Here is a 44,834-nt window from a genome sequence, read left to right as displayed (position 1 = left end):
GAGGACCCGGACAAGCCGGTCTGGACAGGGAACTACTTCACAGGCGTTCCTGCGCCCGCGGGGGCAGGCCTCGCCATGCTGCCGCTCTACCTCCATTTCATCGGTATACCGGGCGTTTCCAGCCTTTCGCCCCTGATAGCTATTTATGTGCTGGGGGTAGCTTTCCTCATGGTCAGCCAGCTCCCGACATTCTCGGGCAAGCGAATGGGCTTGCGTATTCGTCGCGACATGGTGCTGCCGGTGCTGCTGGCCATCGGCCTGTCGGCGGCGGTCGTCCTCAGCTATCCGTGGTATTCCTTTGCCGGCCTCTGCGTCATTTACCTGGCGTCCGTTCCGGTCGCCGCGGCCCGCTACCGGCATCACAAGCGCCGCACAGCCCAGGCGCATCAGGCCGAATTTGACGCTCCTGTTCCGTAAAATGCCGACTTTTCTTTTGCGTATAGCACATTAGAGTGTCGCTGCCTGCCGCTTGGGTGGAACTTGAGTCGCGGCGGGCCAGGGGAATTGGGACACCGGAACTGTTATGTGGCTGCTCGACAAGGTGGTGTTGAGGGCGCCCAAGCTGGTTATGCTTGTGTGCGTTGCGTTTTTCGTTTTCGCAGGGGCGGGTGTTCTGCGTCTGTCGGTCTCGTCCGACACGCGGGTGCATTTCAATCCCGATGGCGCACCTATCCACAAGCTGGAAGCGTTCGAGGCCAAATACGGTCAGAACAATACCGTTCTGATGGTCGTATGGGCCGATGGGCGCCAGGTCACCGAGCCGGACGTGCTGGCAGGTATCGGAGATCTGACGGATCGCGCCTGGCAACTTCCCCACTCGACACGGGTTGAATCCCTGACCAATTTCGCCCGGATCGTTTCCGACGAAGACAGCATTGCCGTGCGCGATCTGGTGCCCGATCCTGCGCATGTCACACCGGATGAAGCAAAGGAGATCAGGAAGATCGCGCTTGGCGATCCGCTGATCCGCGATCGTCTGATCGGGCCCGACGGCAAGGCGGCGGGCCTTGTGGTGAGCTTCAATCTGCCGAAAAAGGCGTCGAAGGAAGTCCGCGAAATCATCGCCGCAAGCCGCAAGCTCGCCGCGGACTTCGAGAAGACACATCCGGGGATGACGGTCCAGTTGACCGGCAACATCATGTTGATGGGGACCTTCTCCGAAGCGGCGATGTCGGACGCCCGGTTCCTCATCCCGATCAGCCTCCTCGTCACGGCCGCCGTCATGATGCTGTTCGTGAGGTCGGTTGCGCCGAGCCTCGTCATTCTCTCGCTTCTCGGGCTCAGCAGCATGGCGACGATGGGGCTTGCCGGATGGGCGGGGCATGTCGTGAATACCGCCACCGTTGCCGTGCCTATCATCATTATGACGGTCAATATGGCCGCTGCCGTGCGCATCGTGACGACGGCTTTGGGCCGGTTGGGCAAGGGCGATACCAGAATAGAGGCAATCCGCGAGGCGGTGAGGCTGAACTTCAGGGCGGTCTCGCTGACCAACTCCACCACGCTGGTTGGCTTCCTTGCCATGAATTTCGCCGATGCGCCTACACTGCGCCAGGAAGGCAATCTCGTCGCGCTCGGTATCCTGATCGCCTATGTGTTCACTTTCACATGGCTGCCCGCGGCGCTCTCTCTATTACCGCTCAAGCCTGCTGTGCAGCGTTCCGAAAAAATGATGATCAAGCTCGGTCATTTCGTGAACGCCCACTACAAGCCGCTGTTCGTTTTCTGCAGCATCGTTGTCATTGCGTGTGGAACATGGGTTGCCGATATCCGACTGGACGATGATTTCGTGCGGAATTTCGATAGCCGCTTCGACTATCGGCGGGCATCGGATTTCGCCGAGGACCATCTGACCGGCCTCAACATCGTCGAGTTCGATCTCGCTGCACCGAAAATCGCCTCGGGCGATGGCGGCGTTTACGATCCGGCCTATCAGCGTCATGTCGCAGCCTTCGCCGAATGGCTTCGTTCCCAACCCAAGGTCGTGAGCGTCTTCGCGATGTCCGACTTGACGAAGCGCATCAACAAGGCGATGAATGCCGGCCGGCCGGGAAACTATGAGACAATCCCCGACAATCCCGATCTGATCGCGCAGTATTTTCTGCTCTATGAGCTGTCATTGCCGTATGGGACGTCGCTCAACGACTTCATTCCAATCGGCCGCGATGCCAGCCGGGTAACCGTCTTGCTGCGAAAGGGGACCTCCAGCGAAATCCGCGGGTTGAATTCGGCTGCGGAAAACTGGTTGAACGCAAATACCCCGCCGGAGATGCATACCAGGGGCATCAGCCTCAATGTGCTGTTTGCCAATCTGTCGGGCGTCAATATCCGGTCGATGATCGGGAGCACGATCATTTCTATCGTGATCATTGCTTTCGTCGTGGGCTTTGCCCTGCGGAGTCCCCGCTACGGGGTTTTGAGCATCTTTCTGAATGTCCTGCCGTCGCTTGTCGGCTTCGGCATATGGGGGTTGCTGGTCGGAACGATCGGGCTGGCCGCATCGGTGGTCACCGCGATGACCATCGGCCTCGTGGTGGATGACACGATCTACTTCCTGCTGATGTATCAGGCCGCGCGAAAGAGAGGCTTGAACGCGGAGGAGGCCATCAATGATGTGTTCGCGACCGTTGGCGTGGCGATGCTTGTCATCACCGCTTCGCTCGCGCTCGGATTCGGAACGCTGGTTTTCTCGGGCTTCGAGATCAATCGTCCGCTTGGCGGAATGACTGCCATCGTCATCCTCTCCAATCTTTTCATCGATTGGTTAATGCTGCCGCCCCTGATGCGGTTGCTCGACGACAGGCGAAAAAAACAACGGCCTAGCTGATAAGCGGAAAGCCAGTTTCATCCGCAGTCTGCAGAATTATGGAATAGAAGAAAAAGAGGGTTAACCATAGGTTAATATTTGTAATTGCCCCGGGGTTGTGATTCCCTTATTGGGTCAGTTTCTGGTTCTGACAGTGGGGCAGTTTTAGTGATGCGGACCTATGAACAGCTTAAGGGTGCAGAAGGACGGAAAATGTTCTATCGGGCGGAACGTTTCCGTCCCGATCAGCTTTTTCACGGGGTCATTCCCAAAGTCTATCTGGACCGCGAAAAGACATATCTGAAGAACCTCAGCATGACGGGGATTGCCGTGCAGTCCCCGACGACGGATAGCTGGCAGGATCGGATCGGTTCGGAAGCCGCTTTCGAACTGCGAGTGGGCGATGATTGCCTCTATGAAGGCAATGGTACCATTCGCCGCGTCGAACCCGAGGGCAGCCGGACGACCGTCGCTCTGGAATTCAAGAGCGGATATCTCGATATTCAGAAGATCGTCACCGAGCATGACGATTTGCTTCTCACGCAGAAACTTGCGGATCCGGATTTCGGTACCGCCGAGGGCATTCTGCCGGAGTTTCAGCAACTTTCGACAGAGATCGTCAATCTCTTCCGTTCCTACAAGGAACTTCTCGAGGAGTTTGAAGAACATCTCACGGCGACCGGTCGTGAGCGTGAAGAGCGTATGCTGAAAGCCCTCGCCGAATGCGAAGAGCGGATCGTTCCTCAGTGGAAGGAGCTTTGGTATCGGGGCAGCGATATTCTCGAGCCTGTGTGGTCGGATCCGCGCGTTCTGGCAAAGCACAAGCGGTTCGCCGAACGCGTTCTCACGCCGGACTTCATGCCCGGACCGGTGATGCGCCGATGCTACGAGAAGCCGTTCGGGTATCCCGGCGATTTCATTATCATGAACTACGTCTATGAGTGGCAGCGTAAAGGAAAGCGCGCCGGCGATACCCTCTACGAAATGCTGCTTCACCGTATCGGCGTGGAGACGGGCGGCTGCGTGGGAACACGCCTCAGCATGACGCAGGAGATTATCAGAGAGCGCGTCGCCGAGACCGCGAAGACGGCGGGCGACAAACCCATGCATATCGCCAATCTGGGCTGCGGCTCCGCCTATGAGATGTATGATTATCTCTCGATCGAGCACCTGCCGCGCCCGGTCAATGTGACGTTGATCGACCAGGATGACAAGGCGCTCAGCCATGCCTATGAGCATGCCTATCCCGAGGTTGTGCGTCATCGAGGCCGCGCGAAAGTGCAGTGCCTCAATGCGTCCTTCGCCCAGCTTCTGAAGGCCGGCGCACTCTTCAAGACGCTCCAGCCGCAGGACATGATCTACAGTCTCGGCCTTTACGACTATCTGTCCCAGCGCCGGGCAAAAGCCCTCACACGGGACCTTTACGAGCAGCTTGCCCCCGGCGGACGCTTGGTCCTGGCCAATGTTCGAAAGGGACGCGAATCCTGCGAATGGCCGCTGGAGTTCGTGACCGACTGGAGCCTGATCTATCGCACCGAGGAAGACATGATGGGCCTTATCGAAGGCCTGGACGTTGCCGATGTGTCGATTTCCATCGACGAAACCATGTGCGTCTATCTGCTTGTCGTGGACAAGCCCGCCGACAGCGCCGCGCTGACGGACGACAAGGAGCTAGCTGGCGCGCCAGCGCATCTCTGAGTCGGATCCGGGCGCGACGAACCGGCTTCTGGGGAAGGTTGCCGTCACCACGGTGCCTTCCCCGACCGTGCTGACAAGATCGACGCTGCCGCCATGCAGAGCCATGATCTTGCGGACAAGAGGCAGGCCGAGGCCCGTGCCCTGGTGGCTGCGCGACATGGCGCCTTCCACCTGTACGAAGGGCTCGAACACGCGGCGGATATCGGAAGCGCTGATACCGATACCCGTATCGGCCACCGTCAGCGAAAGATCGCCCGCACTGTCGACCCCGAGTTCGACTTTTACGGTACCGCCTTCCGGCGTGAATTTCAGGGCGTTCGAGGTGAGATTGATCACCACCTGCTTGAAAAGTCGCGGGTCGGCGATCAGCCAGGAAATTTCATCGCGAACGCGAAAGCTGAGGTTGACGCCTATTTCGCTCGCGCGATGGCGGAACATGCGCATGGTTCGATTGAGCGTTTCCACAGGGTCGATCGGCTCTTCGGCCAGTTCCAGCTTTCCGGACTCCGCTTTTGAAATATCCAGAATGTCGTTGATGATGCTCAGCAGATGCGTACCGCTGCTGCGGATATCGGCCGCGTAGTCGGCATATTTCTGCTGGCCGACCGGGCCGAACATCTGGTTCGTGATGATCTCTGAAAACCCGATGATCGCATTAAGCGGCGTCCTGAGCTCATGGCTCATGATGGCGAGGAAGTCGTTCTTTGCGCGGTTCGCAGCTTCGGAGCGCTCCAGCAGGACTTCCGAGCGCGTCTGCTCGATGCGAAGGCGCTCATGTTCTACAAAATTGCGGCGAAGGTGATGCTCCTGCACATAGTTCACAAAAATGCTGGTGCCAATGCCAAACATGAGGAAGGCATTGTTGTTGATGAAGACGGTCGTCGGCATTGGATTGATGAAGAGCACGACGAACTCATAGGCGAGGAATGTGAGCCCGGTCATACGCGCCGAATAGTAATAGTGCATCCGCCAAAGCGAATTGACGTAGCTCAGAATGATCAGCACACCCGCATAGTAGAAGAAGGATCCCGGCGGCGCAGCCAGGGCAATCATGCCGACGACGGCAAGACCGGGAACGACCATCGCAAGCGCCAGCACGATCTGGTGGCGATGGTTGAAGCCCGGAATATACGAAATGGCCACCAGTCCCAGCAGCAGCGGGCAGGCGACGGCGAAACGAATAGTCCACGCTTCATAGGTGATGTCGGGAATGACGAAGGGGTCGAGCAGGGCGTAGAGAGCGAAAATCACTGCGCCCATGACGATAGAGAGGCGAATGAGGCCGATCTGGTCGGCAAAATTCGCCGAGCTGTATTTATGCTCTATCTCCGGATCGCGGAAATGCAGGGACAAAAGGTCGAGCGAGAAGTCTCGGTTGCGGGAAGGCAGGCCAGACTCATCCTCGGAGCCGGAACGCGCAGTGGCGTCGCCCGCTCCGTCAAGAAAGCTCCCTGAATCGGCTTGGTGGTGAGCTTTTGCCATATTCCCGATCGCTGGACGACACCCGACAGATTAGTGAGTGAGCTTAGGTTGAAACTGATAACACTTGGTTAAGTGACGATTTTTGCTTGGTTTTTTCATTATGAGCCAATGGCTTCAGCCGCATTCCGCAAGGGGAAAGCTGGGTAGCGGGGCGGTGTTGTGCGCTCGTATGGCGGAGTTGCTGCGGGGCGGTGATTTTGCCGCCGAACCGTCATCAAACCATCAAGTGACGCTGCTAGGCAGGAGGAAACGCGCATCGACCGCAGCGGGGTGGCCTGCGGACTGATGCCGCTCTTCTTTCTCGCCAGCCCTTGTAAGCCGGACAGAATCCATGATTGCCGCATGCCTTGGCGCCGGAGACCGTCTTTTCCGGCAGCGTCCTTCCGGAAATGCCGTCTTGGCAATGCTCTGGCGTAATACGGGCTTTCTGGTCGCGCTGGCAGCGCTTCTGACGTCGCTCGGGGCGTCGTCCTGGCTCGACTATCACAAATCCAACCCGTTCGGCGAACCGACCAGCGATATCTCGATCGCCAAGGATATTGCCGCCGACGATACAGATTCTGGTTCCGGTGACGGTGACGCCCAGCTGGCGATCCTGCCGGCGTTCGGCCTTCCGGTCAGTCTTTTCGGCTGCTGGAGCCTCTCCATCGTATTTCCGCGTTCCGCTGCCCTCGCACCCAAACCGGCAGCTTTCATTGTTCCCTTAGCCAACGGCCCTCCGAGACGGGAGAGATAAGACAGCGTATCCGCTGTCATGCGCCACGCATGGCAAGAACGCACGTCTGTCCCTTTCCGACTCTCCAGGCCCGATAGCAATCGGCAAATCGAACCTTCAGGCAAGTTGATTCGATTAAGCCAACTAACAGGGAACAAGACCTAGATGTTTAGCTTCAAAACCTTTGCCCGCGCTGCGACTGTCGCTGCCGGTGCGCTCTTCGCGGTTTCGGCCGCTCATGCCGGCGACACCATTTCCGGTGCCGGCGCCACTTTCCCGTATCCGGTGTATTCCAAGTGGGCCGATGCCTATAAGGACAAGACGGATATCGGCATGAACTACCAGGCCATCGGCTCCGGTGGCGGTATCAAGCAGATCAATGCCAAGACCGTTGACTTCGGCGCGTCCGACAAGCCGCTTAAGCCGGCCACGCTCAAGAAGGACGGCCTGATGCAGTTCCCGATGGTCATGGGCGGCATCGTGCCGGTCGTGAACCTGAAGGGCATCAAGTCGGGCGAAATGAAGATCGACGGCAAGACCCTCGCCGACATCTATCTCGGCAAGGTCACCAAATGGAACGACCCGGAAATCGCCGCGCTGAACAAGGGCGTGTCGCTTCCGGATCAGGACATCGCCGTGGTGCACCGTTCCGACGGCTCGGGCACGACGTTCAACTTCACTTACTACCTGAACGACGTTTCTCCGGCCTGGTCCAAGGTCGGCGTCGACGCATCGGTTGAGTGGCCTGCCGGTATCGGTGGCAAGGGCAACGCCGGTGTCGCCGCACTCGTCGGTCAGACGGACGGCTCCATCGGTTACGTCGAGTATGCCTATGCTCTGCAGAACCACCTGACCTACACGAACATGGTCAACAAGGACGGTAAGGTTGTCGCTCCGAAGTATGAATCCTTCCAGGCCGCTGCGTCGAACGCGGATTGGGAGCACGCTGCGGGTTACTACCTGATCCTGGCCAACCAGCCGGGTGCCGACAGCTGGCCGATGACGGCTGCGACCTTCATCCTGATGCACACGACGCAGGCGCATCCGCAGAAGGCCAAGGAAGTGCTCAACTTCTTCAACTGGGCCTATGCGAACGGCGACAAGATGGCGAAGGATCTCGACTACATCCCGATGCCCGACAATGTCGTCGCTCTCGTGAAGAAGAGTTGGATGGATATCAAGGACGAGAGCGGCAAGCCCGTTCTTCAGTAATATTACGCAGTAAGTTGCTGTCCTTGTGAGAAACCGGGAGGGGGACTGATCTCCCTCCCGGCCATTCCTGGAGTGCTTATCATGGTAGAGTCCGTCGCGCCGGCCTTGCAGGGTGTCGGCACTCGCAAATCGCGTTTTGCCATGCGTTGGGGCGACCCGATTTTCTGGGGCGCCACTCTGTTTTTCACGCTTGTTCTTTTTGCTCTTTTGTGCGGCGTTATCGCCGTACTCCTCGTTGGCGGCTGGCCCGCTCTCGCTCATTCAGGCATTGCGTTTTTGTGGACTGCGCACTGGAACCCGGTTACCGACACATATGGTGCCGTCGTTCCGCTGATCGGTACTATTGAAACTTCTGTCATTGCCATGTTGATCGGCGTGCCGTTCAGTTTCGGCATGGCGATCTTTCTAACCGAGCTTTGTCCTCACAGGCTCCGGCAGCCAATTGCGATAGCAATTGAACTCCTTGCAGCGATACCGAGTATTATCTATGGCATGTGGGGTCTCTTCATTGTAGTGCCGCTTTTCCAGCACCATGTTGAACCGGCGCTGAAGACCACCCTTGGCAATATTCCCCTTCTCGGCAATCTGTTTTCCGGTCCGCCCATCGGTATTGGCGTTCTGCTGGCCGGCCTTATTCTGGGCCTGATGGTGCTGCCCTTCATCACCTCCGTCATGCGCGAAGTGTTTGCGAGCGTGCCGCCGGTGCTGAGAGAGTCGGCCTATGGCCTCGGCGCGACGCGCTGGGAAGTGGTCTGGCGTGTGGTGCTCCCTTATTGTCGCAACGGCGTGGCCGGCGCTGTGATGCTCGGTCTGGGCCGCGCGCTGGGCGAAACCATGGCGGTGACCTTCGTCATCGGCAATGCGCATCGCCTAAGCCTGTCTCTTCTCGCGCCGGGCACGACAATTTCCGCGACGCTCGCCAATGAATTCACCGAGGCGGTCGGGGATATCTACACATCGGCACTCGTCGCGCTAGGGCTCGTCCTCTTCGTGCTGACATTCCTTGTTCTGGCTCTCGGTAAGAAGTTGCTGCTTGGCGCCCGCGCAGAGGGGGCTGAAGGGGAGGTGTTGGCATGAACAGAAGGGTCCGTCAGCGCCAACGCTGGGATTTCCTGATGGCGGTGGTCTCCTATGCCATGACAGGTATCGTCTTGTTCATATTGGGCGCCATTCTCTGGGCGCTTCTGTGGAATGGTATCTCCGCTATCGAACCCGCCATGTTTACCGAGAGTACCCCCGCCCCTGGCAATGAAGGCGGTTTGGCCAACGCGATCGTCGGCAGTCTGATGATGACGGTGATTGCGATCCTCATCGCAACGCCGATCGGCATTATGGCGGGCACCTACCTTGCCGAATACGGCAAAGAGGGAAGGGTGGCGAGCATCGTTCGTTTCATCAACGATGTGCTGTTGAGTGCGCCGTCCATCATTGTGGGGCTTTTCATTTACGGCGTGGTGGTTACCACCATGGGGCATTTCTCCGGCTGGGCCGGCGCGGCAGCGCTCGCCGTGATCGCTCTTCCCATCGTCGTGCGCACAACCGAGGACATGCTGACGCTGATTCCGGACTCGCTGCGCGAGGCCGGCGCGGCGATCGGTGCCCCGCGCTGGATGGTCATCACGCAGATCAGTTACCGTGCTGCTTTTTCGGGCATGCTAACAGGCGTGCTGCTGGCGATAGCGCGGATCAGCGGTGAAACCGCGCCGCTTCTCTTTACGGCGCTCAACAACCAGTTCTGGAGCACCAATCTCAACGACCCAATGGCAAATCTCCCTGTTGTCATCTTTCAGTTCGCCATGAGCCCTTACGAGGATTGGCAGCGCCTGGCTTGGGGCGGGGCGCTTTTGATTACGACGGCTGTGTTGCTCCTCAATATCTTCGCGAGGGTCATTTCGACGCGGAACAAGGGCAGGGCGTGATTGATATGAACAAGGCAGAGCATATGGACGGCACAATCAAAGAAGCCCGGAAAACGTCTTCTGAAAAGATGGACGGCGTGATGGATACGAAGATCGAGGTCAAGAATCTCGATTTCTACTACGGCGACTACAAGGCTCTGAAAAATGTCAACCTGACGATTCCGGACCGTCGCGTGACGGCGTTTATCGGCCCGTCCGGTTGCGGAAAGTCGACGCTTCTGCGTGCACTCAACCGGATTTATGAAATGTATCCGGGGCAGCGTGCCGAGGGAGAGGTCAATATCGACGGCACAAACATTCTTGCCGCGCGGGACCTGACGCAGTTGCGCGCTAAGGTGGGCATGGTTTTTCAGAAGCCGACGCCGTTTCCGATGTCGATCTATGAGAATGTCGCCTTCGGTATCCGCCTCTACGAGAATCTGCCCAAAGCGGAAATTGAGGAACGTGTCTATTGGGCGCTTTCTCGCGCAGCGTTGTGGGACGAAGTGAAGGACAAGCTGAATGCGGAAGGCACCGGGCTTTCGGGCGGTCAGCAGCAACGTCTTTGCGTTGCCCGTGCTGTGGCGGTGAAGCCGGAAATCCTGCTGATGGACGAGCCCGCTTCGGCACTCGACCCGATTTCGACGGCCAAGCTCGAACAGCTCATCGCCGAGCTTCGGGATGACTATTGCATCGCCATCGTGACCCACAACATGCAGCAGGCGGCCCGCGCGGCGGATTACACGGCCTTCATGTATCTGGGCGAACTGGCGGAAGTAGCGCCGTCCGAGCAGATATTTACCCACCCCTCGGATCCGCGCACCCAGGATTACATCATGGGCCGCTTCGGGTAAGCGTCAGACGGTAAGGAAATAGACCAGCAGCAGGCTGCCGAAGACGATCCGATACCAGCCGAACACGGTGAAGTCGTGACGGCTGATGAAGGAGACGAGCCACTTCACCACGAAGATTGCGGAAATGAAGGCGGCGACGAATCCGACTGCGATGATGGACGCCTGATCGGCGCTCAGGCTGTCACGCACCTTCCAAAGGTCGACCGTCGTGGCGCCGAGCATGGTGGGGATGGCCAGAAAGAAAGAAAACTCCGCTGCCGTTTTGCGATCCACGCCGATCAACAGGGCGCCGAGAATGGTCGCGCCCGAGCGCGAGACGCCGGGGATCATTGCAAGGCACTGGAAAAACCCGATCTGGAGGGATTTTTTGAAGGTCAGCTCTTCGACCGATTTGATGTGCCCGTCATAGTCGTAGCGCTCGATCAGGATGATCGCGATACCGCCGAGTATCAGGGACGTGCAGACGACATAGGGCGAAAACAGGACCTGCTTGATGAAGTCGTGAAGCGCGAGCCCGATAAAGGCCGCGGGAAGAAACGCGACGATCACCGCCATGGCGAAACGCTGCGCCGCGGGATCGCCTGTCAGCCCCAGAAGGACGTTCAACAGCCTTCGGAAATAGAGAACGCAGATCGCAAGGATCGCGCCGAGCTGTATGACGACTTCGAATACCTTGGAGAGGGAGCCGTCGAAGCCGAGAAGTTCGCCCGCGACGATCAAATGGCCTGTCGAGGAAACGGGTAGAAACTCCGTCACCCCCTCCACAATTCCAAGGATGATAGCCTGCCAGAAAGTATGGTCGAACATGAAGGTTACTCGGATGGGAGGGCTGCCAGGAATTCGGTGAGGTCAGCCTAGCAACAAGGAGCGGGCGGTGAAACGGAAAGCAGGTCCTACCGGTTAGAAGCCTGTGGCGTCGAGTGCATCCTTCACCCTCATGGATGCGATTTCATAGGCTGCGGCACGTAGCGTAATGCCCTCATCATGCGAACGGGACATGACGTCATGCGCGGCGTTGTGCAGGATACGGTTCAATTCCTTGTCCACCTTGAAGAGCGGCCAGGCCCGGCGCTGGAGATTCTGAACCCATTCGAAATAGCTCACAACGACACCGCCAGCATTGGCGAGAATATCGGGAACGATTTCGACATTCCGCTTCAAAAGGATTTCCTCTGCTTCCGGCGTCACCGGTGCATTGGCGGCTTCCACCAGATGGCGGCAATTGAGCGTATCCACGTTCTTGCGGGTAATCGCACCGCCAAGGGCTGCCGGAATGAGATAGTCGCATTCGAGCGCCAGCAACTCCTCATGGGAAATGTTTTGGTGCCCATCCACATCTTCGAGGGTCCCGCGCTCCTGCTTGTGTTTGACCAATCCGTCGAGGTCGAGGCCGTCTTTCCCATAGACAGCGGTGCGGGAATCCGAAACCGCGATGACCTTGACGCCGAGATCGCGCAGGCAGAAGGCAGCATGCATACCCACATTGCCGAAGCCCTGAATGACAGCGGAGGCGCCTGAAAGGGGCCCGCCCCGCGTGCGCGCGACCGCGTCCACCACGATGGAGACGCCATATCCGGTCGCTTTCTCTCGTCCTTGCGAGCCGCCCAGATTGATGGGCTTGCCTGTCACCACGGCAGGAGAATGGCCGTAAATTGCGGAATATTCGGAGTGGATCCAGCCCATAATGCTGGCATCCGTGCCGATATCCGGTGCCATGATGTCCATCTCGGGCCCGATATGCCTGTGCATCCGCTTGACGAATTTGCGGGTCAGCATTTCGAGTTCGCGGCTCGTCAGGCTATGCGGGTCGCAGTCGATGCCGCCTTTCGCGCCGCCCAGCGGAATGTCCATCAGGGCCGTTTTGAGGGTCATGAGGGAGGCAAGATCGCGCACTTCCCCCAGGTTCACCTCCGGGTGGTAGCGGAGGCCCCCCTTATAAGGTCCGCGGGCATTGTGATGTTGCACGCGATAGCCCGAAAAAACGGCAAGCTCTCCATTGTCGCGAACGATCGGTATCGCGACCTTGATCTCTCTGGCAGAGAGCGTCAGTAGCTTGTGGATGCTGTCGCTATAGCCGAGTCGTTCGCTCGCGGCAGCCAAAGCCTCTGTGAAAGTGCTTAGGGCCTTGGTCTTGCTGGGCATTTTCGTTCCGTTTCCTCTGTGCGGTTTTTGCCGGCCAACCGGGCCGTCGCCGCTATCGATTTCTGTTTGCCGGATTGGAATGGAATTTGGCGGGCAGGGCAACAGCGGAAAGAGCGCGACACGGCGTCGTGCGATCGAAACCTGAAAGTTTGAATAGAGGGTGAATGCGTCCTTCCGGCTCCGTTCAGCAGCAAACCGCCAGTCTGGCTTTGCGGTAGGGGAAAACCCCCGCGCCTCTGCCGCAACTGCCGGGCGCCGGACACATTGTACTTCAGGTTGAGTTCGGACATTCGGCAAGGGGCGGGCGGCGGACCCTGTTTTCGGTCCGTCGCCCGTTCTGTTTCCGTCCCGCCGGTAGGTGCTCTATCTCATTGGCAGGCCTTGGCGAATATGCCTCCAGCCGTCATCATTCTCCGTGAATCAAGAAGAGCGGATAATGAAAGGCGAGGGGATGAGCGAAACGCAGCGGATAGGCGAATTCGTCAATATCGAGCGCGAGGGCAGACTCGCAATCGTCACTTTCGACAGGGGCGACCGCATAAACGCTCTCTCTGTCCAGCTTCTGCATGAACTCACGGCCGCGGCCCGGGCGCTTCGGCAGGATACGGTGACAAGTGCGGTGGTACTGCACGGGCCGAAGGTCTTCACGGCGGGGGCCGACCTTGCCGACCCGGCGGTCCGCGAGCGGCAGGAGGCGGGCCTGCTGGAACGGCGGGAAATGCTCCGTGCGGGACCTGATATGTGCGATGCCTGGGAGGCGATCGACCAGGTGACGGTGGCCGCCATAGAGGGGTTCTGCATTGGCGGCGGTGTCGCGTTGGCAACGGCCTGCGATTTTCGCATTGCAGGGCGGGGCGCTCATTTCCGGCTGCCCGAAATACCGCTCGGTATGAATATGAGCTGGCACACCCAGCCTCGCCTGGTCAATCTGGTCGGCCCTTCGCGCGCCAAGCAGCTCACTATTTTCGGCGAAAAGGTTTCCGCGGAGCAGGCGCTGGATTGGGGCCTCGCCGATGACCTGGCCGATGATGGGGAGGCCTTTTCCACGGCACGGAAATGGGCGGAGAAAGCGGCTGCGCTACCGCCGGTCGCGGTGCGTATGGCAAAGCGCGGCATCACAGCGGCGGCCACCGCGCTCAACGCAGCGACCACTTTCATGGATGCCGACCAGTTCGCTCTGGCCTCGACGAGCGAAGATCACCGGGAGGCCGTGTCCGCCTTTCTCGAAAAGCGCAGTCCCAAGTTTACCGGACGCTAGCGGTAGCGGGAGACGATAGGACGCGCCGCGCAGCGCCCGGATTTCTGATATCCTCCGACGTAGAGCGATAAGAACGAAGACAAAACCATGCTCAAGATCCGCAAGGTTCCTCTCGATACGCTGCGCGAGAACGTGGCTGTTCTGGCGCATGACTGCGTGGCGCTTCGTCCTGAAGCCTTTCAGGCATTCAAGCGTTTGCAGGTGATCGACGGGAACCGGTCCATCATCGCGACGCTCGATGTCTGCCATGATGGCGACATGGTGAAGGCAGATGAACTGGGGTTGGCTGAGCCGGCCTTCAGTCGTCTGGGGCTACCGGAAGGCACGGTCGTGAACATCGCACCTGCGCCCAGCCCGCATTCCCTGAACTATGTTCGTGAAAAGATCGATGGGCAGACATTGACGGGGCACCAGATCGAGGAAGTGATCCACGACATTGTCGGCTATCGCTACTCCGATATGGAGATCGCCGCTTTCCTCGTCGGCTGTGCGGGGTTCATGAGCACGCAGGAACTCCTCGATATGACGCGAGCCATGGCCGGGGCGGGCACGACGCTCGACTGGCCGGCCCCCATGGTCGTGGACAAGCATTGCATAGGCGGTATTCCCGGCAACCGGACGTCCATGATCGTCGTTCCCATCGTGGCGGCCCATGGCCTGACCATTCCCAAGACATCGTCCCGCGCGATCACATCGCCGGCGGGAACGGCGGATACGATGGAGATACTCGCCACAGTCGATCTCTCCATGTCGGAAATGCGTGAAGTGGTGGGAAAGACCAATGGCTGTCTCGTCTGGGGTGGCCACGTAAATCTGTCGCCCGCCGACGATATTCTCATTAGCGTGGAACGGCCTCTCAATCTCGACACGCGCGAACAGATGGTCGCGTCGATCCTTTCCAAGAAGATTGCCGCGGGATCCACCCATCTTGTGATCGACATCCCCATCGGGCCGAGTGCGAAAGTGCGTGATGCGAATGAAGCGATGAGGCTGCGCAAACTCTTCGAATATGTCGGCGACCAGGTCGGTCTCGTCATCGATGTCGTGATCACGGATGGCAGTCAGCCTATTGGCAGAGGCGTTGGCCCTGTTCTGGAAGCGCGTGACGTGATGGCGGTGCTGAGGAACGAAGCAGGGGCGCCTGAGGACCTTCGGGATAAGTCGGTCATGTTGTCTGGCCGTATTCTGGATTTCGATCCGGACCTGCGCGGCGGCACGGGCGAAGAACGGGCTCGCGAATTGCTGGAGAGTGGTGCCGCGCTGAAGGTGATGGAAGAGATCATCGAGACTCAAGGTCGAAACGACAATCCGCCCGAGCCGGGACCGAAGCAGGTCGACATTTGCGCGGAAGCGGATGGTTTTGTCGCATCGATCGATTGTTTGAGAATTGCGCAGCTGGCGCGCATCTCCGGCGCGCCGCTCGACCGGGGCGCGGGCCTCGACATTTTGAAACGCGTGGGAGACGAAGTTCGCAAGGGCGACCCGCTGTTCCGGATCTATTCGGCGGGGAGTGCCCATTTCGATCTCGCCGTGGCAGCTGCGGAAGAAGATAACGGCTTTGCCGTTGGCTCCCATCCCTTCGAACAGAAAGCGCACACGGCGCCATGAAACCCTTGATTCTATCATTTCCCTGGGATGGCGATGCGCCGCAAAGGCTGGCGAACGAACTGGATCTGGAGCATCGGCCATTTGACCTTCATCGATATCCGGACGGCGAGATACTGGTGACCGGACCGGAAAGCGCCCCTCCGGCGGTCATTCTTTATTGCTCGCTTTTCGAGCCGAACGAGAAGTTGGTCGCCTTGATGCTTGCTGCGGATGCGCTGCGTCGCGCAGGCGCAGCGCGTATCGTCCTTGTATCGCCTTATATGAGCTATATGCGGCAGGATATTGCCTTTGAGGTAGGGCAGGCGGTGAGCCAGCAGGCGGTTGGAAAATTTCTTTCTGGGTTGTTCGACCGTATACTGACGGTCGATGCGCATCTGCACCGCACGCCGGAAATATCGGATGTGTTTCCCGGTGCCGAGGCGGAAAACCTCATCGCTGCCGAGCTTATTGCCGATTATGCCGCCATGAAAGGCTTTGACCTGGATGCTCTGGTTGTCGGTCCCGACCGGGAATCGCGCCAATGGGTGGCGCGTGTGGCCGACCGACTTGGCGGTGACATTCTCGTGGGCGAGAAGACGCGCTTTTCTGACCGCCGGGTGGAAATCGAGTTTCCGGTGGACGATTTATCTGGTCGAAAGGTGCTTCTGGTCGACGATATCGTTTCCAGCGGTGGAACCATCATCAAGGCGGCGCAGAAGCTGATATCGAAAGGTGCGGGGCATATCACGCTGGCGGTGACCCATGCGCTCTTCACGCAGGATACGGGCGGCGCCCTGAGCGAGGCCGGTGTCGATGAAATCTGGGCCACCGACAGCGTGCGACATGAGGCAAGTTGCATCGCGCTGGCGCCGCTTCTGGCGGCTGGTCTGAGGAGTGAATGTGAATAGGAACGGGAAGGATCGGGCATGACTATCACGATGAGCGTGCATGGCGCTGCGCAAACGGTGACGGGGTCGTGCTATCTGCTCGATACCGGCGAGACGCGCTTTCTTGTCGATTGCGGCATGTTCCAGGGTGCAAAGACCGTAAAGCAGCTGAACTACGAGGCTTTTCCGTTCGATCCGGAAAGCATCGATTTCGTTCTGCTGACCCATGCCCACATCGACCATTCGGGGCTCATCCCGAAACTCGTCAAGCACGGCTTTTCCGGCCCCATCTTTGCGACGCACGGCACCATCGATCTTTTGTCGTGCATGCTGCCCGACTCCGGACATATCCAGGAATTCGAGGTCCAGCAGCTCAATCGGCGCAATGCCCATCGTGGGCGGCCGCCTGTCACGCCGATGTACACCGTGGAGGATGCCGAAGAGGCGATGAAAAGTTTCAGCCCGGTCTCCTACGATGACTGGGTGAGCCCTTGCGCCGGCATTCGTGCCCGCTTCTGGAATGCGGGGCATATTCTGGGCTCGGCTTCCATCGAGGTGGAAATCGCCACCGGCAATGAAGAAATGCGCCAGCTGCGTATGCTGTTTTCCGGCGATATCGGGCCGGAGGTAAAAAGTTTCTACACCGAACCGGAAGCGCCGGAGAATCTCGACTTCCTCATTTGCGAGTCGACCTACGGCAATCGGGACCGGCCTGATGTCTCATTGCATGACCGGCGCGAAATGCTCGCCAAGGAAGTCAACGATGCCTTGTCGGATGATGGTGTTCTGGTCGTGCCGGCCTTCGCGGTGGAACGGACGCAGGAATTCCTCGCGGATCTGTTCGAACTCATCAGTAGCGGGAAGGTGCCGCATGTCCCGATATTTCTCGACTCGCCGCTTGCCATCCGGGCGACGAAGGTTTTCGTCGATCATGCTGACGAACTGGAAGACGGACACGCCTTCAGGAAGTACATGAATTCCGAGATCCTGCGCACGACGGAGACCGTGCAGGAGAGCATGGGGATCGAACGCTTCAAGGGAAGCCATATTGTCGTGGCTGCCAGCGGCATGTGCGATGCAGGGCGCATTCGCCATCACCTGAAAAATCATCTCTGGCGGCGAAACTCGACGGTTCTCATCATCGGCTACCAGGCGCGCGGCACATTGGGGCAGATTCTGCTCGACGGGGTGAAGGCTGTACGCATCCAGGGCGAAGAGGTGAAAGTGCGCGCGAGCATCCGACAGCTCGACGTCTATTCCGGTCATGCGGATGGCTCGGCGCTGGCGCGCTGGGTGGAGGAAAGGGCGCCGATCAAGCGAGGTATCTTCCTGACGCATGGCGAGGAAGAATCCATAAACGGCCTGCATGAACGCCTGTCCGAATTGGGGTTGGACGGCGAGCGTATCGTCGAGCCGATGCTTGACGATATGTACGATCTGACCACGGAAGCGCCGGGCCCCCGGACGCGGCCGGTGCCGCGGCGTCTGGAACCGGAGGATGTCGGCAAGCCCGACTGGCACAATGAAATGTCGGAACTCTGGCTGGATGTCGCCGACCAGTTGGATCAGGCGGCGGACGATCGGGCGCGAAAAGTGATCATCCGCCGCCTGAGAAGGGCCTTGAAGGAAGGCTAGCTACCTGTTGTCGGGACGACGGCGCTCGTCACGCCGGTCCGGATTGCGCGTGTCGCGGAAGCGCTGACTGGCCGCGCCCTGGCGTTCCCTCTGCTCGCGCATCTGCCGCTGCCGTTCCATCTGCCTTTGGCGTTGTTCGGCATCGCGTTGGCGTTGCTGCTGGAGACGTTGCTGGCGTTGCCTGTCCACCTCCTGCTGGCGGGCACGCATGCGGTCTGCGTCTTGCTGCTGTAACTGGCGGTCGCGTTGTTGTTGCTGAAGCTGGCGTTGACGGTCGAGCCGCTGCTGACGGGCTCGTTCACGCTCGACATCCTGCTGACGCTGCCTTTGCTGTTGTAATTGACGGTCACGCTTTTGTTGCTGCTGCTGGAGCTGGCGTTGCCGGTCGAGCTGCTGCTGACGGGCACGTTCACGCTCGGCATCCTGTTGGCGCTGCCTTTGCTGCTGCAATTGGCGGTCACGCTGTTGCTGTTCGCGCTGCTGCTGTAGTTGGCGCTGTCGCATCGATTGCTCGTCGCGCTGCCTCTGGCGCTGTTGCTCGATCCGGCGTTGTTCATTCCTGTCCTGTGGGCGCATGAGGTTGCGTTCTTCTCGCGGGGGCCTTTGTGCGGAGGGGCGCCGGTCTGCCCGGAAATCTCTTATCCGCAGGCGGTTACCGTCGAATTGATGGCTTCGGTTCCGCAAATCTGCGTCGCGCTGAACCCGGACGCGAACCGGATCGCGGCGACTGCGCGACACGTACCATTGGCGGTTGAAGGGACGGTTGACGATCCGGCCCTGACGCAGCTTGTGCCGGTGCCATTTCGTTTGGTGATAATAGTTTCGATAGTTGTTCCGTACGATGACGTGAATATAGACGTCGTTACGGACGAAATCGTCCCGGTAGACATAGTTCCATCCGGGATAGTCCCAACCGGGATCCCAGCTCGACCAGTTGATGAAAATGCCGATGGGCGACCAACCGACATAGCCGTTGCTGAACCGCCAGGTGACCCATGCCGGAGACCAGACCCGGCCCGGCACCCAGAGCCAGCCATAATGGGAATCGTATATCCAACGGCCGTAGTGGAAGGCGGCCCAACCCCAGTTGAAATCAGACGTCCATGTCCATCCGTAGTCGTCGTCCCAGACCCATCGCCCGCGCGTATAGGGTCGCCATCCGCTATGCATGTTGCGGGGCTGCCAGACACGGCCATAGGCACCCAGCTCGTGCCAGCGGCCGTAGGGAGAAAGTTCGTCATGGAAATATGCGGCGTCCGCGTAGGAATCCGGATAGGCAGGCCGCGCTTCGGAAGGGGCGGCAGCCATGGTCAGGCCTGTCAGAAGGACCGCAAAAAACAGAAATGGAAGTCTCGTCATTTCACGCCTCAGTTTGTTCTACCGGTCATACCCGGCGAACCGCCGCTTTCGCGTCGAATGACGTACCCCTGTGACCCTTATATCCCTGAAAGCGTGTCGGCAAAACGGCAAATTAACGTAAAATTAACCATGAAGATGCGGTCCGTCGTCTCGGGCCATTGGTGCTCAATCCGGAAGAGGCTTGGGGAGTTCCTCGCAGAGATGCGCACGCGCCCGCTCGGCGGCAGACTTTTCCGTGTCTTCCCTGGTCGAATGATCGGGATGTCCCAGATAGGCGATGCGCCATCCGGCAGTCGCGCGGAAGGTCCGGTCTTCGGCGAAGGGATAGACGACACCTTCATTCGAGACGCCATAGAGCAGCACACTGTCTTCTGATTGAGAGTCCAGCATTTGCTGGAAGCCGAACTCCTCCGTCAGTTTTGTGTGCCGTATTTCGAAGCCTTCCTTGACGATCAGCCCCTCCAGTCTTTCGAGCGTCACGTCATCCTTGAAGAGAACGCGTCCCGCGGGCGTGGTGGCGCTTTCAGCCTGGTCGGCCAGACGAATATTGAACACGTTGCCGGATCCGAATTCGCCTGCATAGCGCATGCAGGCCAGCGCGTTGAGCGGTGCCCGGTGGGACAGCGCAAGCAACTCGCCAATGCCGACGAGGTCGAGACGCCGGTCGGCATCGTCGGATACGACGGTACCGAAATAGGTGCGAAGCCCGGCCATACGGGCCTTCCTGATCTGATCCCATGAGGTGTCGGAAAGAATGACATCGATGTCGAGCTTCTTCAGGCTGAGGGCGACAGCCTGGGCCAGCGGATTGCCGCCGAGGATCAACACGCCACGGGCTTCCGGATCCGCGACCTTCATCAACCGGGCGAAGGGCCGGGCCGTCAGACCCTGCACGAAAACGGTGACGACGATCACTGCGAAGGTGACGGGAACAAGGATGTCGGCCCCCTCGACCCCGGCTCGTTCCAGTTCGATAGCGAAGAGGGCCGACACGGCGGCGGCCACGATGCCGCGCGGTGCGATCCATGACAGTACGATCCGTTCCGGCCAGGGCAGATCGCTTCCAATCGTTGAAATCATCACGGCCACCGGACGCGCAACGAAGATGATGAAGCCGAGAAGGGCACCGGTGATGGTCCAGTTCATCTCGAAGGCCGAAGCCGGAACGCGCGCCGCCAGCACGATGAACAGAACCGATGTAAGCAGGACGGTCAGGCTTTCCTTGAAGTCGAGAATATCGTCCGTATTTACGTCTTTCGTATTGGCGAGGATAACCCCCATCACGGTGACGGCCAGCAGTCCGGACTCGTGGGCCAGCGCGTTGGCGAGGGAAAAGGTCAGCAGCACCACAGCCAGGGTCGTCACATTGTGCAGATAGTCCGGCAGGACATGGCGCCGCATGATGAAGGAAAGGCCGAAGGCGGCGGCCATACCGAGTCCGATTCCGGCACCGAAAATCTCTACCGCGAGCAACAGGTCCTCCACCTGTCTGGTCCCGAGCGCAACGAGCTGGAAGATGACCACCGCGGCCAGCGCACCGAGCGGGTCGATCAGGATGCCCTCCCAGCGCAGAATATTGGCGAGCGATCTGGTGGGCCGAACGGTCCGGAGGATAGGAACGATAACGGTCGGTCCGGTAACGGAGGCGAGCGCGCCGAAAAGAAGTGCGACCTTCCAGGAGAAAATGCCGAGCGCCCAGGCGGCCAGTGCAATCAGCAGCATCGACACAAGGGCGCCGACCGTGACAAGCCGTGTAACGACCTGACCATGTCCCCGGATCTCCCTGAATTTGAGTGTCAGGCTCCCCTCGAAAAGGATGACGGCAACACCCAGCGAAACGGCGGGAAAGAGGAGATCGCCGAAAAGCGCATCGGGATCGAAAAGACCGAGTACCGGCCCGGCCAGCAAGCCTGCCAGAAGGAGCACGAGGATGGCCGGTTGTTTCACCCACCAGGAAAACCACTGGGCGGCGATGCCGATGGCGACGATGAGGGCGATGACAAGGCCGGTGTCGAGATTGTCGGGCATGAATGCTTTCTGGCAGTGTCGAAAGAGGGGCGGCGGCGATTACTCGCCTTCGGTCTCGATCATGATAACGCGGCCGCAATGTTTACAATGAACGGCGTCCGGGTCGTGGCGGTTCAGTCCGCAATCCGGACAGGTGTATTTAACCTTCTGAGGGCGGAATATGGTTTGTGCGAGCCGCAAGAACAGGGCCACGCCGAAAACCATGATGATGACGGCAAGCAGGCGTCCCGACGTTCCTGTCAGGGTGATATCGCCGAACCCGGTGGTCGTCAGTGTCGTCACGGTGAAATAGAGCGCGTCGATATAGTTGCCGATGGCCGGGTTGATGGGTTTCTGGATGACATAGACCACAGCCGTCACGACGAAGATGAAGACCAGAAGATTGACGATGGCCTGAATGACGGCTTCGTGGCGTACGAACACGGCATAGCGCTGCCTCACCTCCGACAAGACGTGATAGGAGCGCAGAAGCCTTAGCGCGCGCAATACGCGGAGAAATGCGAAATTCCCGGCGATGGCAACACTGAGAAGGCTGAAGATCACGATGATGTCGGCCAGCGTTTCCAGCTCGACTAGGTATTGCCATTTGTTGCGTGCAACGACCAGGCGCGCGGCGAAGTCGACCGCCAGCACCGCGCCGATCAGAAGGTCCGCCGCGATCATCCATGTGTTGTATTCCATGAAGGAAGAGACGACGAAAAAGCCGATTGTCACCACGTCGAACGCAAGCAGGGCATAGCGAAAGGCGACGGCTTGCCGGCTATTCCCGAGATAGAGCGTTTCGAGCCGCGCCTTGAGTGTGTGACTTGTTTTGAGCATGCCGTGAGGCGACCTCGTCTGAATCCTTTGGAATCGCATCCTACAACAACTCACGCAGGGCGTAGATAGGCGCTTCCCGGGCTGTTTTTCGGCGGAAACCTATATGGCGGTTTCCGGGCAGACTGTACGAATTCGTGTGTGTCGACCGCCTCAACGCAGGTCACATAACTCGACGGAATTCCCAATGACCTGTCCATGTTCCGTGAACAAACTCAATCGCGGATAGAGAACCTTTAGGTCGAAAGGAATTCGAACAAGCTGTCACATCAAAACCGGATCAGGACCACCTGTTGCCGGCCGGTGAGGCGAACCAGTAGAGCCCCCCACTCACCAAGCGCGGTTCGTCGGATGCATCCGGCAAGCGGGAACGGTCCCCGGTCAAGGAATTTGAGACAGCTTGTGCCCGGGGTCCGTTATCGCAGCGATCTCTCACCCGTTGCGTGACGGCCCCGGGACCTGAATTCGCCAAACCGGGACGGATGACGAATGCAGAGTGATTACATGCCTTTTCAGGTGCCCCACCAGCCGAACTCCACTGGCATGACGGGCAATGGGTACACGGAACGCCATCGTACGATTGGCGATATTCTCGAGTCGGAGGAGGATTGCCGCGCGATCCTTGAAGCAGCCCGTTGGCCAGGCGGGCCGGTTTGTCCGAATTGCGGTGCGGAGCAGGCGGCGTCCCGCCTGACCACCCGGCCGGGGCTTTGGACGTGCAAGGCTTGCCGGGCGAGCCAGTACAGCGTGACGTCGGGAACGCAGCTTCACCGTTCGCGTCTGCCGGTGTCGGCCTGGGTGCGGCTGTATTATCTGACGCGTATTCGCGGCCAGCAGCTGAGCAATTCACAGGTCAGCCGCAAACTCTCCGTCGCATATCTTACGGCGCGCAGCATGCTGGAGCGTCTCGACGCGATGGAGAACGAACAGCCCGATATGGCTCGTCGTCTCTATGATCAGCTCTATTCGATTCTTCGCCGTGGCGCGGAGAGCTGAACTTTCGGTCCTGCGGATTGAATGAAATCGAAGCGCGTCTGCGTGGCTATGCGCAGGCGCGCTGACCCAGCGAGTCTTCCAGAAATTTCACGAGATGCTGGATCTGGACGGGTTTGTGGAATACTTCCACCGCCCCGCAATCGGCCAGGCTCGCGCGGAAATGCGCATCATTGTCGCCCGTCATCAGGATGACGATGATCCGGTGGTCGAGCCCGCGCGCAGCCTGCGCCACGCGCACACCATCCCATCCCGGCATATTCACATCGAGGATCAGCACGCGCGGCTGCTCCCGCACGATCATCTCCACAGCTTCATGGCCATCGCCCGCGGTGAGGGTATCGAAACCGCGCCGCGCGAGGAATTCGCTGATCTCCTGAAGCTGCTCAGGATCGTCATCCGCGATGAGAATGGGAGACTGCATTGTTCGTCATGCCGTTCTGGTTGAAGGCCCGGTTCCGCGCCACAGTTGTTGTGTGGATAGCCGGGGACGCTTCACACCATTTAGGCATAGAGGTCGTTAAAAGGGCCTGAATCGTTTCGCTCGGAATTGACACATCTGAGACAAACAGGCGCCTGGACGAAGAGCTTCAGTTCCGGACATGCGCATCGTCTCGCGCCAGAATGCCGTCGAGTACCGACAGGTCGACAGGTTTGGGGCAGATGCCCAGAAGCCGCAATCCGTAAGCCTGGCATTGAGCTTCGATGCCGCGCATGAGCGGCTCTTCAGCGCCCGAGGTCACAACGATGCTTATGTCGTGAAGGGAAGGGCGGTCGGCAATTATCTTGAGGATTTCATATCCGTCGAGCCCCGGCATATAGAGATCGAGAAGCAGTATTTGTGGCCTGTAGGCCTTGACGATCTCCTCGAAATCCGACTTTGGTGTCCGAAGAACGACATCGTAGCCGCGTGCCCGCAGGGCATCGGAGCACTCTTCGGCGAAATCGAGATCGTCGTCGCAGATCATGATGCGCTTGAGGGCGACTTCGTCCTGCATATTCGTATTTTCCGTTTTGTCGCCCATGGGGAACTCCGACCCTAACCGAGACAGTCAGTCTTGCAGCTTATTGCATATGAGTGCGCGTGAATATGCACTGTCAGCCCACCAGCCTGGGCACCCCGCAGCTCGTCCCGTTTACACCCATATCAAGTGTGCCGATCTGTACGCCGAGGGTGGCGAGGAGTTGGTCGATAGGGGTTTCTAGGGCGCTGATGAGAGGGACTACGGCAAGAGAGACAGTCGTTTTAATCGCATTGGCAGACAAGCCAACGAGCGAACTCAACAGACCTGAATTTAGTACATTCACACTCAGATTGAGATTGCTAACCAGACTGGAGAGCAAAGTAGAAAGGCCGACGCTTGAACTGACGGTCTTCAACGTACCATTGTCGATTTCGTTTTGAGTGAAGTCTTTAGTCGAAGGTCCCCCCTGGCCGAGTTGGGCGTCAGCCGATGCAGAGATAGCAGCTAACGTAATTCCGATTGCCTTCAATCGAGCAATTTCCGGATCGCTGAGAGTGGGCGAGCTACCGAAATTATTTAGGGTTGCATCGTCAATCGCGCCAACCTTCGCTTTGGCTACACCTGTCGTGCCAGTGACGCTCACCATCGTGCCATTGCGGCTGCATGGGATTGCGGAGATCGTTGCGGTGCCCGAAGCGGATTCCAGATATATCGGGAGAGAAATATTTGTAGAAATCAGTCCGATGTCGACTGATGCAATAGTGGCGTCCAAAGCAATTCGAACTTGCGCGGTTTTGACTTGAATGCCGACCGGACCGACTTTCGAAGAGGCTTGCGGTTCGCCTATGGCGATACGCGTGCTGATGCTGGTCCCCGTAATTGGGACACTGACGGTTGGCCCCAGATCGATCGTTTGCCCGTTTGCTTGTCCCATCACGGCCGCGATGAGCAGGTCGTAGACATTCACCTTGAGGTCGTTTGTCCCTGTCTTGATGATGTTGCCGATCTTCCGGTTCTGCAATTCCGAAGCATCGACGACGGCACTGACCGAAAGGTTCAATGCATTGAGCGCGCTTCCCGGCAGCGCGTTGAGGGCCTGTTGCGCGGCCACCGGATTGCCGGAGGACTGGCTGGTATCTCCGGACGTCAGCACATCGAGCGCGGCATTCACGATGTCGCCGACAGACGCATCGGCGCTCAGCAGGTCGCCATATGTGCCGCTGACACCGATTTGCGTCGCCAGCGCATCGAGAAAGGCGAGGGCATCGATTTTCGTGTCGACCAAACCCTGGTAATTCGCGGCGGAGAGGTTGATGGCTGTCCCGAGCAGCGCGGTCAGGAGATTGTTCGCAATGCCATCATTGAGCGACGCAAGACCCGTCCCAGCCGATATCGATGCCTGGTTCACCATTGCGGCGGTCGATTCCGCATAGACTTCCGAGATGCCGGGAACGCCGAAAAATTGAGCGAAATAGGTGGGCGAGTCGATGCTCGTCATGACCTTCACGGCGTTGTCCGTGCCGGCCGTCGCATCGAAGCGGTCGGCCGCAGCGGTGCTTTCATCCGCATCGTAGCCGCCTGATACGACCTGAAGGCTTTTGGGGCTATCGAAACCATTGGCAGACAGCGCTGCCTCGGCGCGTGCCGTCGGGTTTCCGCCGGCTTTGCCGATGTCACGCACCGCGGACATGGCGGCGGCGTCTGTGGCCGCCTGAAGCTGGCGTTTGGCATAGAGCAGGGAGCCCGCATCGATCACGATCACCGAAACCCCGATGGCAGCCACGATCGCGCCGACCGCAAGAATGGAGATGGCTCCCCTTTCGTCGGCGGCGAACCGGCCCCATAGCGAAATGAGCGACCGCTTCATGCTGAACTCCTCCTGAAGCCAGTTTCATAAACCATGATTGACATAAGGTGAATGGCCCAGGCGCCAGATTAAGGCATCCTGCCCGCCTGCGAGCCGTGTGTTTTGTCTTTAAAGGTGATCCTCTGTAGCCGGAGCATGGCAGATGGTCACTTCGCTCACACAAAGCCACAGATCGCAACACGCAAGAGCGCTTTCCCGTCCTATCAAGGAAGTCAGCAGACAGCAGGCGGAAGAATTTCGCCGACGGGCTTAGGGAGGGCGTTATGTCGACACCGAAATTTACCAGAACAATGGCTCTGACGCTTCTTTGCGCGGGGCTGTCGGCCTGTGGTACGGACAGCATTTCGATGTCCTCCGAGGTCGGCGGCGGCGCCGCGCGAAGCGGATATGCGACCAATCAGAGCGGTGGGTCGGTAACGCCGGCTTCCACAGGTTCTCTTTCGGAGGGTAGCGTTCCCGTCGATGGCCTCGGCGTGACAGGCGATGGCGGCGTCCTTGACGGTCTGACGGGATCGGACCCCATAGGTGGCGTGATCGAGCAAACGCTTCCCCAGCTTGCGGGTATTCTGGGAACGAAACCGGGCGCGGAGACAGATGGCATCGTGCCTGAAATCGCGGGTGCGCTGGCCGGGACGGGCGACGGCGTTATCCTGCCCGGCGGCCTCGGGCTCACCGGTGAAGGCGGTGTCGTCGCCGATCTTCTCGGTAGCGATGTAGGGGGCGACCTTCTCGGCGGCCAGGGGCTGATCGCGTCGAATATCGCGGGCGGCAATGACGGGCTGCTCAGCAGCGTCCTCGGGGACAATCCGACCAAGGGGCTTCTTGCCCCGGCGACGGATAACCTGCCGCTCGGCCAGCTTACGACAGCCCTTGCCGGGCAGGCATCGCTTGGCATCACCGGACAGTCCGGCTTGGTCGCTGACCTTCTCGGGTCCGATCTGACGGCGGGCGTTCTGCCCTTGGGCGGCGTCGTGGGCGGCCTTCTGGGCGGTGGCGATGCCGGGGTTCTTGGCAATGCGTTGCCTGAAGGCCAGGCACCGCTTGGCGCGGTAGGGAACACCGTCTCCGGCGTTCTGGGCGCTGTGGCCGGGAACTCCAGCCCTGTCGGCGATGGTCTGAACACGGTTCTGACGCCGGTGTCCGACGCGCTGGGCAGCGTGCCTGTGATCGGCGATGTTCTGGGCGGCCTCACGGGGCAAGGCGGTACGGGGCTCCCCGTATCGGGTGACCCGGTATCCGCAATCAACAATGTGCTTTCGCCGGTAACCGGCGGCTCGACCTCCGGGACAAACGCGCTGTCGCCGGTAACGGGGGCGCTCTCTCCGGTCACCGACGCGATCTCCTCGCTCCCCGTGGTGGGCGAGCCGGTGGGGGGACTGCTGAACGGTATATTGGGGACCGGCGGCTAGTCGCCGTCGCAAAAGCCCCGTTCGAGAACGGCAGCAACAACGATCCAAAAGAAAAGGGCCCCGCATACCGGGGCCCTTTTTAATTGCCGGGTACCGTGACCCTGCACCTTAAGTGTCGAGGTCAGAACCTGACTTCGGCCGACACGAAGAGGCGCGGGTCCTTGTTGCCCTTGGATGTGACATTCCGGTTGATGGGCTTGTCCATTTCGACGCCGAGAGACAGCCACTTCCTGTTGGAGGCATTCAGCCCCACGCCGGTCGAGAGCAGCTTCGCGTCGCCCTACAGATCCACCTTCTGGTTGAAGACGCGGGAATGGTCGATGAAGGTGTAGGGCGTCAGCGACCAGCCGCCCAGCATGTCGACGTCGAAACGATACCCCGCCTGGGCGGAAAGACCGTAGCCGCTGTCGCCGCTGACTTCGGATGTGTCATAGCCGCGGCCGAACTGCGCGCCGCCGAAGCTGATCTCTTCAGAACTGTAGAGCGAATCCGGACTGTATTGCCCCGCGGCCTTCAGCGTAAGAAGCAGTTTCTCGGTGGCAGCATAGATGAGCGTCGCATTGCCATAGAATTTGGTGAAGTTCGGCACGGCGCCCAGGCGCGAATGCAGCTTGTTGTCGGGGCCTGCGCCGAATATGGACAGGCCTTGCGTCATGCGGAACGAACCTCCGACCGTGACGCTCTCACCGACGCGTCCCGTATATTGCGCGCCTGCATAGACGGCGCGGATCGCATCCTCACTGAAAGAAATGCCGTTCAGGATATTCTTCGACGTCGTGTAATAGCCGCCGGTCTCCAGCCTGAGCGTTTGATTGACCGCGCGGATCAGCGGGTAGCTCAGCTGGAAGTCAAACTGGTTGCTTTTGCTGACGAGTTTGTTCGGCGCAGGTATGTCGGGAGACAGCGAACGCGCGTAGGACGCGCCGAGCGTGGCGCGCAACCCGTCGGTACCGATAAAGGTGGACGCTGCGGCGCGATAATATTGCTGTTTGTCGAGCTCGGGTGAAACGAGCGTCGTCACCGACAGCTGATCGCCAGAGCCGAACGCGTTGTTGACCATGCCTGTGACATAGGTCGCAAAAGGCAGGTCTTCGAGATTGGAACGATTGTCGAGCGCGGTGGAAGCCGAAACGAGTTCGTAATCGGTGGTCAGCGTCAGCGTCGCCGAACCGGTATAGACATTCATGGCCGTCAGGCGTCCGCCGATTTTCAGGCCGGGTATTTCGCTGATGAGAAGAAGGTAGCGCTGCAGCGTATCGACCGTGAGAGGCCGTTCCGCCGTGATCCGGTTGCTGAATCGTTCGATGGTGCTGCGCAATCGGTCATTGTCCGTGTCGATCGAAACCTTGCCGATATAGCCTTCGACGACACGCACGATGAGCGTTCCGCCGCGCACAACCTGGACAGGAATATAGGCGCGGCCGAGCGCATACCCGTTGTCGGCATAGAGCTTGTTGACAGCATCGAGCGAGGCACGCAGATCGGCGGAGGTGATCTGCTTGTCGAGCAGGCCGTCGAATTTCGCGGCGATCTCCTTGGCGTCGATGACCTTGTTGCCTGCGATACGAACGGCCGAGAACCGGAAATTGAGCACCCGGGAAGACCCGTCGGGAAGATTGAGTTGTTCCTGCAGTTTGGGAACTTCCCGCTTCGGAAGGTCAGGGGCAGGCTCCGGCGGTGTCAGCACCGTTCCAGGAGAAGGAGCGGTCTGGACATTCGGGGCCGCAGCCAGAACAGGATGTGAAATCAGTGCGACCGTCGATGTCGCGATAAGTAAAGCCCGACTGCGATTTGTCATGTCCCTCCACCCCATATTGCCGTCCTGTGCCGGCGTGATACTTGTCCGATTGACGACGAGTACCACAACCGTAGTCGAACCTGATTTCCGTTTAAGAAGAGTAATGTGCGCGATCGCCCCTTTGCGCGAGCGTGTGTGCATACTTAGTAGAAATGATTCTCGCAGCGTCGAAAAATGTCGGTGAAGTGATACGCTTTGTCCAACTGCTGGAGAAGTTCTCCATGTCGGCGTAAGGGTTATGTCGAGCCGACAAAAAGTCAGAAATGTAGAGTTCTTGAAATACTACTCTTTGTGCAGAGCAAAAGAACCCTGTTTTCGGGGAGATATGAAGAATAACCATGACGCCGAAAGGGTCTGTGCAGTTGTTCCTCTGCCGCAGGGAATACCCGCAATACTAGTGTGGGAAAAATTAGTTGATGAATACAAGTTAGAATTAACGAATGATGTTGTTAAATCGATTCACCGGAACTGTCTCAGCAAGATCTTGCAGGGCGTTACGGAGAAAGTCGGCCAGGTGGGTTCGGAGCGCGGAGGGTGGAATATCCGTGCTTTTCGGGCGGTAGTTACGGGAGCTGCAGCAAGGACTGCAGAAGGGGAGTTCGATGGCGCTGGATCAGCGGGTATTGCGTAATCCGGTTGTGTTGCTCGGTGTTGGCGCGGCACTTCTTGTCGCGGCGCTGGTCCTCATCTGGATCAGCCTGACCGGCCTCGACGCGCAACAGGCGGCGCGTGTGCCCTCGCAGCCCGCCCAGCAATCCGAACAGATCAAGACAGTCGAAATTCAGACCGCGGCCCGTGATATTCGGCGTGGGCACAAGCTTGCTGCGGAAGATGTATCGACGACGCGTGTCGAGGCACCCGCGCCGGAGGGAGCGATTGCAGCCGATGTAGATGTTGTCGGTCATGTCGCGCAGGCGGATATCGCCACCGGACAAATTTTGATGTCCAAGGCGCTCGGGAACGATCTTGCAGCCGCGGGGCTTGCTGCGCTCGTGCCGGATGGTTTTCGCGCCTATTCGATCAACGTGACCGAGGACGACATTCTTGGCGGCTTTCTGAAAGTCGGCGATCGGGCGGACATCTATGTCACCTTGCCGGGCAATATCTTTGCGCAGCAGCAGGTCGCCGGCGAGAAATCCGCGGACAGGAGCCGTGCGGCTCTTCTTCTTCAGAATATCCAGGTGCTTGCCGTCGGGCAGAAGCTCAGCACATCCGGTGCAGAAGCAGAACTTGGCGCGCGCACCATAGCGCTTGCGGCAAGTCCCGATCAGGTCGCCCGCTTGGCGCTTGCGCAGCGCCTGGGCGAACTGTCGCTCGCTATCCGGAAACCTGGCGACGACAAGGTCGCGGAAGCCCGGTTGATCGATCTGAGCGATATGCAGCCGTCCTCGGGAGAGGGTTTGGCGGGGGACGATTCCACGAAGCGCCAGAGCGGCCACAGGGTGGAAGTCCTGTCTGGCTCGGCGCAGACCACGATCTATACAGAGAAGTGAGGCGGGAGTGCTGGCCATTATGCGGCATTGGGCGATTGCGGAAATGAAAGGCGTCAGGGCGTTGCGTGTGTTGGTGACACTCGTCGTCTTCGCGCTCGTCGGCGCGGGAAACGCCGATGCGGCGACGCCGGTGAATGTGCCGCTGGGCGGTCAGAAGATACTCAACCTCGCGCAAAGCGTCGAACGTGTCGCTCTCGGCAATCCGAAAGTGGCGCAGGTTCAGGTCCTGTCCTCCAAACAGCTTCGCGTGCTCGGCAAGGCGCCGGGCAAAACCGATCTGACGGTCTGGTATTCTGACTCTGGGAAGAGCGGCGCTTACAGCATTCGCGTAGGAGCCGATACCGGCGATCTGCAGGGCGCCCTGAAGAAGGACAAGCGTCTCTCCGGTGTGCGCGTCGTGCAGGGCGGCGAGGGGGTGGCGCTGAAAGGTCAGGTTTACAGCCTGGACGATCGTCAGCGCGCCGCTAGCCTTGCAAAAACCTATCTGGGAAAGGACGCGGACAACCAGATCCAAGTGGCCGATCGCCGGATGGTCGCGGTGCAGATCCGTTTTGCCGCCGTGTCGGTGAATACGCTGAAGGCTTTGGGAATCAATTTCCAGACATTGGGCAATGATTTCCAGTTTGCCTCGACCGTACCCAACACGGTCGAATCATATTCAGTGGGTACGCGGGGCGTTTCGGTGACGGCGGGGCTCCCTCTGTCGCAGGCTTTCAACCTTTTTCTTTCCGGAAGCAACGGCGATCTTTTCGGTGTCATCAGTGCACTGGACAGCGCCAATCTCGCGCAGATGCTGGCCGAGCCTACGCTTCTCGTGCGAAGCGGAGAGGAGGCCGATTTCCTTGCAGGCGGTGAAATTCCGATACCGGTTCCCCAGTCCGGGTCCGGCAACAACACCGTCACGATCGAATACAAGCGCTTCGGTGTGCAGCTCGGCGTCAACGCGACGGTTCTCGACAATGACCGCATCGTGCTCAAGGTCGCGCCGGAAGTGAGCGAGCTCGACTATTCCAACGGCATTGAGATCCAGGGGTTTCGTATCCCGGCTCTCCGGTCGCGCTCCACGCGCACCACGATCGAACTGGGCGACGGGCAAAGCTTTGTGCTCGCGGGGCTGATGTACAGCTCTTCGACGAATGTGGAAGACAAGGTACCGGGATTGGGCGACTTGCCGATTATCGGCCAGTTTTTCCGCACCACGCAGAATTCGCGCGAACGGCAGGAACTGATCATCGTCGCCACGCCGCGGCTTGTTTCGCCCATGGAGGCGGGAACCATGCCGAAACTGCCGGGCGAGGGCGTGCCGCCTTACGATCCTTCTCTTGAGCAGCGGCTGCTCAATACGACGACGCTTGACGACCATATTGTGAAGCACGGGCTGATGAGGTGAGTGGGTGACGTACCGTGTATTGTTGATTTCGGGTGAGGGTGAGCTTGGCGAGCAGCTGAGACGGGCGTTGACGTCGATTGCGACCGTCATGCGCAGCGATCCGTCTACCGATGCGGTTCAGGAGGTGGCGGCTCAGTTTGCGCCCGATTGTGTGATCGCCGACAGCGATTTCCGCATGGGCGCAAGCACGGCCTACGAGCGTCTCTCCTCCGTGCGGCAATGGTTCCCCGACCTTCCCTATCTGGTGATCGGGAACGAGGCCGGCGCCCAACTTATCCTTACGGCCATGCGGGCGGGCGCGAGTGATTTTATTGACCGCGATGCGCCTGACGACGAGGTGTTGAGTGTCGTCCAGCGCCACATCGCAGCGAATGTTCGCGCGCGCCGCGATACCAGTGCCCGCTTTGTTGCGGTCATGTCGGGAGGCTCTGGCGACGAGGACCGGGATCTGGCCGTCAATTTGGCTTCCCTGATCGCCGAAAGGCAGCCGCAGGACGGTGTCCTGCTGGTCGATCTGTCGCTCCCGGCCAGCGATGCCGGCATTGCCCTCAATATGGATTTGCCTTTCCTCATCAAGGACGCGGTGAGGGAAATGTCCCGGCTTGACCGCACACTTCTCGACTCCGCGCTGGCGCAGTGTCCGAGAACGGGGCTTTACGTTCTGCCGCTTGCCGTTCATGGCGATACGGAAGAATGGTTCCTCGATGCTCAGGACCTCGGTGCGGCGCTGGAAGTGCTGCGGTCGCTCTATAAGGTCGTGGTGATTGCCTTCGGACCCTTCTCGCGGCGGGAAGATGTTTTGCGGCTGCCCGGCGAGGATGCCGAGATGATCGTGCCCTGCAATCAGCGGTTCTCTTCGGTCAAGGCGGCAGCGGAGATTATCGCCTTGCTGAAATCCGTTCGGCCGTCGGGCACCGAGCCCATGCTTGCCGTTCACGAATACTCTGGAACGATGGTGCCGCAGTTCGAGGCGATCCGTCAGGCGACCAATGCGCAGCGCGCGATCCGGCTGCGCACAAGCTGGGACAGCATGACGGAAGCGTTGAACAGCGGTGTGCCGCTCTCCGTGTCCGGTCGCTCTTCCTATACAGAGGAACTGGAAGATTATCTTGAATCCCTTTCCCTGATTTCAGGGCGGGAAGACGCAAGAACCGCCAGCCAGCCCTTGCTGGCCTGGGCCTCGAAGTTGTTGGGATAAGACATGAAGTACGGGATGCAGCCATATCTGCGTGGGCCTGAAGCTTCATCGAACGATATCGGTGTTTCCGACCGGTACCAGGAAATCAAGTTCCGCGTATTCGATCTGACGCTCGAATATCTCGAGCAGCAGGGCGTTGAAGGCGAGGCGCTGCCCACAGCAGTTCTGCAGGATGAGATCGCCCGTGCCATCTCCGTTGTCCTGATGTCGCGCGGCATCGCTCTCAATATGCGCGAGCGCGCTCAACTCATCGAGGATGTGCAGAACGAGATCACCGGCTTCGGGCCATTGCAGCCCCTGCTGAACGATCCGGAAGTCGACGACGTGATCGTCAACGGTCCCAATCGCATCTATGTGGAGCGCAAGGGCGAGCTGGAGCCGGTGAATACGCGCTTCCGCGATACCACGCATTTGATGAATGTCATTCAGCGCATCGTGAGCCCGATCGGCCGGCGCGTGGACGAAGGCTCGCCCTATGTCGACGGCCGCCTGCCTGATGGCTCGCGCGTCAATGTCATCATTCCCCCCGTCGCGCTTGACGGGCCTGTGGTGTCGATCCGCAAGTTCAAGCGCGTACCGCTGACCGGCGACGACCTCGTGCGCGGGGGAAGCCTGACGCGGGAAATGCTCGATTTCCTCACCAGTGCCGTTCGCAACAAGCAGAACATCCTCATTTGCGGCGGCACGGGTTCGGGTAAGACAACGCTGCTGAACGTCCTGAGCTCTTACATCGGGCTGAAGGAACGACTTGTGACCATCGAAGACGCCGCGGAACTTCAGCTCCAGCAGGCGCATGTGGTGCGGCTGGAAACGCGACCGTCCACGCCGGATGGCGGCTCGGAGGTCAGCTCGCGGGATCTTCTGCGCAACGCGCTGCGTATGCGCCCCGACCGCATCATTCTCGGCGAGGTCCGGTCCAGCGAAGCTATCGAAATGCTGCAGGCCATGGGCACCGGGCATGATGGATCTATGGCGACCCTCCATGCCAATGCGCCGCGCGATGCGCTGGAACGGCTCGAGATGCTGATGGGTCTTTACGGCTTCTCGTCGGATTTGCAGGCCGTTCGCCGCTTCATCTCGGGTGCTATCGACATCGTTGTTCATATTTCCCGCCGTACAGACGGCGTTCGCGAAATCGCATCGATTTGCGAGGTGGTCGGCATGGAAGGTCCGACCTATTCGCTCAGGGAGGTGTTCACAAATGGCGCCGACCGGGGCAGGAAGAGGGTGGTCTAGCATATGGCGTTTATCGGCTTCATCTTCGCACTGATATGTATCGCGATTGCTGCGTTGCTGGCGCTTGCCGTGTACAGGCAGCGCGACGATATGGCCGTGGAAAGGAAGCTTACCGGTCTCCTCAGCACGGAGCGGGCCGCCGCCATGGCCGCATCGCGCGATGAGGAACAGGATGACACGATAGAGCGGTGGCTGCCCGTTTGGCTGAGGCGTCGTCTCTTCCAGGCCGGTATTGAGATCGAACCGATAAATACGGGCGTGCTCGGTTTTTTCAGCCTGGCCATTCTACTTGGTCTCGTGAGCTGGTTCGGCTTTGCGATAATGGTACTGATCACGCTCACTGCGATACTGGTTGCTCTCGCTGTCGTCGACCACCTTGCACGCAAGCGAATGAATGCCGTCAGTGGTGCCATGCTCGGATATTTTGATCGGGTTCGGCAGCTGCTGATCGTCGGCAACAGTCTGCCGGTTGCTCTCAACCGTGCGACGGCATCTTCTTCGCCGGTCCTGGCTGAAGTGTTCACGCCGACCATGAGGCGTATCGCCAATGGCGCAGGCGTCGGTGAAAGCATGTCTCAACTCGCCGATGAATTGGAAGTCTATGAGATACGTCTCTTTGCAACGGCGATCGAAACCAATCTTCGTTTCGGCGGTTCCATCACACAGATCATCGCCAATCTGATCGAAAACATTCGTCGTCGCTCGGCGGTGGAACGGGAAGTGCGTGTGAATACCGCGCAGATCCGCTCCAGCGCATGGGTGCTAGCCCTGTTGCCGATGGCAGTTGCATCATTAGTGATGATCGACAATGAGGATTATGTCGGCTGGTTCCTGCACGATCCCACTGGCCGCTTGCTCCTCATTTACTGCGTATCGTCTCAGATCATCGGTGGCATCCTGATGCGCACCGTTGTGAAAACGTCCTACTGAGGGAAGCGATGCTCGACGGACTGACATGGATTATTGCGATAGCAGCGGCCCTGACGGGCGGGCTGGCGCTTGTCTTGTCGGCCGTCATCCTGCTGCGACAGCGGACCGTGTCGATGCGGTTCGGCGAAATGTTCGAGACGGAAGGCTTTGCGGGGTCGGGCATCGACCGTCTCCTTTTGTCTCTGGAACAATTGGGACGTCGCATAGCAGGCGAAAGCGTAAGCTCCGAAGTCCGGGACCTCATCGTTCAGGCGGGCTTCTTTGCCGGCGCTGCGCCCTACATCTTTCTGGCACTGCGTCTTGCGTTCGCTGTGCTGCTTACGATTGTGATGTTCTTCTGGCTGCAGGCGACCCGAGGGCTGGGCCCGATCCAGATCGTCATCGGCGCCTTCTTCGGATACCTCGTTTATCGCTATGCGCTGATCGCCGTGAAAGTCTTGGCCGAGCGTCGCGCAGCCAAAGTGCGCCGGGAAATGCCGCCAGTACTCGATATTATGCTGATGGTGCTCGATGCGGGCGTGAGTGTCGATCAGGCATTGAGACATCTGTCTGTTGTCGCCCCCAAAACCGCGCCTGTCACGGGGTATGTCCTGAAACGCCTGATTGCCGATGTGGAGTCGGGCGTGCCATACGATGTGGCTCTGGACCGCATGGGACACAGGATGGGTGTCGATGAAGGTCAGGACTTCGCCAATATCATCAAACAGGCGCTTCTTTCCGGTGGCGAGTTGGGGTCGACCCTGCGCCGGTTCTCTGCCGATCTTTCCGATATTCGCATGTCACAGGCACGCGAAAGCGTGGGCAAGAAGGCGACGCATCTCACGATCGTGATGATCCTGTTTTTCATGCCTGTCCTGTTGATCGTTCTGGCAGGCCCGGCAGCCGTGCAATTGTCTAGCGGTATAAGTTCGGTGGCTCACGACATGCAGGAAAGAGGAGCGGAGAGATGAGATCGGTTTTTTTGGCCGCTGCGACTTTTCTTTTGGTTCCCGTCCTTGGCGGGTGCGCATCCATGGACCGTGCTTATGACGCCATGATGGAGCCGGAACATCCGGCGCCGCAGGAGATGACGGAAGCGGCCAAGCCGATCGATGCTTCCTCCACGCGGAAACTCTATCTGAACGCCGTGCGGGGGCTGATCGACCAGGGGCGCTACAAAGCCGCTCTGGCCTATCTCGATCAATATGCCGTCAGCGAAAAGGGCGGTGCGGAATATCTTTCGCTGCGGGGGGAGGCATTGCTCGGCACCGGCCAGTACGATGCCGCGGTCGACACATTTACCGAGCTTGCCGGAACGGGCCGCGCCGCGGATGGCTATGCCGGGCTGGGGAGGGTCGCCGCCGCCCGGGGCAATTGGAGCGAAGCGGCAGAGCATTTCGGCAATGCCGTTGGAGCGCGTCCAGCCAGTGCCGAATATCTCAACAATCTCGGCTATGCGCGCCTTCATCTCGGGCCCGAGGCATTGAAGCAGGCTGAGTTCAATCTGCGGCAGGCCTACGAACTGAGCCCGGCTTCGACATCGATCCGCAACAATCTGGTTCTTGTTCTGATGATGCGAGGCGAAAAAAGAGAAGCGCAGCGGCTGATCGATGGGATTGCGACGCGTAAGGAGCGTTTGGCCGTTCGCGATTTTGCGCGGAGCTGGGTGAAGGACCAGGAAAAGAAGCAGGCCGTGAATTGATATGACGTCGGCAAAGGAGAGACGCGTGATGAAGCATATGACAATTGCACTGGCGGGAGTTTCATTCCTGCTGGGAGCAGGCGCGGCTGCCGCACAGCAAAAATCTTCCACTGCCGAAGATGTGATGGCGGTTCAGTATGCAGCCAAATCCAGGCCTGTTCCGATGCAGGCGGATGAAGCGGAGCGCATTCACGAGGAGTATTTGAAGAATATCGGCAAGAAGCTGGAAAAGCCGGCTTCGACATCCGGCACAGGAGCCGGGAAGTAGCCGAAATGTTTTTGCTGGCTCACACAAATCCACTCAAATTGACACACACCCGGTGTCTGGAGTGGCAGGATAGTTGAGCTGGTAAACGCACTGTCAATAGACAGGCGATAGCATTTTAAGACCCGGGTAAGGAGTGCCTGAGTGGTTCAGGTACTTGGTGAGGAAGGCCATAAGGCCATATATGGAGGAACTTGCTATGACCATGATTGGCAAGATCAAAGCGTTCAGTGAGAGGTTTGCGCAGGACGAAAGCGGTATTTCCGCTGTCGAGTACGGCCTGCTGGCAGCAGGCATCGCCCTCGTCGTTTACACGGCGGCGTCTGGTGTGGGTACCGATCTTCAATCGATCTACACCAAAGTCGGGACCAACCTTTCAACGGCGGCAGGAAGCTGAACCAGTTGCTGGATAGTTCCCATGAACAGCAATTGGTTGGGTAAATTTGCAAGCTCCGGGGGTCGTATCCGCGTTAGGCGGGTGCGGCCCCGTGCTTCCTTCCGGCGAAACGAAAGCGGTTCCGTCGCGATCGAGTTTGCGTTTGTGTCCGTTGTGTTCTTTGCCATTCTCTTCGGCATCATCACATTCGGCTTCATGTTCGGCACACGCATAGCTCTTTCCTATGCGGTGGCCGAAGGTGGCCGCGCCGCCATGGCAGGGCTCAATACAGGTGAACGAGAGACGCTTGCCACGACCGCGATAAATGATGCGCTCAACGCCTATTCGCCCTTGGTGGATCCTGCCAAGGCATCGATTACTTTCGACACGAGCGGCACAAATAATTCCGTTATGAAGATCACGATTGCCTATAGCGACAATCGTTTTACGTCCATGCCGTTTGTGCCCTCTCTGGGAGACCTGCCGCCCGTCGAAACGACATTCGTCGTCGCCGACCCGTCAGGTTGAGGCGGATCATGACCGCTTCCGATCGTCCCTGGACGAATGACCGCCCTCAGGAAAATGGGTTGGCTCCAAGCGGTGTCACGCCCTCCGATGTTGCCCTTCGGCTGGCGCCGATCCGAAGTGAAAGCGAGCTTCGAGGCGCGCTTGCCGAGCTGGCGGGGCAAATCGAAGAAGACGCTTTGCTGAAAAATTTCATATTTGTCGAGATTGCCCCTGCGGCTTCCGGCGGATGGCGGCTGAACTGGCAGACGCCCTCCGACGGGTCGTTTCTGCAGGATACGCCACGCCTTTCCGAATGGGCCATACGCGCGGAGCGCCGCCCGAATACAGCGATGCAGGGGCCGGACGGGAAGTCGTTGGCGCTTGTCGTGCCATCCGGGACGTCGCTGCTTGCGGTCATTGCCTGCCCTGCGGGCGAAAGCGTACCGGCGCACGGTCTGATGACCGATGTGGCAAAGCTTGCGGCGGCAACGCTCGAGCGCCTCCGGGGCCAGGCCATGCAGGAGGCGGGGCGGCGTGCCAGCGAAACGCAGCTCAGCTATGTGAACAATGCGCTCGCGCTGGATGCGGATATCCTCTGGGAGGCCTCTGCAAATGGCGTCCTGCATTCCCGGCGTGTGCTGAACGGGAAGGCGGATCTCGCCGCACGGGTGGAAGGTCTGTCGCTTTCCAGTTTCGTGCCACGGGACGGCGCAGGGAATGTAAAAGATCGTCTCGCGAGCGGCGAAACAATCCGACAGCTTGCCGTGCGCATTCCGGACGCCGAGGGCGGGGCGGGACGGATCGTGCGGTTTAGCGGAATGAGCAATCCCGAGGGGGGCTTCTTCGGTACGCTGATGGCGGAAGTGGCCTCCGATGAGCGCCGGTCGCTCAGCGAAGCGGCTTCCCTGATGAACGACGTCAGCCGCGCCCGCAAGCGGGAGGAACGACACCGTCGCGAAGCGGAGATCATGCTGGAGGGGCTTCGGTTGCTTCTCGGCAATGCGACGTCGCGAGAACGGCTGGAAAAACTGGTTGCACTGCTGAAAGACGCACTCCGCGCCGATAAGGCCGTTCTGGTGGAGCAGGCGGTGGACAGGTCTATCCGTCTGTTGGTGCCACGCGACGGGATGCTCCCGGCCCGGGTGGAGCGTCTGATACGGCAGTTCGATGACTGGCTTGCCGGCAAGGGGGTGCGCGTCCTCGGTGAGAAGGTCGATGAAGCGGCAGATATGCAATCTGCTTTCAACCTGCCTGAACGGGAGGTTGCGATCATCGCCTTGCCGCTTCGCTCGGAGACCGCATATCTGGTTTGCGCTGCGCGCAGCCCGAACGGGTTCGACAGCGCCGATCTCGATTTCGCTGCGCGGTTCAACCTTCTCCTCCAGCAGGCCTTTCAGTTGCGAGAGGAACAGTCGCAATTAGCGCAGACCGCCAAAATGGCAGCGCTCGGCCAGATGTCGGCGAGCATTGCGCATGAACTGCGTCAGCCCCTCAACACGATTTCCATGTCGGCGCAGAACCTGGAGGCCATGCTCGAATCGCCGGACGTGCCGCCGGATTTCATCCTCAAGAAAGCGCAGCGTATTCTTGCCCAAGTGGAGCGCGCCAATGATGTCGTCACCCGCCTTCGCCGTTTCGGCCGCAAGGGAACGGGATCGGAAGAAGAAATCGCGCTTGCCACGCTGGCGGAAAACGTAAGCGCGATCATGGGACATGTATTGATGCAGAAGGGCGTGCGCATCGAGATCGATGTGCCGGAGGCGCTAGCTGTCTCCGTCGACCCGTTGCAGATCGAACAGGTGCTTACAAATCTCGTGCAGAACGCGACCGATGCCATGTCGGGCGTCGGGGCGGATGCTCGTGACGGGGAGAAGAGAATTACGATTTCGTCGCGTCGTCAGCCCGGTGAGATATGTCTCGACGTTCTCGATACAGGCCCCGGTTTTCCCGACAAGATCCTGGATCGGGCTGCAGAACCCTTCTTCACGACCAAGCCGTCGAATGAAGGAACGGGGCTGGGGCTCGCCATCTGCGACGCAATACTGCGCGAGCATGGCGGCCGCCTCGACATCGGAAATTGCGATAACGGGGGCGGGCGCGTAACGCTCGTCTTTCCCACGCAAAACTGAAGCGCGGAACCGGGGCTCTTTCACTCAGCTTTCCGTTGGAAATCCGGTGAACAGGTAGCCTTTTCCTCGAATGGTTTTGATCACCATCGGATGGTCGGGATTGGGTTCCAGCTTGCGGCGAAGTTTCACTACGATGCTGTCCAGGCTGCGGTCGTAGGGCTGCCATTGGCGGTTGAAGACACGTCTGCAAAGCTCTTCGCGTGTCTGCGGCCGTCCTTCATGCGCCACGAGCTCGATCAGCAAGTCGCATTCGGCCGTGGTCAGCGGTACGAGATTGCCATCCGGGGAGGAGAGCTTTCTGCGCATCGGATCGAAAATCCAGCGGCTGCCGACCTCGTCCATCAATACGCTCTGTTCCTCCTGGGCACCGCCGCCCCCGCCGCTGGTCTGAGACCGCCGGAGCAGGGCGCGAATACGCGCCAGAAGCTCGCGCAGATTAACGGGCTTCACCACATAATCATCGGCCCCGAGTTCGAGTCCTACGACCTTGTCGGTCGCCTCGTCCTGGGCGGTGCACATGATGCACGGGGTCATATGAGTCTGCCGGATTTCCCGGAGAAGGTCGAACCCGTTCTCATTCCCGAGCCAGAGATCGAGGACGATCAGGTCGAATGTATTGTCGCGGAACATCTGCAGCGCGGTCCGCGCATCGGACGCCTGAGATACGGCCATTCCGTTGGCGGACAGATAGCTCCCGAGTTCCTCCAGAATATCCGGATCGTCGTCGACAAGCAGCAGGGACGGTTTCGACATGGCGGTCCCTTGCGATTCATCATCGCGTATTGACACATTGGTCATTTCGCAGTCCTCCCACCGGTGCGGATGCCTTCTGGAAGCGTCCCCCAAGGATGGCTTCCACAGACAAACATAACGCCCTAAAAGTTTACGAAACACTGTGGCCGCTTGAAACCCGTTGGTGCTGATTCACGCAAAGGAAAGCGCCGAATTTTTGTCAGTTGGATCATACGGATTCGAGGTTATCGGGAATAGTAGGTCCGATTCACCTTTCGCCACAGATTTCTACACCTCAAGCCTCGAAATCATTTCAAGCTAGCCCCAATTTGAAACTGTCAGGTGACGAGAACAGGGCGCAAATATGGAACATGAACGCAGAACCCGGGTGAGTGAACCGCCATTGCACCCCATAGATGATGGGCTGGCAGATCTCTCAAGTGCCGTCAGTAGTCTGAGCGATCAAGAGCTGAGGGAGCTTCTCGATGCCTTGCTTCGGGAATGGCGTGCCCGATGCGAGGAGGCGGCGCCCCGGTACAGCTAGGTTGCTAACCGGGGGCGCCATGCATTATTGCTGTTTGGGCGTCTTTCCCTTGCAGGGATAGGCCCATGCGAGGCTCGTCGCCATGTCGAGGCTCGCCGGCATATCGCGCAATTCCGGCTTTTGCTTCAACAGGGCCAGATAGACACGCCGGACCCTTTCGCCGTTCACGCCGCTTTCCGGCAGGCAAAAGGACGGCTTTTCGATCTGACGGCGCACGAAACTGTAATGCGCAAGAAAACCGTTGATATAGGCGCCGCAGACCTGGAGCCGCTGACGCTCTCCATCGGTCATGGCTTTTGCGTCAGCGGGGTTGGCACAGGCCTCCGCCACGTCGCTTCCAGTCTGAAGCGAACTCAGCTCCGCTGCTGCGTGCGCGCCCGGTGCCAGGCCCATCATGAGCCCGGCCATAAGCCCCGCCGAAATAGCCAATTTGATACGCATTCCATTCCTCCCGGTCAGTCGTTTGGGGTGCGCGTCGCTGCGCAATCTCGATCTGGATGCTATCAAGCTGACTCAACCAGTCTGTCTGATTTGTGTGTGTATGTGTCGAGCTGAGTGATCTTTGTATAGAAAGCCCGGTCACGCATTGGGTTGCACACGGGGAAACGTTACGGCTCTGAGCCTGACGGAGGGCCGCATGACGATGCGCGCCTGCGGCATTACCTCTGCGGTATTGAGCACCTGAACCCCCATCTTCTGGGCATAGGTTCCCAGAATGAGCACAGCCTCCATAAGGGAAAAGCTGGACCCGATACATATGCGCGGACCGCCGCCAAAGGGCAGGTAGGCGTGGCGGGGGCGCTCTTTGCCGGCCTCGCCGAGAAAGCGTTCCGGCCTGAACTCCTCAGGTTCGCTCCAATAGGTTTCGTGCCGGTGCAGCAGCCAGGGCGAAATGAGCACTCTTTCCCCCGCTTTTACAGTGATACCGGGGGCCACCTCCGTCGTCTCGTTGGCTTTTCGCAGGAGATTGGCCACCGGCGGATAGAGCCGCAGGGCTTCATCTACAACCGCCCGCGTATAGGGCAGTGACGATAAATCGTCCGCCGTCAAAGCACGCCCTTCCGCTACCTGATCCACTTCGTCCTGAATGCGGACCATCGCGTCGGGGTAGAGGGAGAGCAAGTACCATACCCAGCTCAGCGTGGTTGCCGTGGTCTCGTGCCCCGCCAGCAGGAAGGTTGCGATTTCGTCGCGGACATTGTCGAGGGTCATGTCCTCGCCGCTATCGGCCTTGGAGGCGTCCATAAGCTTGCCGATCAGCGAGGAGCGGATCTGGTTGTCGCGCGCATGCTTGATGATCTTGCGGGCGAACTTGGTAAGGCTTCTCCGCCCCGGCGCGACCAGCGCTTCGATGACGCGATCCCGGCCATAGGGCGGAAGGAGAACGCCCGCGAGAAACATGCCCGGAAACTTGTCCAGCGTGCCGCCCACCGTATTCGAAATGTCTTCAACATCGGATTCCAGATCGCAGCCCAGTATGGCTTCTCCGATAATGTCCAGCGTCACGCGGGTCATTTCCGCGTCGATGGGGAAGGCATTCTTTTGCGACAGGGCCCGATGGGCCGACCGTTCCGCCGCTCGCACGAAAAGCGGAGCGAACTCCTTGAGCGCGGCATGCTGGAAAATGGGAGCGGCCAGCTGCCGTTTGCGCCGCCAGCTCTCGCCCTCATCCGTCAGCAAACCTCTGCCGAGAAGTGGGCGCAACACAGCGAGCTGATTGTCCTCCTTGGGGAAATTGTCCGCAGCCGTCACAAGGATGTGTCGAATGGCGTCGGCGTCGTTGATGACGATGCCCCGACCGGAAGCAGAAACACCGATGCGGAACCGGCTGAAGCGCTCCCGGTACCAGGCTTCCGGGAAGGAGGCGATGAGGTTGGTGAGAATGGCAGGCTGGATCAAGGCCCTGGCGAGACCTACCTGATGGCGGGGTGGGGTCGGTCTCGCTGGAACGACGGTCCTCCCGGGAACATCTGATCCGAAATCTTCGACCGCCGACATTCTCATCTCCCATATTTTTGTGGACTGCGCGTGGCAGTCAGATTGGCTGAACCGTGCCGCCGCCGAATTCCTTCATAACGGAACCGACAAGCTCGCGATTGTCATGATCCCAGGGATGAAAGTCCTTGCGGTAGAAGTCGAGATAGGGACGCAACAGGCCCCTGAGCGCCCCGTTCTTGCCGAACAGGAACTTCATGCCGCCGAACCACAGCTTGATACGCGAGCCTTTGTAGTCGCGCAGCAGAAGCCGCATGTTGCGGATCACGTGATGTGTGAACTCGATCGTCGTAAGGATCATGGCGGAGCGGCGCATGCCTGTGCCGCCGCCTACGGCTTCGAAGACGTCGAACGCAACGGCTTTGTGCTCGGTTTCTTCCAGCGCGTGCCAGTGCCAGAGTTCTTTCATTTTCGGGTGCGCGCCCTCAAGAGTCGCCGGGTTGCGGAAAGTCGCATCGGCCATGATCGCGGTGAGGTGCTCGAGGGCAACGGTGCCCGCCAGCTGCCGCAACGCCGGAAGATGCTTCTGCGCAAAGGCCTTGCGCTTGGCGACGAGCGCTTCGAGTTCTTCCAGGTCGAGCCCGTGCGCTTCGCAGAGCGCTTCATTGTATTTCTGATGCTCGCGACGATGCACCGACTCCTGACCCATGAAACCTTTGACGCGCTCCTGAAGGACAGGGTCATCGATTTCACTGCGATAGGCTTTCACGCTATCGATGAAAAACTGTTCGCCCAGCGGGAACAGAATGGACAGCGCATTGAAGAATGCGGTCTTGAATACGTCGTCACTGTGCCAATTTGTGGCGAGGACTTCCTCGATATCGAATTGACGGTTACGAGTGACGATATCGACGTCCTCGGGTGTACGCGACAGGCTGGAATGCGTCATGAAATACTCTCCTCGAAATGCCGCCGTGGTGAATGTGGCAAGGCCACCGTGTTGCGTCAT

Annotated in this window: 38 protein-coding genes and 1 pseudogene; 25 read left to right on the top strand and 14 right to left on the bottom strand. The window is 59.2% G+C overall.

Annotated features, from left to right (window positions below; translation table 11 throughout):
- From CMI59_RS07045 to CMI59_RS07035, 3 genes and pseudogenes are all read left to right on the top strand, one after another.
- Nucleotides 1-417: pseudogene (locus CMI59_RS07045) on the top strand (CDP-diacylglycerol--serine O-phosphatidyltransferase); the annotation flags it as partial.
- 106 nt (nucleotides 418-523) lie between these two features.
- Nucleotides 524-2,827, top strand: coding sequence for an MMPL family transporter (locus CMI59_RS07040; RefSeq protein WP_293326565.1), 2,304 nt, complete (start codon nucleotides 524-526; stop codon nucleotides 2,825-2,827).
- Nucleotides 2,828-3,019: 192 nt separating this feature from the next.
- Nucleotides 3,020-4,504 (top strand): class I SAM-dependent methyltransferase, encoded by a 1,485-nt coding sequence (locus CMI59_RS07035; protein WP_293326563.1) that lies wholly within the window; start codon nucleotides 3,020-3,022, stop codon nucleotides 4,502-4,504.
- Here the strand turns inward: CMI59_RS07035 and CMI59_RS07030 are convergent.
- Nucleotides 4,478-5,986 carry a HAMP domain-containing sensor histidine kinase gene (locus CMI59_RS07030; protein WP_293326560.1) on the bottom strand — a complete coding sequence of 503 codons (1,509 nt, stop codon included), beginning with the start codon at nucleotides 5,984-5,986 and terminating at the stop codon, nucleotides 4,478-4,480. The genes CMI59_RS07035 and CMI59_RS07030 overlap by 27 nt on opposite strands.
- Before the next feature lie 331 nt (nucleotides 5,987-6,317).
- Between CMI59_RS07030 and CMI59_RS07025 the strand changes: the two genes are divergently transcribed.
- The 5 genes from CMI59_RS07025 (at nucleotide 6,318) to pstB (ending at nucleotide 10,665) form a co-directional block, all read left to right on the top strand.
- Nucleotides 6,318-6,722 (top strand): hypothetical protein, encoded by a 405-nt coding sequence (locus CMI59_RS07025; protein WP_293326557.1) that lies wholly within the window; start codon nucleotides 6,318-6,320, stop codon nucleotides 6,720-6,722.
- A 144-nt stretch (nucleotides 6,723-6,866) separates the two neighbouring features.
- Entirely contained in the window at nucleotides 6,867-7,913 is a 1,047-nt protein-coding gene (pstS, locus tag CMI59_RS07020) for a phosphate ABC transporter substrate-binding protein PstS (protein ID WP_293326554.1), read from the top strand.
- A gap of 141 nt (nucleotides 7,914-8,054) precedes the next feature.
- Nucleotides 8,055-8,990 (top strand): phosphate ABC transporter permease subunit PstC, encoded by a 936-nt coding sequence (pstC, locus tag CMI59_RS07015; RefSeq protein ID WP_293326573.1) that lies wholly within the window; start codon nucleotides 8,055-8,057, stop codon nucleotides 8,988-8,990.
- A gap of 38 nt (nucleotides 8,991-9,028) precedes the next feature.
- Entirely contained in the window at nucleotides 9,029-9,832 is an 804-nt protein-coding gene (gene pstA, locus CMI59_RS07010) for a phosphate ABC transporter permease PstA (protein ID WP_293326571.1), read from the top strand.
- Between the two features lie 68 nt (nucleotides 9,833-9,900).
- Complete coding sequence (gene pstB / locus CMI59_RS07005; protein ID WP_293326568.1) at nucleotides 9,901-10,665, top strand: phosphate ABC transporter ATP-binding protein PstB; 765 nt, start codon at nucleotides 9,901-9,903, stop codon at nucleotides 10,663-10,665.
- 3 nt (nucleotides 10,666-10,668) lie between these two features.
- Here the strand turns inward: pstB and CMI59_RS07000 are convergent, their stop codons facing one another.
- Together CMI59_RS07000 and CMI59_RS06995 are read right to left on the bottom strand one after the other, a co-directional pair.
- The gene (locus tag CMI59_RS07000) at nucleotides 10,669-11,472 is read right to left on the bottom strand and encodes an undecaprenyl-diphosphate phosphatase (protein ID WP_293326551.1); all 804 of its coding nucleotides are present in this window, start codon (nucleotides 11,470-11,472) and stop codon (nucleotides 10,669-10,671) included.
- Nucleotides 11,473-11,565: 93 nt separating this feature from the next.
- The gene (locus CMI59_RS06995) at nucleotides 11,566-12,807 is read right to left on the bottom strand and encodes a Glu/Leu/Phe/Val dehydrogenase dimerization domain-containing protein (RefSeq protein WP_293326548.1); all 1,242 of its coding nucleotides are present in this window, start codon (nucleotides 12,805-12,807) and stop codon (nucleotides 11,566-11,568) included.
- Nucleotides 12,808-13,258: 451 nt separating this feature from the next.
- Between CMI59_RS06995 and CMI59_RS06990 the strand changes: the two genes are divergently transcribed.
- From CMI59_RS06990 to CMI59_RS06975, 4 genes are all read left to right on the top strand, one after another.
- The gene (locus CMI59_RS06990; RefSeq protein WP_293326545.1) at nucleotides 13,259-14,065 is read left to right on the top strand and encodes an enoyl-CoA hydratase/isomerase family protein; all 807 of its coding nucleotides are present in this window, start codon (nucleotides 13,259-13,261) and stop codon (nucleotides 14,063-14,065) included.
- Nucleotides 14,066-14,152: 87 nt separating this feature from the next.
- Complete coding sequence (locus CMI59_RS06985; protein WP_293326542.1) at nucleotides 14,153-15,673, top strand: thymidine phosphorylase family protein; 1,521 nt, start codon at nucleotides 14,153-14,155, stop codon at nucleotides 15,671-15,673.
- Nucleotides 15,670-16,560, top strand: coding sequence for a ribose-phosphate diphosphokinase (locus CMI59_RS06980; RefSeq protein WP_293326539.1), 891 nt, complete (start codon nucleotides 15,670-15,672; stop codon nucleotides 16,558-16,560). Before CMI59_RS06985 ends, CMI59_RS06980 begins: the two co-directional genes overlap by 4 nt.
- Nucleotides 16,561-16,578: 18 nt before the next feature.
- A complete protein-coding gene (locus CMI59_RS06975; RefSeq protein WP_293326536.1) occupies nucleotides 16,579-18,174 on the top strand; it encodes an MBL fold metallo-hydrolase in 1,596 nt (531 codons plus the stop codon).
- On the opposite strand, the gene CMI59_RS06970 is transcribed toward CMI59_RS06975, so the two are convergent.
- The 3 genes from CMI59_RS06970 to CMI59_RS06960 form a co-directional block, all read right to left on the bottom strand.
- Nucleotides 18,175-19,533, bottom strand: a complete 1,359-nt coding sequence (locus CMI59_RS06970; RefSeq protein WP_293326533.1) for a DUF6600 domain-containing protein — start codon at nucleotides 19,531-19,533, stop codon at nucleotides 18,175-18,177. It abuts the gene before it with no gap.
- A 165-nt stretch (nucleotides 19,534-19,698) separates the two neighbouring features.
- Entirely contained in the window at nucleotides 19,699-21,561 is a 1,863-nt protein-coding gene (locus CMI59_RS06965) for a sodium:proton antiporter (RefSeq protein WP_293326530.1), read from the bottom strand.
- A gap of 39 nt (nucleotides 21,562-21,600) precedes the next feature.
- A complete protein-coding gene (locus CMI59_RS06960; protein WP_293326527.1) occupies nucleotides 21,601-22,380 on the bottom strand; it encodes a potassium channel family protein in 780 nt (259 codons plus the stop codon).
- A 486-nt stretch (nucleotides 22,381-22,866) separates the two neighbouring features.
- Here CMI59_RS06960 and CMI59_RS06955 point away from each other — a divergent pair, with 486 nt between their 5' ends.
- Nucleotides 22,867-23,373 carry a transposase gene (locus tag CMI59_RS06955; RefSeq protein ID WP_293326524.1) on the top strand — a complete coding sequence of 169 codons (507 nt, stop codon included), beginning with the start codon at nucleotides 22,867-22,869 and terminating at the stop codon, nucleotides 23,371-23,373.
- Nucleotides 23,374-23,419: 46 nt separating this feature from the next.
- On the opposite strand, the gene CMI59_RS06950 is transcribed toward CMI59_RS06955, so the two are convergent.
- From CMI59_RS06950 to CMI59_RS06940, 3 genes are all read right to left on the bottom strand, one after another.
- Entirely contained in the window at nucleotides 23,420-23,794 is a 375-nt protein-coding gene (locus CMI59_RS06950; RefSeq protein WP_293326521.1) for a response regulator, read from the bottom strand.
- 166 nt (nucleotides 23,795-23,960) lie between these two features.
- Nucleotides 23,961-24,395, bottom strand: coding sequence for a response regulator (locus CMI59_RS06945; RefSeq protein WP_293326518.1), 435 nt, complete (start codon nucleotides 24,393-24,395; stop codon nucleotides 23,961-23,963).
- Nucleotides 24,396-24,468: 73 nt separating this feature from the next.
- Nucleotides 24,469-26,202, bottom strand: coding sequence for a TadG family pilus assembly protein (locus CMI59_RS06940; protein WP_293326516.1), 1,734 nt, complete (start codon nucleotides 26,200-26,202; stop codon nucleotides 24,469-24,471).
- Between the two features lie 263 nt (nucleotides 26,203-26,465).
- Here CMI59_RS06940 and CMI59_RS06935 point away from each other — a divergent pair, with 263 nt between their 5' ends.
- A complete protein-coding gene (locus CMI59_RS06935; protein WP_293326513.1) occupies nucleotides 26,466-27,611 on the top strand; it encodes a hypothetical protein in 1,146 nt (381 codons plus the stop codon).
- Nucleotides 27,612-27,891: 280 nt separating this feature from the next.
- On the opposite strand, the gene CMI59_RS06930 is transcribed toward CMI59_RS06935, so the two are convergent.
- Nucleotides 27,892-29,409: a ShlB/FhaC/HecB family hemolysin secretion/activation protein gene (locus CMI59_RS06930; protein ID WP_293326510.1), complete on the bottom strand. Its 1,518-nt coding sequence runs from the start codon at nucleotides 29,407-29,409 to the stop codon at nucleotides 27,892-27,894.
- A 602-nt stretch (nucleotides 29,410-30,011) separates the two neighbouring features.
- Here CMI59_RS06930 and cpaB point away from each other — a divergent pair.
- The 11 genes from cpaB (at nucleotide 30,012) to CMI59_RS06875 (ending at nucleotide 40,614) form a co-directional block, all read left to right on the top strand.
- Complete coding sequence (gene cpaB / locus CMI59_RS06925) at nucleotides 30,012-30,902, top strand: Flp pilus assembly protein CpaB (protein ID WP_293326508.1); 891 nt, start codon at nucleotides 30,012-30,014, stop codon at nucleotides 30,900-30,902.
- Nucleotides 30,903-30,909: 7 nt separating this feature from the next.
- The gene (locus CMI59_RS06920; RefSeq protein WP_293326506.1) at nucleotides 30,910-32,292 is read left to right on the top strand and encodes a type II and III secretion system protein family protein; all 1,383 of its coding nucleotides are present in this window, start codon (nucleotides 30,910-30,912) and stop codon (nucleotides 32,290-32,292) included.
- Nucleotides 32,293-32,296: 4 nt separating this feature from the next.
- The gene (locus tag CMI59_RS06915) at nucleotides 32,297-33,490 is read left to right on the top strand and encodes a hypothetical protein (protein WP_293326503.1); all 1,194 of its coding nucleotides are present in this window, start codon (nucleotides 32,297-32,299) and stop codon (nucleotides 33,488-33,490) included.
- Nucleotides 33,491-33,493: 3 nt separating this feature from the next.
- The gene (locus CMI59_RS06910; RefSeq protein ID WP_293326501.1) at nucleotides 33,494-34,726 is read left to right on the top strand and encodes a CpaF family protein; all 1,233 of its coding nucleotides are present in this window, start codon (nucleotides 33,494-33,496) and stop codon (nucleotides 34,724-34,726) included.
- A 3-nt stretch (nucleotides 34,727-34,729) separates the two neighbouring features.
- Complete coding sequence (locus CMI59_RS06905; protein WP_293326498.1) at nucleotides 34,730-35,656, top strand: type II secretion system F family protein; 927 nt, start codon at nucleotides 34,730-34,732, stop codon at nucleotides 35,654-35,656.
- An 8-nt stretch (nucleotides 35,657-35,664) separates the two neighbouring features.
- Nucleotides 35,665-36,606, top strand: a complete 942-nt coding sequence (locus CMI59_RS06900) for a type II secretion system F family protein (RefSeq protein WP_293326495.1) — start codon at nucleotides 35,665-35,667, stop codon at nucleotides 36,604-36,606.
- Nucleotides 36,607-36,668: 62 nt separating this feature from the next.
- Nucleotides 36,669-37,337, top strand: coding sequence for a tetratricopeptide repeat protein (locus CMI59_RS06895; protein WP_293326492.1), 669 nt, complete (start codon nucleotides 36,669-36,671; stop codon nucleotides 37,335-37,337).
- Between the two features lie 28 nt (nucleotides 37,338-37,365).
- The gene (locus CMI59_RS06890; protein ID WP_293326491.1) at nucleotides 37,366-37,605 is read left to right on the top strand and encodes a hypothetical protein; all 240 of its coding nucleotides are present in this window, start codon (nucleotides 37,366-37,368) and stop codon (nucleotides 37,603-37,605) included.
- Nucleotides 37,606-37,801: 196 nt separating this feature from the next.
- The gene (locus CMI59_RS06885; RefSeq protein ID WP_293326488.1) at nucleotides 37,802-37,999 is read left to right on the top strand and encodes a Flp family type IVb pilin; all 198 of its coding nucleotides are present in this window, start codon (nucleotides 37,802-37,804) and stop codon (nucleotides 37,997-37,999) included.
- A gap of 21 nt (nucleotides 38,000-38,020) precedes the next feature.
- Nucleotides 38,021-38,506, top strand: coding sequence for a TadE/TadG family type IV pilus assembly protein (locus CMI59_RS06880; protein WP_293326486.1), 486 nt, complete (start codon nucleotides 38,021-38,023; stop codon nucleotides 38,504-38,506).
- Nucleotides 38,507-38,514: 8 nt separating this feature from the next.
- On the top strand, nucleotides 38,515-40,614 hold the full coding sequence (locus tag CMI59_RS06875) for an ATP-binding protein (protein ID WP_293326484.1): 2,100 nt from the start codon (nucleotides 38,515-38,517) through the stop codon (nucleotides 40,612-40,614).
- Nucleotides 40,615-40,638: 24 nt separating this feature from the next.
- On the opposite strand, the gene CMI59_RS06870 is transcribed toward CMI59_RS06875, so the two are convergent.
- The 4 genes from CMI59_RS06870 to CMI59_RS06855 form a co-directional block, all read right to left on the bottom strand.
- Complete coding sequence (locus tag CMI59_RS06870; RefSeq protein WP_293326481.1) at nucleotides 40,639-41,367, bottom strand: response regulator transcription factor; 729 nt, start codon at nucleotides 41,365-41,367, stop codon at nucleotides 40,639-40,641.
- Nucleotides 41,368-41,914: 547 nt separating this feature from the next.
- Nucleotides 41,915-42,331, bottom strand: coding sequence for a Rap1a/Tai family immunity protein (locus CMI59_RS06865; RefSeq protein ID WP_293326479.1), 417 nt, complete (start codon nucleotides 42,329-42,331; stop codon nucleotides 41,915-41,917).
- A gap of 138 nt (nucleotides 42,332-42,469) precedes the next feature.
- Complete coding sequence (locus tag CMI59_RS06860) at nucleotides 42,470-43,789, bottom strand: cytochrome P450 (RefSeq protein ID WP_293326477.1); 1,320 nt, start codon at nucleotides 43,787-43,789, stop codon at nucleotides 42,470-42,472.
- A 136-nt stretch (nucleotides 43,790-43,925) separates the two neighbouring features.
- A partial coding sequence (locus CMI59_RS06855; protein WP_293326475.1) for a metal-dependent hydrolase occupies nucleotides 43,926-44,834 on the bottom strand: 909 nt, incomplete at its 5' end.

Origin of the sequence: Parvibaculum sp. (genome assembly GCF_002684405.1) — a bacterium.
Lineage (GTDB): Bacteria > Pseudomonadota > Alphaproteobacteria > Parvibaculales > Parvibaculaceae > Parvibaculum.
This window is presented reverse-complemented; position numbering and strand designations above follow the sequence as displayed.

Excerpts from the sequence above, each read along its gene's own strand:
- CMI59_RS06885 (WP_293326488.1), top strand. The coding sequence starts at position 37,802 with ATGACCATGATTGGCAAGATCAAAGCGTTCAGTGAGAGGTTTGCGCAG.
- CMI59_RS06985 (WP_293326542.1), top strand. The coding sequence starts at position 14,153 with ATGCTCAAGATCCGCAAGGTTCCTCTCGATACGCTGCGCGAGAACGTG.
- CMI59_RS06950 (WP_293326521.1), bottom strand. The coding sequence starts at position 23,794 with ATGCAGTCTCCCATTCTCATCGCGGATGACGATCCTGAGCAGCTTCAG.
- CMI59_RS06975 (WP_293326536.1), top strand. The coding sequence starts at position 16,579 with ATGACTATCACGATGAGCGTGCATGGCGCTGCGCAAACGGTGACGGGG.
- CMI59_RS06945 (WP_293326518.1), bottom strand. The coding sequence starts at position 24,395 with ATGGGCGACAAAACGGAAAATACGAATATGCAGGACGAAGTCGCCCTC.
- CMI59_RS06965 (WP_293326530.1), bottom strand. The coding sequence starts at position 21,561 with ATGCCCGACAATCTCGACACCGGCCTTGTCATCGCCCTCATCGTCGCC.
- pstS (WP_293326554.1), top strand. The coding sequence starts at position 6,867 with ATGTTTAGCTTCAAAACCTTTGCCCGCGCTGCGACTGTCGCTGCCGGT.
- CMI59_RS06960 (WP_293326527.1), bottom strand. The coding sequence starts at position 22,380 with ATGCTCAAAACAAGTCACACACTCAAGGCGCGGCTCGAAACGCTCTAT.
- CMI59_RS06880 (WP_293326486.1), top strand. The coding sequence starts at position 38,021 with ATGAACAGCAATTGGTTGGGTAAATTTGCAAGCTCCGGGGGTCGTATC.
- CMI59_RS07040 (WP_293326565.1), top strand. The coding sequence starts at position 524 with ATGTGGCTGCTCGACAAGGTGGTGTTGAGGGCGCCCAAGCTGGTTATG.
- CMI59_RS06865 (WP_293326479.1), bottom strand. The coding sequence starts at position 42,331 with ATGCGTATCAAATTGGCTATTTCGGCGGGGCTTATGGCCGGGCTCATG.
- pstA (WP_293326571.1), top strand. The coding sequence starts at position 9,029 with ATGGCGGTGGTCTCCTATGCCATGACAGGTATCGTCTTGTTCATATTG.
- CMI59_RS07000 (WP_293326551.1), bottom strand. The coding sequence starts at position 11,472 with ATGTTCGACCATACTTTCTGGCAGGCTATCATCCTTGGAATTGTGGAG.
- CMI59_RS06935 (WP_293326513.1), top strand. The coding sequence starts at position 26,466 with ATGTCGACACCGAAATTTACCAGAACAATGGCTCTGACGCTTCTTTGC.
- CMI59_RS06970 (WP_293326533.1), bottom strand. The coding sequence starts at position 19,533 with ATGACGAGACTTCCATTTCTGTTTTTTGCGGTCCTTCTGACAGGCCTG.
- CMI59_RS07030 (WP_293326560.1), bottom strand. The coding sequence starts at position 5,986 with ATGGCAAAAGCTCACCACCAAGCCGATTCAGGGAGCTTTCTTGACGGA.
- CMI59_RS06870 (WP_293326481.1), bottom strand. The coding sequence starts at position 41,367 with ATGTCGAAACCGTCCCTGCTGCTTGTCGACGACGATCCGGATATTCTG.
- CMI59_RS06990 (WP_293326545.1), top strand. The coding sequence starts at position 13,259 with ATGAGCGAAACGCAGCGGATAGGCGAATTCGTCAATATCGAGCGCGAG.
- CMI59_RS06940 (WP_293326516.1), bottom strand. The coding sequence starts at position 26,202 with ATGAAGCGGTCGCTCATTTCGCTATGGGGCCGGTTCGCCGCCGACGAA.
- cpaB (WP_293326508.1), top strand. The coding sequence starts at position 30,012 with ATGGCGCTGGATCAGCGGGTATTGCGTAATCCGGTTGTGTTGCTCGGT.
- CMI59_RS07025 (WP_293326557.1), top strand. The coding sequence starts at position 6,318 with ATGATTGCCGCATGCCTTGGCGCCGGAGACCGTCTTTTCCGGCAGCGT.
- CMI59_RS06930 (WP_293326510.1), bottom strand. The coding sequence starts at position 29,409 with ATGACAAATCGCAGTCGGGCTTTACTTATCGCGACATCGACGGTCGCA.
- CMI59_RS06910 (WP_293326501.1), top strand. The coding sequence starts at position 33,494 with ATGAAGTACGGGATGCAGCCATATCTGCGTGGGCCTGAAGCTTCATCG.
- CMI59_RS06875 (WP_293326484.1), top strand. The coding sequence starts at position 38,515 with ATGACCGCTTCCGATCGTCCCTGGACGAATGACCGCCCTCAGGAAAAT.
- CMI59_RS06900 (WP_293326495.1), top strand. The coding sequence starts at position 35,665 with ATGCTCGACGGACTGACATGGATTATTGCGATAGCAGCGGCCCTGACG.
- CMI59_RS06980 (WP_293326539.1), top strand. The coding sequence starts at position 15,670 with ATGAAACCCTTGATTCTATCATTTCCCTGGGATGGCGATGCGCCGCAA.
- pstB (WP_293326568.1), top strand. The coding sequence starts at position 9,901 with ATGGACGGCGTGATGGATACGAAGATCGAGGTCAAGAATCTCGATTTC.
- CMI59_RS07035 (WP_293326563.1), top strand. The coding sequence starts at position 3,020 with ATGTTCTATCGGGCGGAACGTTTCCGTCCCGATCAGCTTTTTCACGGG.
- CMI59_RS06890 (WP_293326491.1), top strand. The coding sequence starts at position 37,366 with ATGAAGCATATGACAATTGCACTGGCGGGAGTTTCATTCCTGCTGGGA.
- CMI59_RS06905 (WP_293326498.1), top strand. The coding sequence starts at position 34,730 with ATGGCGTTTATCGGCTTCATCTTCGCACTGATATGTATCGCGATTGCT.
- CMI59_RS06955 (WP_293326524.1), top strand. The coding sequence starts at position 22,867 with ATGCAGAGTGATTACATGCCTTTTCAGGTGCCCCACCAGCCGAACTCC.
- CMI59_RS06895 (WP_293326492.1), top strand. The coding sequence starts at position 36,669 with ATGGACCGTGCTTATGACGCCATGATGGAGCCGGAACATCCGGCGCCG.
- pstC (WP_293326573.1), top strand. The coding sequence starts at position 8,055 with ATGCGTTGGGGCGACCCGATTTTCTGGGGCGCCACTCTGTTTTTCACG.
- CMI59_RS06995 (WP_293326548.1), bottom strand. The coding sequence starts at position 12,807 with ATGCCCAGCAAGACCAAGGCCCTAAGCACTTTCACAGAGGCTTTGGCT.